The organism is Bosea sp. F3-2, assembly GCF_008253865.1.
Lineage (GTDB): Bacteria > Pseudomonadota > Alphaproteobacteria > Rhizobiales > Beijerinckiaceae > Allobosea.
On the sequence record NZ_CP042331.1, the window covers coordinates 5212371 to 5269424 of the forward strand.

Here is a 57054-nt window from a genome sequence, read left to right on the forward strand (position 1 = left end):
CCCCTGCGATGAAGGTGCCGAGCAATCCGGCGGCGACGAGAAATGGCTTCAGCATGACGTTCTCCCCTTTTGACGGCTCGATTCACAGGACGCGTTGCAGAAAGGCCCGGCAGCGCTCGGAGCACGGATCGCCGAGAACCTGCTCAGGTGGGCCGCGCTCCTCGACGACGCCCCGGTACAGGAACAGGACCTCGCTGGAAATCTCGCGGGCGAAACCCATCTCATGGGTCACGATGATCATGGTGCGTCCCTCCGCGGCGAGCGTGCGCATGACGGCCAGCACTTCGCCCACCAGTTCGGGATCGAGCGCCGATGTCGGCTCGTCGAAGAGCAGCAGCGCCGGCTCCATCGCGAGGGCCCGGGCAATGCCCACGCGCTGCTGCTGCCCTCCGGAGATATGAGCCGGGTAGGCGTGGCGCTTCTCGATCAGTCCGACCTTTTCGAGATAGGCTTCCGCACGCTCCGTCGCTTCCTTGCGACTGAGGCCGAGCACCTTGATCGGCGCCACCGCGATGTTCTCCAGCACGGTCAGATGGGTCCAGAGATTGAAGCTCTGGAACACCATGCCGATGCGGCTGCGCATTCGGTTGATCTGCTTCCGGTCGAGCTGGGCCTGGCCGGCGCGCTGCTGCGCCAGCCGGACCGTCTCGCCCTCGAAGCGGATGGTGCCGGCATCGGGAAGCTCGAGGAAGTTGATGCAGCGCAGGAAGGTGCTCTTGCCCGAGCCGCTGGCGCCGATCATCGTGACGACGTCATGGCTGCGCGCCGTGAGATCCAGCCCCTTGAGGACGACCAGGTCCCCGAACTGCTTCCGAATTCCCTCGACCTCTAGGACGATGCTGCGTTCGACGTTCATGGGGGCTCCGCTGCTGCCGAGAACATGAGGGGCGCGGAGGGACCGCCCAAGGTCCAATTTCGCGCTTTCGCTAGAGTCCAGTTTCGGCCTCGGCCAAATCGCGGCGATGGGCTGGACCGGGAGGCGACACCTCCCACCGCGGCTGTGCAGCCTACCTGGCGGGTTCGCAGGCCGTCTCGACAGCGCGCGCCACCGCTTCGGCACAGGCCGGCAGCTTCTCGGTGCTGGTGTTACCGAAGCCGAGAACAAGCCCGCGCTGAGCCGGGCCGCGGCAATACTGCGACAGGGGCGGGCAGTCGAAACCCCAACCCAGAAGGGATGCCGCCGCGGCGGCATCATCGAACGGGACGCGCGGTCTGATCGTCATGTGCAGGCCCGCTGTGACGTGGGGGACGACGAAGCGCTCTCCGAGGCGCTGCCGCAGATGCTGCGCCAGCAGGAGCGAACGCTCCCGATAAATCGCCCGCATGCGCCGCAGATGCGCCGCCAGATGTCCTTCCGCCATGAAGGCGGCGATCAGCGCCTGGTCCGGCTGCGGCGCATAAAGCGAGAAGACGCGCTGCGCCGTTGTGAAGGCCTCGACCAGGCCGGGCGGCACAACGAGATAGGCCAGCCTGAGACCGGGAGCCAAAGCGCGGTTGAACGAGCTGGTATAGATGACGCACCCTTGCGTATCGGCAGCGAAGAGCGGCGGCTGTGCTTGTCCCGACCAGCGGATCTCGCTGTTGAAGTCGTCCTCCAGCACCCAGCTGCCATGCGCCTGCGCCCAGGCGAGCAGCGCCTGGCGTCGCGCCGGAGGCATCGAGCATCCGAACGGGAACTGCTCGACCGGGGAGACGACGATCAGCTTCGGCAGCGGCCCCTCGTCCGCCCGTATCGGGAGTGCGACGGCGTCGAGCCCCATCTCGTCCACCGGCACCGGCCGGATGCGCAAGCCGCTGAGTTCGAAGGTGGCGAGCTCGGCCAGATGGCCGGGATCCTCGACCGCGACCTCGTCCCCGGCATCGAGCAGGACATGGGCGACGAGCGCAGCCGCCTGGAGCGTGCTGCCGATGACGATGACCTGTTCTGGAGCACAGGCCAGCCCCCTCGCTTCGGCCAGATAGGTGGCGATCTGTTGCGTCAGCCCGGCCCCCGGGTGGCCCATGCCGTAGCCCGTCTGCGAGATGGCGCGCGAACGCCAGTGCCGAGCAGCGATCCGGCTGAAGATCTCATAGGGAAACTCGTCGAGAGCGGGCACGCCGGGACTGAGGCCCAGCGTCTCGGAACGCTCGGACGGCAGGCGAAATCCAATAAGCCGGGTCGCGCGCTCCGAAAGCACGGTCTTGCCCGGCGGTCGCGTAGGCCGGGCAGGTTTGGCACGCGTCTGGTGATCCTCGGGCAGCACCTTGTCGACAAAGGTGCCGGAGCCGTGGATGCGCCGAACATAGCCTTCCGCTTCCAGCCGGTCATAGGATTGCACCACCGTATTGCGGGCCAGCGATAGCTCTTTGGCCAGTATGCGGCTGGGCGGCAGGCGCGTCCCGCGCGGAAGCATCCCCTCAATGATGCTCGTCCGAAACTGGGCGAAGATCTGCGCGTAAAGCGGCGTCTCGCTGTCGCGATCGAGTCTGATCAGGTTCCAGACAGGATAATTGAACTGGTTGGCCATTCGCCCTCGTCAAGCTGACGCGATTATCCGAATGGACTCAGGCGGTGGATTCTCCAAGTCTGTTTCTAAGAGACCTCACGGGTGACCGGGGTCGAGCGACACGGCATGGTTCAAGAGGGCTCGCGAATGGACCTCTAACGGACGGGCCTGAAGGACTGCTTCCTGAGCGATGACTCATTGCCGGCTTGTGGCGCCTGCCGGTCTTTTCGCGGGCGCCGATCGTTGTTGAGGGAAAGGCGATGCGGCGGAACGACGATCTGCTCGTTCGCCGGCCACGGCTTGCAAAGATGTTCATGACGGAAGAGGTTGCTTTACCTCCATTCCTGCGGCCTCGGTGATGAACTCCAAGGAAAAGTCGTTTCTGAGCCGCGTGCGCAGCATCCTGCCCGAGCTCTCCCCGGCCGAGCGGCGCCTCGGCGAATTCGTCTGCGACTTCCCCGGAGAGGTCGCGACCTATTCGGCCCAGGAACTGGCGGCCCTGGCCCATGTTTCGAAGGCGACGGTCTCCCGCTTCGTCCAGCGGCTGGACTAGGAGAGCTATGAGGAGGCCCGCCGACAAACACGGCATGGTTGGCGTCTTCGCGCTCGCCGCGGCGATGTATGCGGTCTTCGTGGTCTGCATCCAGATGGGTCCGGAGACTATGGCCGCTCGATGGAGGACATCACCCAGCCGGCCGAGGTCGACATCGCGCCCCCGGCCGAACCCCTTCCCGAACCAGCGAAGGCAGCGAGGGCGTGACCCGGCATATCCTGTTGATCAATCCGAACAGTTCGCAGTCGACCAGTGGGATGATGCGAGCCATCGCGCAGAGGGCAGCGAAGAGCGCGTTGGCTGTGGCAGTCGCCACGGCCGAGCACAGCCCGCCCATGATTGTGACGGAGGACGACCTGCTCGCCGCGGCCGGGGAGGTCGTCGAGATCGGCAGGCGGCACGCAGCCGATTGCGTCGGCATTGTCGTCAGTGCCTTTGGCGATCCCGGCCTCGACGACCTGCGGCGCCAGGTCGACATCCCGGTCGTCGGCATCTGTGAGGCCTCGATGCGGGTGGCGGCGCAGGGCGGGCGGCCGTTCGGCGTGGCGACCACGACGCCGCTCCTGGTCGACGCCATCGCGGCGCGGGCGGGGGCGCTGGGCCTCGCTGGCCTGCTGACCGGAATCCGTTGCACGGCGGGCGACCCGACCGCTCTGGCCGGCGACAAGGCGGCGCTGACACAGGCTCTCGGCGAGATGGTCGAGGCCTGCATTTCGGCCGACGAGGCTCAGGCCGTCATCATCGGAGGTGGGCCGCTCGCCGAGGCGGCCGGGGCTCTGGAGGCACGGTTCTCTACCCCCGTGATCGCGCCAATCCCTTGTGCGATCACATCCTTGCTGGAGCAGATCCCGAGTGCGCAGCATGAAATGCGGAGGACGGTAGCGACAGCCGCGAAGTAAGCCGGCCATCACCCTTGAGCTGATGTGCTCCGTCAAACAACAATTAGACCTTTCGAGCCTGATGAGTCTGGGGAAGGCGATCCGCAGGGGGCCTGAATCGGCCGCTTTTGGGCCGGCACCCAATGTCCGGCGCGATCTACCTAACCTCGTTGACGTAGGTGTGTGCGGCCGTCGTCGCGCGGTGCCATCCGAGGATCGTGGGAACGCCGGCCTGATCATAGGCGACCTCGTCGATGGTCAGGACGGCTTCGCGGCCGTTGAGCCCAAGCAGCGCGATGTCCTCGTCGCTGGCGAGATCGGCGGTGATCTGCTCGCGGACGGCCGAAATGCGGATGCCGAACTGCTCCAGCAGGTACAGGTAGAGAAGGGCGGGGAGCATCTCCGTGTCTCGGGGAAGTCCGGGCACACGCTCTTCTGCCAGCAGCAGCTTGTCGTGCATCACCGGCCGCCCATCGGCGTGCCGGATGCGGTGAATGGCGACGATGCCGCCCGTCGCGATCTGCAGGCGCTCTGCCTCTTCGGCCGTGGCGGGCCGCGCGGCGATGTTCAAGAATTGGCTGGTGGACCTCACCAGGCTGCCATCGGCGCGGTGCAGGCGAAAATACTGAAAGAAGAAGCGTAGCGAGTGATGCGGTGTGCGACCGGTCACCACCGTACCGGTCTTGCGGCGGCGCGAGAGCAACCCTTCCGCCACCAGATCGCTCATCGCTCGGCGGACGGTACCGACGGCGATGCCGAAACCTTGGGCCAGCACGGTTTCGTTGGGCAGCACCATGCCGGGCGGCCATTCGCCGACGAGTATGGCTTCCGACATGTGGCGCTTAACGCGTTCGTAGAGGGGGGCCGCTTCGCCGGCGCCGAAATTCGGCAGGACCGGCGCTGCCATGCCATTGCCTGTTCCGGCGGCAGCGCTCGTCACTTTTTTGGCATTGACAGGGGGCATACGGTTCGGTCCTATTTCTATATAGTTTATATAAAAGAGGGAGGTCCGCAAATGGTTCTGCCAACTGCGGCCGTTGAATGGCTCCATCGCAGATCGTGCCGGCGCCGGACAAGCGCGGCCTCGCGCGGCTGACGATGTCCAGGATTCCCACTTTGCAACGGAATGCCGCCGCGATGGCGCGCGCGACTGGCTGGATTGGTGCACATGCCGACGAGGCGGCAGCCGAACTCGGCCGGATGATCGCGGTCGATACCTCCTTCCCGCCCGGCCTCGGCTATGACGATTTCGCGACGCTGATGGAGGAGCTTGTCGCTCCGCTCGGCTTCGCAACCGAACGTGTGGCAGTCCCCGAAACGCTCTGGCGCGTTCCGCACGGCCCCGCATCCGGCCCGCGCGCGAACCTGATCGCCAGCCGTTCGAGCGGTCGGCCGGCCTGCGGCCTCTATTTTCACGTCGACACTGTCCCCGCCGCGCCCGGCTGGGAAACGGATCCGCTGCGGATGGAACGCGACGGCGACCGGCTGATCGGCCTGGGCGCTGCCGACATGAAGGGCTGCATCGCCGCGATCCTGCTGGCCCTGCGGGCGGCGGATGCCTGTGGGGTCGAGCTGGCTTACGATCCGGTGCTGCTGTTCTGCACGGATGAAGAAGGCGGCCTATATCCCGGTATCCGCTATCTCGCCGAGCAGGATCTGGTGCCGGCCCACGTCCTCAATTTCAATGGCAGCGCCGAGGCGCGCATTTGGGCCGGCTGCTTCGGGCTGTTCAACGTGCTCGTCCGCATCCATGGCCAGACCGTCCATGCCGGCGAGGGCAATCGAAAGGGCGGCGGCCTCAATGCGATCGAGGGCGCGCTGCCGCTGCTCAATGCGCTGACGGTCCTGAAGGCGCGGATCGCAACCCGGGTTTCGACCCTGCCGCCGCCGCCGGACAAGCCGCCACTTACTGCCCAGCTCAATCTGGCCGCGATCCGGGGCGGGACCGCCGGCGGTCAGGTTCCAGCCCTGCTGGAGCTGACGCTCAACCGGCGCTACGCCCCCGAGGAGCGCTTCGAGGATGCGCTGGCAGAGATCGAAGACGTGATCCGCCGCAGCATCGCGACTGTGCCGGGCCTGTCCGTCGAGACGGTGCTGGTCGGCCATCTCATGCCGACCGCGGACCCTGGCGGACCGCATTGGCCGCGCTGGCAGGCCGCCATGTGTGCAGGTTTCGGCTATGCACCGGAGGCGTTCCGAAAATGGGGCGCGGCGAGCTGCTCCGATTTCGGCTGGGTCCAGCGCGCGACCGGCCGGCAGGAGGTTCTCCTCGGAGGCCTCGGCCGCCCCGACCGGAACGTCCACGCCCCCGGCGAATACACGACCATCCCGGACATCATCTCGCTCGCGCAGGCGGTGCTCGCCTATCTCGCGGCCGATTTCAGGCCCGATCTGAACCCTGATCTACCCTCGAAACAGAGCTGAAGGAGCGTCCCATGCCGAGCATCCATCGTCGCGATTTCCTCGCCGCCTCCGCCGCTCTCGGCTGTCTCGCCGTGTCGGGCCTGCCGGCGTTCGCGCAGACGCCGCGACGCGGCGGCACGCTGCGCGTCAGCGTCGACCAGGCCGTCGCCAAGCTCAATCCGCTCGTCACTCGGGTGAACCCGGAATATCTCGTCGCCGAATTGCTCTATTCCGGCCTGACGCGGCTCAAGGTCGACATGAGCGCCGAGCCCGATCTCGCCGAGTCCTGGACGAACTCCGCCGACCTGACCGAGTGGACCTTCGCCCTGCGCAAGGGCCTGACCTTCCATGACGGCTCGCCCTGCACCGCCCCCGACGTGGTCGCGACCTTCGAAGCCATCCTCGACGCCAAGACCGCCTCGCCGGCGCGTCAGAACGTCGGCCCGATCGCCAAGGTCGCGGCGAAGGACGATACGACCGTCGTCTTCACGCTCTCGGCGCCGTTTGCCGACCTGCCGGTGACGCTGGCTTATACCAACGCCAAGATCGTGCCGGCGGCCGTGATCAAGGGCGGGCTGGAGAAGCTCGACCGCCAGGCGATCGGGACCGGCCCGTTCAAGCTCGTCTCCTTCGAGCCGGAGCGGCAGATCGTCGTCGCCCGCAACGATGCCTATTACGACAAGGCACGGCCCTATCTCGACAAGATCGAGGTCGTCGTCTTTCCGGATGTGAGTGCCGAGGTGTCCGCGCTGATCGCGGGCGACACCGATCTCATCAGCACGACTCCGCCGACCGAGTTCGGCCGGCTGCAGAAGGCAAGCGGGGTCAAGGCGCTGCGCGTGCCCTCGGGCCAGTTCTGCAACGTCAATTTCGGCTGCGACCAGAAGCCGTTCAATGACGTGCGCGTGCGCCAGGCGCTGGCGCTCACCGTGGATCGTGCGGCCATGGTCGATTTCGTCACCGAGGGCTTCGGCTCACCCGGCAACGATACGGCGCTCAACCCGGCCTATCGCTTCTACGCAGACCTGCCGGCCAAGAAGGCCGACATCGCCAAGGCCAAGGCGCTGCTCGCCGAAGCCGGCTATCCCAAGGGGCTCGAGGCGACGCTGATCGCTTCCGACCGGCCGGGCCAGCGCACGCAGCTCGCCGTGGCTCTGCGCGAGATGGCCAAGCCCGCCGGCTTCGACATCAAGGTCGAGACCATGCCGCATGCGACCTATCTCGACCAGGTCTGGAAGAAGGGCTCGTTCTATGTCGGCTTCTACAACATGCAGGCGACGGCCGACGCCATCTTCTCGCTGCTCTACACGTCGAACGCCGCCTGGAACGAGACGCGCTGGAACAACGCCGCCTTCGACAAGCTCGTCTTCGAGGCCCGTGCCACGGTCGACGAGGCCAAGCGCCGGGCGCTCTACGCCGAGGCGCAGAAGCTGATGTACACCGAGGTTCCCTCGATCATCCCGGCCTTCTTCGATCTGCTCGGCGCGCAGCGCGAATGGGTCCAGGGCTATGAGCTGCATCCGCGCGGCGCGGTCTTCCGGCTCGATTTCGTCTCGCTCGGCGCCAACGCGCCGAAGCGCGGCTGAGCGCAAGCGGGGCAGTGGGCGTGTCGCCGGCCTATATCATCAAGCGGATCCTGCTGATCGGCTACACGCTCTTCGTCGTGTCGCTGATCGTCTTCGCGATCACCCAGATCCTGCCGGCGGACGCCGCCGTCATGATGCTGGGCGAGAACGCGACGCCGGATGCGTTGGCGGCGCTGCGCGTGAAGATGGGGCTGAACGACCCCATCTGGATGCAGTATCTGCATTGGCTCGGCGGTGTGGTCCGCGGCGATTTCGGCGTCTCGATGCGGACCGGCCAGCCGGTCGCGCCGGCGATGATCGAGGCGCTCGGCCGCTCGCTCCTGCTCGCCCTGTTCGCGATCCTGCTGATGCTGGCGGTCGCGATCCCGCTCGGCATCGTCGCGGCAGTGCGCCGCGGCAGGGCGGCCGATCTCGGCGTCAGCTTCCTCTCCTATATCGGCGTCTCGCTGCCGGAATTCGTCACGGCGACGCTCGTCGTGCTGGTGCTGGCAGACTGGCTGCAATGGCTGCCGGCGACGGGCTATGTGCCGCTGGCCGAAGATCCGTTGCGGAGCTTGCGGCACCTTACTCTGCCGGTGCTGACGGTTTCGCTGATCCTGATCGCCCATGTCTCGCGCATGGTGCGGTCGGAGCTCGTCGACGTGCTGCACTCCGACTATATCCGCGCGGCGCGGCTCAAGGGCCTGTCGAAGCGACGGGTGCTGTTCAAGCACGCCCTGCGCAATGCTTTGCTGCCGACCATCACCATCGTCGCGCTCGATGTCGGCTATCTGCTCGGCGGCGTCATCGTGGTCGAGGAGATCTTCGCCCTGCCAGGGATCGGGCGCCAACTGATCGTCGCGATCCAGGCGCGCGATCTGCCCTCGATCCAGGCCGGCGCGCTGATCATGGCGACGACCTATGCCGTCGCCAATTTCCTCGCCGACATCGCCTATGCCTGGCTCGACCGGAGGATCCAGTATGATTGAGATCCTCAAGCGGATGCTGCGCTCGCCGCAGGGCGCGCTCGGCCTCGTGATCGTCGGGCTGATCCTGCTCGTCGTGATCGTCGGCCCGTGGTTTGCCCCCTACGACCCCGAGAAGATGGCGCCGCTGATGCGCTACAAACCTCCGAGTGTCCAGTTCTGGCTCGGCACCGACCAATACGGCCGCGACATCCTGAGCCGGCTGCTGCACGGCGCGCGCGCTACCGTCGTCATGGCCGTGTTGGCGACGGCGCTGGGCACGCTCGTCGGCGCCGTCATCGGCACCGTCTCGGCCTTCCTCGGCGGGCGTAGCGACGAGGCGATCATGCGCACAGTCGACGCGATCATGTCGATCCCGAGCTTGCTGCTGGCGCTGCTGATCGTGAACCTGCTCGGCAAGAGCAGCGTCAACGCGTTGCTCGCTATCGCGCTCGCCTTCGCGCCGGGCATGGCGCGGGTCACGCGCTCGGTCGCACTCGCCGTGCGCAAGCAGGACTATGTCAACGCCGCGATCGCGCGCGGCGAAAGCGCCGGCTTTATCGTCGGACGCGAGATGCTGCCGAATGTGGTGGCGCCGATCATCGTCGAGATGACGATCCGCGTCGCCTTCGCGGTGATGTTGTTCGCGACGCTCTCCTTCCTCGGACTGGGAGCCCAGCCTCCGGCTTCCGAATGGGGGCTGATGGTCTCGGAGGCGCGCCGCTTCATGCATCTGAGCGCCTGGATGATCCTGTGGCCGAGCCTGGCCGTCGCGCTGGTCGCGATCGGCTTCAACCTGCTCGGCGACGGCCTGCGCGACGCGCTGAACCCGAGGACCTGAGGCGATGAGCACGATCCTCGATATTGCCGGCTATGGACTCGACTACGCGACGCCGACCGGCTTCATCCGCGCCCTCGACGATGTGAGCCTCCAGATCGCCAAAGGCGAGGTGCTGGGCCTCGTCGGCGAGTCCGGCTCGGGCAAGACCTCTCTCGCCTGGGCGATCATGCGCTACCTGCCCGCAACAGTCCGCGAGACGGGCAGCATCCGGCTGACCGGGCAGGACCTGCTCAAGGCATCTGAAGCCGAGATCGAGGCGATCCGCGGCAAGCGCATCGGCATGGTCTTCCAGGACCCGAGCACCTCGCTCAATCCGACGCTACCTCTCGGCGAGCAGCTCGCCGAGGTGCTGGTGCGCCATCGCGGCCTGACGCACCGGCAGGCCTGGACCGAAGGCGAGGAGCGGCTTGCCCATGTTGGGCTGAAGGTGCCGCAGCAGATGATGCGGCGCTATCCACATGAGGCCTCCGGCGGCGAGAAGCAGCGCGTCGTCATCGCCACCGCCTTCGCCTGCCAGCCGGAATGCATCATCTTCGACGAGCCGACGACGGCGCTCGACGTCATCACCGCCCGCCAGATCCTCGACCTGTTCAAGGCCTTGCAGGAGGAGACCGGCGTCGCCTCGCTCTATATCTCGCACGACCTCGCGCTGGTCTCGCAGATCGCCACCAGGGTCGCGGTGATCCATCGCGGCAAGATCGTCGAGCAGGGAGACGTCGGCGAGGTCTTTGCTCGGCCGCAGGACGACTATACGCGCAAGCTCCTGGCGGCCGTGCCGCGGCCGGACCACCGGCTGGTCGAGACGAGCGCGCCTGAAGCCGAGAAGCCACTGGTCGAGGTCGAGAAGGTCAGCGTGCTCTATGGCCGTAAGCCCTTCCTCGGTAGCCTGCTCGGCCGGGTCAACACGCAATTCACCGGCAATCGCGAAGTCAGCCTGTCAGTAATGCCCGGCGAGATCCTCGGCATCGTCGGCGAATCCGGCTCGGGCAAGTCGACGCTCGCCAAGGCGATGACCGGTCTGAACCGCTTCGAGGGCGAAATCCGCTTCGCCGGGCGCCGCATCACCGGTCTCTCCGATATGGACCGGGCCTATCGCCGCGACGTCCAGATCATCTTCCAGCATCCGGATTCCTCGCTCAATCCGCGCCAGCGCATCCGCGAGATCCTGTCGCGCCCGCTCGCACTCTATGGCGAGCCGGGCGCCCGGCGGGACGGTGCGAGGATCGGCGAATTGCTGGAGCAGGTCAGGCTACCGGCGGCCTATGCCGAGCGCTACCCGCACCAGCTTTCCGGCGGCGAGAAGCAGCGCGTCGCCATTGCGCGTGCCTTCGCCTCGAAGCCGAAGCTCGTGATCTGCGACGAGATCACCTCGGCGCTCGACGTATCCGTCCAAGCTTCCGTGGTTGAATTGCTGGTCGATCTCCAGAAGCGCTTCGGCACGGCCTATCTCTTCATCACTCATGATCTCAATCTGGTGCGCCAGATCGCCCACCGGATCGCGGTGATGTATCGCGGCGACCTCGTCGATCTCGTCGATGTCGCCGCGCTCTCGACCGGTCCGCTCCATCCCTACACCCAATCGCTGCTCGAAGCCGTGCCCGCTCCGGCCACGGCCGCCGCCTGACATCAGAGGCCATGACGATGAACCCCCGCGACCTGATCCATTCGCTCGACGAAAAGGCCTGCCTCGCGCTGCTCTCCGACTGGGTGAAGCACAAGAGCTATTCGGAGACCGAAGGTGAGAAGGCGCTCGTCCACCACGTCGTCGACCAGATGAAGGCGATGGGGATCGAGGCGGAGGCGCAAGCCTTTGATGAGGGCCGCCGCGCCAATGCCATTGGTCGCTGGAAAGGCACGGGCGGGGGTAGGAGCCTGCTGTTCAACGGCCATCTCGACACCAATCCGGCGACCGAGGGCTGGAGTGTCGATCCCTGGGGCGGCGTGGTCGACGACGAGTTCATCTATGGCATTGGCGTCTCGAACATGAAGGCGGGCGACGCCGCCTCCTATTGCGCGGTGAAGACGCTGCTCGATGCCGGGGTGAAGCTGAAGGGCGACGTGATCCTGACCTATGTCGTGGGCGAATTGCAGGGCGGCGTCGGCACGGTCGCGGCGATCCGCAATGGCATTCGCGCCGACTACTTCGTCAACAGCGAGCCGACTGACGTGCAGGCCGTGACCATGCATGCCTGCGCCTTCTCCTTCGTCATCGAGCTCGTCGGCAATACGCGCCACCTCTCCAAGCGTGAGCAGGCGGTCGACGCGATCATGGCGGCCTGTGATCTGATCCCGCGGCTCAACGCCATGACCTTCTCGGGCGCGCCGTCGCCGGAGCATGAATCGATCAACCGCGTCCATGTCGGCGTCGTCCATGGCGCGCTCGGCAAGGAGCTGCACGAATGGCGCGCTCCGCAGGTCGCCGATTACTGCAAGCTCAAGGGCTCCGGCCGCTATGCGCCCGGGCAGACGCAGGAAGGCGCGCTCGCCGACATGCAGCGCGAGCTCTCTGCGCTGGAACAGCGTTTCCCGGGGCTGAAGACCTCGATCCGCATCGAGAAGAAGGAAGGGCATCAGTCGATGCCGGCCTTCGAGGTCGCCAAGGACGCGCGCATTGTGAAGACCGTCAACGCCGCCTACAAGGCGGTGCGCGGCGAAAAGCAGCCGACGGGCGCGATCAAGCCGCCTGGCTTCTTCGGCACAGATGCCGGGCATCTCTATGCCGAGGCCGGCATGGAAGGCGTCGTTTGCGGACCGGGCGGGCGCTACAACACCATGCCCGACGAACGCGTCGAGATCCGCGACTTCCTCGACATGGTCCGCATCTACATGCTGACGATCCTCGATATCTGCGAAGTCGCGTGAGCCCGCTCTTTCCGCGCGCGGAGTTCGGGCGCCGGGTCGCCAAGGCCCGCGCGGCGATGGCGGAAGCCGGCGCGGAGCTGCTGCTGGTCGACCATGCCGAGTTCCTCGCCTGGCTGACCGGCTACACCGTCTCGGAGACGATGTACCGCGCCGCCTTCCTGCCGCGCGAGGGCGAGCCCTGGTTCGTGCTGCGCGAGCTCGACGCCGGTCCTTGCCGCGACGCCTGCTGGTTTTCCGACATCGTCGGTTATCCCGATACGGCCGAGCCACATGCCGTAATGGCCGAAGAGCTCCGCCGCCGCGGCCTGGCGGCGGCCTGGATCGGGGCCGACCACAGCTCCTACGGTTTCACCGCCGCTGCGCGCGACCGGCTGAGCGCGCTGCTGCCGGATGCGCGCTTCGTCGATCTGCCTCTGGTGAGCGACCTGCTCAGGGCTGTGAAATCGCCCGCGGAGATCTGTCTGATCGCAGAGGCGGCCGGCATCGCCGACAAGGCCATGGCGGCCATCGCCGCTCAGGCTCGCCCTGGGCTCTCGCCGCGCTCGGCCGCCGCGATCGCGGCGGCCTGCTTCCTCGAGAATGGCGCCGACACCGGCGAAACCGGCCCGATCGTGCCCGGCATCGGCGACCACGAGTTCCTGCATGGCGTCATGACGGCACAGCCGCTGCGGGATGGCGACGTCCTGCATGTCGAACTGATCCCAAAGGTTCGCAACTACAGCGCGCGGCTGATGCGGCCGGTTCTGATCGGGGAGGATCGCCGCCAGTTGGCGCCGCTCGCCGAACGCCTCGTCGCCCTGCAGGATCGGCAGCTCGCTGCCATGCGGCCGGGCGCCGCGGCGCGTGACGTCGATGCAATCCTGCGCGAGGCTATTCTCGCGGAGGGCCTGCGACCGGCCTACGACAACGTGACCGGCTATACGCTGGGTCTCTACGGCCGGACACCGCGGCCCAGCGATTTTTCCCGCGTTTTCCTGCCCAGTTCCGACTGGCGGCTGGAGGAAAGCATGGTCTTCCACATGTATGTGTCTGCGGGTGGTTTGGGCTTCAGCGAGACTGTCGTCGTCGAAGCCGGCGGCGGAAGAAGCCTGACGTCAGCTCCGCGCACAATGCTGGCGGCCAACCTCAAGGTGAAGCCCGACGATTCCGTACCTCCCGATTTCAGGAGTTGATAGGTTTTTGCATGCAATCGGCTGCGAAAGGCGGATGTCCGTTTTCAGGTGAAGAGACAGAGCCCGCTTGTGGCGCAACTAGCTCGCCGTCAGTGGTCGGTGATCCCCCCGCTGAATAGGTCCAAGCTGAAGTATGTCTTTTGGCAGCCAGGAGGACCGCCATGCCGAAGAAGCGCGATAAGCCCGAAGCGATCGTCGCGAAGTTGCGACAGGTGGATGTGGTTTCGCAAGGGCAATCTGTTGCCGACGCGATCCGCTCGATCGGGGTGACGGAGGTGAGCTATTCCCGCTGGCGCCGTGAGTTCGGCGGCCTGAAGACGGATCAGGTGAGGCGGATGAAGGCGCTTGAGGCCGAGAATGCCCGACTCCGCCGCGCCGTCGCGGACCCGACGCGTTCACCCACGAGTGCCTGGCAATCCGTGCAAACCGGCGCCTCAAGGCCATCGCTGTCATCGACGTGCTCTCGGACCTGTTCATCCTGCGCGGTGTGCCAGAGCATATTCGCTCAGATAACGGGCCGGAGGTCGTCGCGAAGGCCGTGCAGGGCTGGATCGGCGCGGTTGGCGCGAAGACCGCCTACATTGCGCCCGGCAGCCCCCGGGAAAATGGCTTCATCGGGTCATTCAACGCCAGACTCCGCAACGAACTTCTCGACGGCGAGATCTTCTATACCCTCGCCGAAGCCAGGATCGTCATCGAAAGCTGGCGGCGTCACTTCAACACGCTGCGCCCTCATGGCTCACTCGGCTATAAGCCTCCCGCGCCGGAGGTCTTCATCCCCACCATGACCGCGCAGGCGGCGGCGCAACCCGAACCGGCTACGCCGCCCGCGATAGCGTCGAGGCCAACCGTCCACTAACAATCGCCCTGCACCAACGGCCGACGGCATCGTGCATATCGAAAAGACGACGAGTTCGACGGCGAACGCCTTCCAGCCGGGCGACGCCGTGTCGTTGCGATGGAAGGCAAGCGACACGCTGACCTTCTCCGCGGAGGCGCCCCGATGAGTGCCGCTGCGGTTGCCGATGCGAAGGACATGTCGAGCAGCGGGAAGCTGCTCGCCACCCTTCTCCTTCCGATCGTCCTAGTGAACATCATTGCCTTCGTGGCGCCGGTTGCCAATCTCGCCGGCATGTCGTTCCGGGGGGCGGCCGCGACAGGCGCCATGAGCGAGGGCTTCAGCCAGGCCACATGGGCCTCGCTGCTGGGCGATACCTATTATTGGTCGATGCTCTGGCGAACGGTGTGGATCGGTGCGCTGATCACGCTTGTCCTGTCCTATCCGCTCGCGCTGTTTGTCAGCCGCGCGCCGCGGGGCAAGGCGATCCTCATCGTGCTGTGCATTTCGCCGCTCCTGATTTCGGCCGTCGTGCGGACCTATGGCTGGATGGTCATCCTGGGGGAGCAGGGCTTCCTGCCGGCGCTGATGCGGGCATTGAACGTGGCGCCGCCGAGGCTGATGAACAATGAGCTCGGCGTGGTGATCGGCATGACCGAGATCCTGATGCCCTACATGATCCTCTCGTTGCTGTCCGGCTTCGGCAAGCTCGACACGACGCTGGAGCATGCCGCGCAAACGCTCGGCGCTGGGCCCTTTACCGTCTTCCGGCGCGTTGTCCTGCCCCTCAGCTTGCCAGGCATCCTGCTCGGCTGCCTGCTGTGCTTCGTCCTGGCGGTCAGCAGCTTCATCACGCCGAAGATGCTGGGGGGAGGGCGGGTCTCGCTGCTGGCCACGGAAATCTACGATCAGGCGATCGTCACGCTGAACTGGCCGCTCGCCGCCTGCCTGTCCATCCTCATCCTGATCGTTTTCGGAGCGGCCCTGCTGTTTTACGGCCAGCTTTCCAAGATCGTCGAATAGAGGGGAGGACGATGTTGGCTTATCTGTCCCGCGGCCTGCATTTGCTGGTCATCACGGCGATAATGCTGTTCCTGCTGGCGCCGGTGATCCTCGTCTTCCCGATCTCGTTCTCGGCGGATGCCTATGTCGCCTGGCCTCCTTCCGCCTGGAGCACAAGGTGGTACGTCGCGCTGCTGAACAACGCTGAGATGGTCGAGGCATTCTGGAACAGCCTGCTGCTCGCGGCTTGCGTGACTGCGATCACGCTGCTGATCGGAACGTCCGCCGCCGCGGCACTGACGCGCTGGAGCTTCGCGGGGCGTGATGCGCTGGTATCGCTGTTCACCGCTCCTCTGCTGCTGCCGAGCATTGTGCTCGGCTTGGCCATCCTCGTCATTTTCGTTGGCTACGGCCTGGTCGGCAGCTGGCCCGGCATGATCGTCGGGCATCTGGTCATCACCTTGCCCTATGCCTTGCGCGTATTGATGACCGGTCTGAGCACATTGCCGCCTTCCGTGGAGGATGCGGCGGGAACGCTCGGCGCGAGCCCATGGCAGGTGTTCCGGCGGATCACGCTTCCGCTCATGACGCCGGCGCTGGTGGCCTCCGCGGCCCTCTCCTTCATCGTCTCGTTCGATGAGGTCGTCATCTCGCTTTTCATTGCGGGTACGCAGCTGAAACTGCTGCCGGTCACACTCTATCACTACGTCTAAAGCTGGACCGACCCGTTGGTCGCAGCGGTCTCGGCGCTCATGGTCCTGGGTACGCTCGGCATCGTGCTCGTCGTGGAGCGGGCCATCGGACTGGGGAAGGCGGTCGCTAAATAGCGTTCGACAGCCGCGCTTTGGAATGAACCGACGTGCCCGGCGATGGCACTGATTACAGACGGACAGCTATGCATGGTCACGATCGACACGATTTCGCAGGCTCATGCGCCTGCTCGGAAAACATGTCCTGACGCCGCTGCTCGAATACGAGCAGGTGACGTCACAGCGAGGCTCGGCCTGCGGTCACCGGAGTTCGGCTGAGGCTGCACCAAGGGCTTTGGCGGATTGATCCGCTGTCCAGGCCGCGCGCCTCTTCCGCCATCGCTGGGAGATTTCCTTGTGTCCAAGCATTCGCGCGAAAGTGTAAAGATCTATGAATCGATCAAGGAAGCCGTTCTCTGTCTCGAACTGCGCCCTGGCTCGGTGATTGACGAGGCGGACATCGCCGCGCGCATCAATGTTTCCCGTACACCGGTGCGCGAAGCCATTATCCAGCTGATCGCCGACGATCTGGTCATCCGCGATGGCCGCTCGGCTCGCGTAGCGCCCCTGGATTTCGACGAGGTTCCAAAGCTCTACGACGCCTTGCTGATCTCCAGCAGGATGGTCCACAGGCTTGCGGCGGAGAACAGGACGCAGGCCGAGCTGAAGCGGATCGAGGCCGCGATGGAGCAGTTCGATGCAGGCGTCGCGTCGTCGGATGGATTGAGACGCTCCGAGCTCAACGTCGCGTTCCATCTGTGCATCGCGGATGCGGCGCACAACGCCTATTTCCAGGGCTTCTATACCAAAGTCCTGTTGGCGACGAACCGGTTGGCGCGCGCCTGCTTCTCCGGGGATGGGCGTTCCGAATTCGAGGCGGCCCATCCCGAGGAGGATATCGTCGCCCATATGGCCGAAACCGCTCGCCAGCACAGGCTGATGTACGAAGCTATCGCCGATCGTGACATCGAGACTTCCGATCGGATGGCCGTCATGCATGAGGCGCTCGCGAAAGGGCGCCTGCGGTCCGCCCTGTTCCGCACCTCGAGGGCCCTCGATCGCGCGCCGCTGGCGGATACGCGCGAACAGATGGTGGTGATGAAGGGTGTCAAGACGGCCCGCCGCACCGCGAGGAAACCGTTCGGCGCCGGGCGGGACAGGGCGCCGCGAGGTCCGAACTGACCAGAAGCGCAAACGACTTGACCTCGACTTGCCCGACCGCGCCGGCACACCGCCAGCCAAGGGCACCCTCCTTGATCCGCATGATCATCCACCCGCGGGGGCGGCTGACCAGCACATTCTCAACGGGAAGGACCCATGCTCACTACTCGCACCATGGCGCATCGGATCGACGGCAAGGCGTTCGCGGCCGGGATCGGCGGCGAAGTCGCAAAGGCCGTGCATCGGTTGAGGCAGGAGTACGGAGTAACGCCCGGCCTCGCAGTCGTCCTCGTCGGCAACGATCCGGCCAGCGAGGTCTATGTCCGCAACAAGGCGCGGCAGACGGTTTCGGCCGGCATGCAGTCGTTCGAGCATCGCCTGGAGGCGAGCGCGGGCGAGGGCGAGATCCGCGCGTTGATTGCGGGTTTGAATGCCGATGAGCGCGTCCACGGCATTCTGGTTCAGCTCCCCCTACCTGCTCATGTCGATGCAGAGGCGATCCTGGGCGCGATCGACCCCGCCAAGGACGTCGACGGCTTCCATCCGCTGAATGTCGGGCTGACGGCATCGGGGCAGAAAGCCCTGGTTCCGTGCACGCCGCTCGGCTGCCTGATGCTGCTGCGGGACCTCCACGGCGATCTGTCCGGCAGGCATGCGGTGGTGATCGGCCGCTCCAACATCGTCGGCAAGCCGATGGCGCAACTTCTGCTGCGCAGCAACTGCACCGTGACGATCGCCCATTCGCGCAGCGAGAACCTGCCGGACCTCTGCCGACGGGCCGACATCCTGATCGCGGCAGTCGGCAGACCGGAAATGGTCAAGGCCGATTGGGTCAAGCCGGGCGCGACGGTGATTGATGTCGGCATCAATCGCATCGCCGCCGGCGAAGGCAAGACGCGCCTCGTCGGAGACGTGGATTTTGCGGCGGTTTCGGAAGTTGCCGGAGCCGCGACGCCCGTTCCCGGCGGAGTGGGCCCGATGACCATCGCTTGCCTGCTCGCCAACACCCTGAACGCCTGCTGTCGATCTCTCGGTATTCCCGTGAACGCGGATTTGACGCCCTGAAACACCCGTAAACAGATTGGTCTTTCCGATGAAATACGTTCTCACCGTTGCTTGTGCATCGACGCGAGGGATCGTCGCCGCGATTGCGGGATATCTGGCCCGGATGGGCTGCAACATCTCCGACAGCGCTCAGTTCGATGACATGACACCGGTCGCTTCTTCATGCGGGTCAGCTTCGTCAGCGAGGAAGCCAAGCAGCTTCCGGCTATCGCGGAAGGCTTCGCCGAGGTCGCCCGGCCCTTCGACATGAAGTACGAATTTCATGACGAAGCAGAGAAGACGAAAGTCATCTTGATGGTGTCGCGTTTCGGGCATTGTCTGAACGATCTGCTGTACAGGTGGCGAATTGGCGCCCTCCCCATCGACATCGTCGCGGTGATTTCCAATCACATGGACTATCAGAAGGTCGTCGTGAACCACGACATCCCGTTCCATTGCATCAAGGTCACGAAGGAGAACAAGGCGGCTGCGGAAGCGCGGCAGATGGAGATCATCAACGAATCCGGCGCGGAGCTGGTCGTTCTGGCGCGATATATGCAGGTCCTGTCGGATGAAATGTGCAGGAAGATGTCAGGGCGGATCATCAATATCCACCACTCCTTCCTCCCCAGCTTCAAGGGGGGCAACCCTTACAAGCAGGCGTTCGAGCGCGGTGTGAAGCTGATCGGAGCCACGTCTCACTACGTTACCGTCGACCTCGACGAAGGCCCGATCATCGAACAGGACATCGTCCGCGTGACGCATGCGCAGAGTCCGGAGGACTATGTGAGCCTCGGGAGGGATGTCGAGAGCCAGGTGCTGGCCCGGGCCATCCACGCCCATATCCACCGCCGGGCCTTCCTCAACGATGGCAAGACGGTGGTATTCCCGGCTTCGCCGGGCTCCTACGCTTCAGAACGGATGGGCTGACGGCCAATCCTTTGAAGCGGGCCGCCCTGCTCGCGCTCCGGGAGAGCGTCTCGCGGGATTTGAGGTGGACCGCTCCAGAGCCCGGGGGACAGTCCATCTCGCTTGCGGTTGAAGGTGCCCCCACCGGCTTTATCTGCGCAAGAATGAAGCTTGTCCACTTTTCCCTCCCGATGCGCGACGCGAGCAGAGATCGCTGCGTTGCTTCAGAACAGTGGCTCATCTCTGCAGTATACTACAAGTCAATTGGGGGTATCTCGCGCTAACTGCAGCGTCATCTCGCTGAGAAAGGTACCAGTTACAGTGAATTGGTTGCAGAGGTGCGTCTCGATACAGCTTGCCATCTGCTCGCCGAAACCAGCGAGTGCATTTCGCACATTGCTTTGCGCCTTGGCTACGCCGGCCCCAGCAGCTTAAGCCGCACCTTCATGCGTATGATGAAAGTTCAGCCTGTCACTTATCGTCGGCAACACAGGGATAGCGGCATGTCCCGCGGCGAAGGTCCGAGTTCGAGCGGCCCACGCTGAGCCGCCACGTTTGGCGCGAGATGGCAAGACGAGTCCCTGTGACCTGGCGAGAAATGGCCGGGCGAAAACCGCCGTCGCCGATGCAGCCGGTCCCGACTCCATCGAGATGCACGATCCAACGGGGAATTGGGAGAGGCTCGGGGTGTGGGGCATCGGGGACATTCGAAACGTTGGCAAAGCCGCAGCCGGCCATGTCGAGATCGCGAGTGCGCTGACTGGAGTGGGGATGTGCCAGGCACACCAGTTCGTTGTCGCCGCGACTGCGCCTTGCCGCGGCACGACATCTCCCGGCGCAGATATGTCCGCGCCCATGCTGACGCACGGACCGATCCCTGGCGTGACGGCGCGCGCCGCCCGGCGCTTTCATTCTGACGCTGCGGCTGTACTGCCCGCACGAGACGGACCCAAAGCTCACCTGAGAGCTCGAACTCATGGCCGCCAATGGCAGGAGAACCGTTCATGAAAATTCTGATCCTGGCGACGGGCATGCTCGGGCTGGCGACAATTGCCATTCCGGCGGAGGCGAACGCTGTCGTCTGTGCGCGGGGCGTCGTGAGAGCCGGTTGCGCCGGCCCGAACGGCGCCGTCGTCGCGCGACGCCCCGTTCCAAGGGCCGCCGTGGTGGTGAGGCCGGTGCCTGTCCGCTGTGCGGTCGTCAACGGGCGACGGGTCTGCCGCTAAACCTGCCGCCGGGCCATGACGATCGAAGCTTATCTGCCAGGTGGCGACGACGGTGCCTCAAAGGATCGACCCGCGCTCGACACCGGTCTCGGTTGGAAGGGAGCGGAGAGCCGCCTTCATCGATAGCTGCCCGGTCCGAACATAACGGCCCGGTACGCATAACCCTATTTAGTCGGCTCCAGGGGAAATCTGAGATGAAAGCGGTTCAATTTGTCGGCTTGTTGCTTGTCGCTGGACCTGTTCTTGCCGGCTGCCAGACGTCGCCAATCAAGGCAGGCGCAGCTCGCCGCAACCTGTGCAGATCCCGCCAACCGGCAGCCCAAGACCTTCTACTGGTCGGAATGCCAGACGCTTTATCCGTCGTCGGACTAGGCGCTGCAGAAGGACTATCTGCTCGGCTCTGCCGTCGGCAATTGAAGCCCTCCCCGAATTTCCCCCCTCGCCAATGTGACTTGGGGCGTTCGCGTCGAGCGCTGCCCCTTGCCCGGCGCCACGGGTCCTAAGTCGAACCCTTCTCTGGAGAATGTCATGACATCGCGCGTTGTTGCTGCCCTTGCCGTTTCCTTCGGGCTGGCCCTGGCCGGTTGCCAGTCCACGCCCCAGGCCGTGCAGCAAAAGGAGGACCTGCTCTCGGCGGCCGGCTTCGTTCCACAGCCCGCGAACACGCCGCAGCGCATCGCAGCCATGAAGAAGCTGCCCCCCAACAAGTTCGTTCAACAGGCGAAAGACTCGCAGATCGTCTACGTCTATGCCGATCCGGTCGTCTGCCAATGCGTCTATTTCGGCAACCAGGCGGCTTACGCCCAATTTCGCCAGATGGTCTTCGCGCAGAAGCTAGCCGACGAGCGCCAGATGACAGCGGTGATGAACCAGGACGCCTTCGATTTCGGACCCTGGGGTGGGCCAGGACCATTCATGTACTGAAGTCGATATCGAGTTTTGAAACAAATAAAAGAACACTTTAATTCCATGAAAATCGTTCGACCGCATTAATTTGCGGGCCAGCGCGTGTAATAAATCTGACATTCACCAGGGGCGTATTGAATATGTCTACCTTACATACAGGATTTGCTGCCGGGCTTGCTTTCGCAATGTTCTCGATCGCCGCGCAGGCTGCCGATCTGCCGTCGCGGCGGATCGCACCTGCCATTCCCATGCCGCCTGCCTTCACATGGACCGGTTTCTATGTCGGTGCCCAAGCCGGCTGGGCGCAGACCAGAACCGAACTGACGCCGGGCGCCGCGATCGCTGGTCAGGCTGCCGTTGCTTCATTGCCGAGCCTGAACAGGGACGGCGCTACGGTCGGTCTGCTGGCGGGCTACAACTACCAGATCGGCCAGCTTGTCCTCGGTGGCGAGATCGACGGCGCCGCCCTCATCACCGGAAAGCAGCGCTTCACCGCGCTGACCGGCGATTTCATCACCGCCCATACCAACTGGGTCGGCTCGGCCAGGCTGCGTGTCGGTTATGCCTTTGACCGGTTCATGATCTATGCGACCGGCGGCCTCGCATTGGCTGCGGCCAAGTCGACGGTGACGGGCACGGGTTATTCCTATGGCGCAGGCGACAGCACCCGCCTTGGCTGGACGCTCGGCGCCGGCGCCGAATATGCGATCACGAACAACTGGATCGCTGGTCTGGAGTATCGGTACTCCCAATTCGAGGAGGATACCTACACCTATCCGGTTGGCGTCGGCGGGCTTGGGATTGTCGGCTTCAAGCAACAATTGAGCACCAATCAGGTGGTCGGGCGATTGCTCTATAAATTCTGACCCGCCTCGGAATCGAAAATGATCGAGCCTGTAGATTGCCCTCAGAAACTCGATTTAGTCGACGCCCTCGAATCGTCCCTAGCATCCCGCGTTACCAAGAACGCGTTCGACTGTCTTCATTCATTGGAATCAAGGGGAATACTGTCATGACCAAAATTCTTGCTGCAATGGCTGCCTCGTTCGTCTTTACCGCATCGGGCATGGCGACGGCCCAGGTGCCTCTCACGAGCTATGTCGATGCCAACGGCTTCATCGATGTTCAGGCTCTGACCTGCGCGCAGCTCGCCGGGACCTTCCAGGAGGACGCCGACGCGCTCTCTGCATGGTACAGCGGCTGGTATAACGGCCTCGCCAAGAAGCATTTTCTTGACCTGAAGAAGGGCAAGGTCGTCGAGCACGAGGTCATCGTTTACTGCAAGGCCAATCCCGGGAAGAAGATCATCGAAGCGATTGCTGTCGTGTTCAAGGATGAGCGCGCCAAGTTGGGAATCGAGATGAAGTGATATTCGGGTGGCGTCGCCAATGCAGGGCGATCCAGTGGCATATTAGCGCCTTCAGAGCGAAGCGAGGCAGGCACGGGTGAACCCGATGAGGGGCCTCGTTTCACGTCTGATCGCGCCGCGCGCCCGCGAGGGGGCACACTTCGAAACAAGCCCCGCGATTTCATCGCGGGGCTGTCAGCTTGACCACATTCGTGCGCGTCCAACGAGGATGCCGTGAGGTACGCCGACGTCGCAGACTGCATACTGGCTTCGCTTTCCGGGGGGCAGGTCGACATTGGAGCCGTGCCGCCTCCCGCGTCTTCTATGAGACCTTTTTTAAACCCGATGGCTGCTATGTCCCTTCGCCCGCCGGCAGGATCGACAGCGGCGTAGGCTTCGGCCAATAGAGGCGCATCACGAGATAGATTTTGTCTTTCGGCGCCGGAGGCCGATTTGCTTCCTTGTCGGCGCCGGGGGCTGTCTAGGGATCAGTCCCAACGGCGTGCAAAGTAGAAGGCTCGACGCGGCTTGTTCTCCTGACTTACTTGGGGAACAGGAACTGGACCTGGGCCCTGAGCTGCCAGTCGGCGGCGCCGGAGGGCTTTGCGACGTTGTAATAGGCCGCGAGCTGCGCGTTGATGGGCTGGCTGCCGATCTTGAACACCCGCCCAAAACCGCCTCCGATCGGCACCGTCCAGCGGTCCCCGTGGCCGCTCTCCCAGTTGGCGGTGATGATCGGAGACGACGTCAAATACCAGCCTCCGTGGAAATTGTAGTTCACGAAGGGCTGCAGCGTCATCGCATTGACCGCGCTGCGGTTGCTCTTGCCGGCGAAGGACCAGACGTTGTTGACGAGGATGCCGACCACCCAGGGGCCTTCGATAGCCAGGGCGACGAAGGCCGGCCCGGCCGAGTACTTGCCGGCCGTGAGGGTCTTGTCGGTGCCGGTCGGGAACACGAAGGTCGGACCGATGCCCCAGATGATGCCGTGCGTCGGCTGTTTGGGCGAGAAGAAGAAGCTCGGGTTGATGTCGCCGAGGCCGAACTCGCGCTCGCCAGTCACCGTCAGGGCCGGTTGCGCGATCACCGGCGTGATCCAGCGCGTGATCAGGTTCCAGTCCTTGTTGAGCGTGATCGGGATCACGGGCTGGATATTGAGGACGTTCTGCAGTTGCTTGTGTGGGCCGACGTTGAAGTTGAAGTTGTTCTGGAAAGGCACGCTGATCATGTCGGCAACGGGGTTCTGCGCCGCCTTGGCGAGATCATCGGTGCTTTTCCCGTGCTCCTCTTGGGCGGAGGCGAACGAGCTGCCAAGGCCCGCCAGGATGGCGAATGCGAGCCAGAATCCTAACCGCCGGCGGCCCGTGCGTCGTTCAGTCATGACGTGCTCCGTCTGAAGTCCTGACCGCCTGCAGCCAGTGGAACAGCGTGGCCCAGCGATAAGCAGCAGGCGCACTGATTGAACCAGCGCATCCTCAGCATTGGTCCGCCACTCCCTTCAGGCTCATCGCGAATAATCGGCGCGTCAGCGACGGTGATGCCTGGATAGCCCGCTGTGGTGTCGAGAGAGTTCGGAATGCTCGTTGATGCCCCGCACGTCGCGCTCCTCACCCTTATCCCCCGTTAGGCCGCGCGACCTCGACCGGCACCAACAGCGGCACCCGGCGACGGCCGCTTCCGTCTCGCCATCTCGTATCGGCTCACGGAGGCGAGTCTTGCCATTTCGCGCCAAACGCTACGGCTCGGTGTGAGCCGCCCACACTCGCACTTTTGCTGCGCCATCTGTCTTGAACTGCGACGGCCAGTGCCGTTGATCAGCGTCGTCCTTGGACTGCACGCTCCATCGTTCCTGTCCGGACTTCGCCGAATTCGTCCGGAAGGCTCTCCGGTGCGGAAAGCCCCAGGAAGACACTCGGTTCCTGACGAAACGTCCGCATGGGGCTGGGATCAAACGCTATCTCGGTCGATCGGCAACGTCCGGTTTCTGGCAACGCCTCATTGTCTGCAGATGGGCGCAACCCAGCCCCGTTCTTCGGCTTGGAAGAACGTCAGCAATCCACCCAACCCGGTCGTTATTCCTCAAGAGTCGGCGACGTCGTTCGTGCGCCATGAGCGGAAGTTGGGCCAACGCCGAAAAGCTGACATTCACCGCTGAGCCGCCTTGTGACCGCTCACGACCCCTTGTGGACGGCCCTCGCCCTGCTCTCGCGACCCAAACCGGCGCGCGGCTGCTTTCGTCATGTTCCGCCCGGTCCCTGCCGAGAGAAAGACTTCGGAAGTCGCTGTCGCCGGCATATCAGCTTTCAACATTCCGGTCGGGACGCCAGAAGTTCCCGCATTCTGCCGATGAGCTGTTCGAGAACCGGCATCCGCACGGTGCCGGACGGCCGGATGGCGAAATAAGACACCTCGATGCCGGGGCGGAACGGGATGGCGACGAGGTCGACGCCGGATGCGATGATGCTGGTCCGGTCGACGATGCCGACCCCCATACCCGAAGCCGCGAAACAGCAGCAATTCAGCATCGAGGTCTCCATCGAGCTCGCCGGAGCATAGTCCTCATTCGAAAAGGCACGATCGAGCGCGAGCCGCAGCGGCGAATTCCGCCCCGGCATCAGCACGCGCTCCTCCGTCAGCTCTGCAGGCGTGATCACGTCGCGTGATGCCAGCCTGTGCCCCGGCGCGACGGCGGCGACGGCCTGCGAGCTGTGCAGAGGCGACGCGGTTTTGTCCGACACCCGCGGCGAACCGAACACGAAGCCGAGGTCGTAGTGGTGGTTCTCCACCATATCCCAGATATGGCGGCTGTTTTCGACGTCGATCAAAAACAAACGGTCTCTGAGCCTTATGGCTCCAGCTCCGAATCCCAGTAGAGATAGTCGAGCCAGCTCTCGTGGAGATAGTTCGGCGGGAAGAGCTTGCCGTTGCGGTGGAGATCGTTGACCGTCGGCGCATAGGGCTTCTGGGCCGGAAACATCTCGACGGAGGCCGGCATCTTGTCACCCTTGCGCAGGTTGCAGGGGGAGCAGGCGGCGACGACGTTCTCCCAGGTGGTCAGGCCGCCCTTGGAGCGGGGAATGACGTGGTCGAAGGTCAATTCTTCGCGATGGCCGCAATATTGGCAGGCGAAGCGGTCGCGCAGGAAGACGTTGAAGCGGGTAAAGGCCGGCGTCCTGGAAGGCTTGATGTAGCTCTTCAGCGAGACCACCGAGGGCAGCCGCATGTCGAAACTGGGGCTGCGGACGACCGTGTCGTATTCGGAGACGATGTTGACGCGATCCATGAAGACCGCCTTGATCGCGTCCTGCCAGCTCCAAAGAGACAAGGGATAGTAGCTGAGCGGCCGGAAATCGGCGTTCAGGACCAGGGCCGGACAGCCGTCCGGCGATGCCATCGGATGCATCACATGCGCCGTCAAACCCGTCGCACCTCCGCTTCGTCAAGCGGGACGAATCCCGCCCTCAGATCAATGTAAGCGCGAGACGACAGGAATGTGAAGGAACTTGTTGCAACTGCGACAAACGTCCCCGCACGCGCGAGGTGCTTCCTCGCCCGTGGCGGCCGATCGGCAGATCATGGTGCTTTTCGGCCTCATTCGCGGGTGTCGGACCCGCTGGCCGTGATTTATCAGCGGGTTGGGACGGGCTTTTCGCCGCGATAATCGTAGAAGCCGCGCTTGGTCTTGCGGCCGAGCCAACCGGCCTCGACGTATTTCACCAGCAGCGGGCAGGGGCGGTATTTCGAATCGGCCAGGCCGTCATGAAGCACCTGCATCACCGAGAGGCAGGTATCGAGACCGATGAAGTCGGCGAGCTGGAGCGGGCCCATCGGGTGGTTGGCGCCGAGCCGCATGGCGGTGTCGATCGCGTCGACCGAGCCGACGCCCTCATAGAGCGTGTAGACGGCCTCGTTGATCATCGGCAGCAGGATGCGGTTGACGATGAAGGCCGGGAAGTCCTCGGAGACCGAGACGGTCTTGTGCAGGTGGCCGACGAGCGACTTGGCACGCTCGAAGGTGCCGTCGTCGGTGGCGATGCCGCGAATCAGCTCGACGAGCTGCATCAGCGGCACCGGGTTCATGAAGTGGATGCCGATGAAGTGCTCGGGGCGGTCGGTCGCGGCCGCAAGGCGGGTGATCGAGATCGAGGAGGTGTTGGAGGCGAGGATCGCCTGGGGCTTGAGATGCGGACAGACGGCGGTGAAGATCTTGCGCTTGACCTCCTCGTTCTCGGTCGCGGCCTCGATCACGAGATCGCAATCGCCGAGATCGGCGAGGCTGATGGCCGGCTCGATCCGCTGCACGGCGGCGTGGCGCTCCTCGTCGGCGAGCGCGCCCTTCGCGACCTGACGGGCCATGTTGCCGTCGATGGTGGCGAGGGCCGCCTTGATCCGGTCCTCGGAGATGTCGTGCAGCTTGATGTCGAAGCCGGCGACCGCCGCGACATGGGCGATGCCGTTGCCCATCTGGCCTGCCCCGATGATGCCGATCGTCTTGATCGCGTGGTCCGACATGGTCTGATCCCGGATAGTCTTCTTAGCTCCCGCGGGAGCGGAACGGGCCGCCCTGAGGCGACCCGGGAACGGCGGTTCAAGCCCTACTTGCCGGCTTTGGCAAGTTCGGCGTCGAGTTCCGGCAGGACGGTGAAGAGGTCACCGACGAGGCCGTAATCGGCGATCTGGAAGATCGGCGCTTCTTCGTCCTTGTTGATGGCGACGATGACCTTCGAATCCTTCATGCCGGCGAGATGCTGGATCGCGCCGGAGATGCCGACGGCGATGTAGAGCTCCGGCGCCACGACCTTGCCGGTCTGGCCGACCTGCCAGTCGTTCGGGGCGTAGCCGGCATCGACCGCGGCGCGCGAGGCGCCCATCGCGGCGCCGAGCTTGTCCGCCACCGGCTCGATCACCTTGCCGAAGTTCTCGGCCGAGCCCAGCGCACGGCCACCCGAGATGATGATCTTGGCGGAGGCGAGCTCCGGACGATCGGACTTGGCGACCTCCTCGCCCTTGAAGGACGAGTTGCCGGGGTTCGCCGCCGCCGCGACCGTCTCGATCGGGGCCGCAGCCGCCCCGTCGCCGGTCGCGGCGAAGGAGGCGCCGCGCACGGTGAGCACCTTCTTGGCGTCGGCGGACTGCACCGTCTGGATGGCGTTGCCGGCATAGATCGGCCGCTCGAAGGTGTCGGCGGACACGACCTTCGTCACCTCCGAGACCTGCATCACGTCGAGCAGGGCAGCGACCCGCGGCATCACGTTCTTGCCGGTGGTGGTGCCGGGCGCGACCAGCGCATCATAGGGGCCGGCGAGCGAGACGATCAGCGCCGCCAGCGGCTCGGCCAGGCGATGCTCATACGCCGCATCCTCGGCGAGCAGCACCTTCTCGACGCCGTCGAGCTTCGCCGCCGCCTCGGCGACGGCCTTGGCATTGTGGCCGGCGACCAGCACGTGCACGGGCGCCCCGAGCGCCTTGGCGGCGGTCAGCGCCTTGCGGGTGGCCTCGTTGAGGCTGGTGTTGTCGTGCTTGGCGATCAGCAGCGTGGTCATCAGATCACCCCGGCGGTCTTGAGCTTGGAGACGAGTTCGGCGGCGTTGGCCACCTTGATGCCGGCGGAGCGGCCGGCCGGCTCCGCCGTCTTCAGCACCTTGAGGCGCGGGGCGACATCGACGCCGAGCGCTTCGGCCGTGGTCTCGTCGAGCGGCTTCTTCTTCGCCTTCATGATGTTGGGCAGCGAGGCGTAGCGCGGCTCGTTCAGGCGCAGATCGGTGGTGACGATCGCCGGCAGCTTCAGCGAAACCGTCTGCAGGCCGCCATCGACCTCGCGCGTCACGTCGACGCTGTCGGCGCCGAGCTCGACCTTCGACGCGAACGTGCCCTGCGCCCAGCCGAGCAGCGCGGCCAGCATCTGGCCGGTCTGGTTGCAGTCGTCGTCGATCGCCTGCTTGCCGAGGATGACGAGGCCGGGGTTCTCCTGCTCGACGACCTTCTTCAAGAGCTTGGCCACCGCGAGCGGCTCGACCACGCCGTCGACCTTGACGAGGATGCCGCGGTCGGCGCCCATGGCGAGGCCGGTACGGATCGTCTCGGCCGCCTGCGCCGGGCCGATCGAGACCACGATCACCTCGCTCGCCTTGCCCGCTTCCTTCAGGCGCAGCGCCTCTTCCACCGCGATCTCGTCGAACGGGTTCATCGACATCTTGACGTTGGCCAGCTCGACGCCGGACCCGTCCGCCTTGACGCGGATCTTCACGTTGTAATCAACCACCCGCTTCACGGGCACCAGGAGCTTCATCGTCAGATCACCGTTCAGAAGAGATGCGCCTCGCGCCGCGCCGTCCAAGACGGCAGGATGGCGGCATCGCGGCCCTCGGCTGGAATGCGCAGGGACCGTAGCGACGCCGGTTTAGGCTTGTCAACGCCGTCCAAGGTCTGGTCAGAGGGGCAAAAGCGCACGGGCTCACCCGCTGACGGGCCGGCGGCCGAACAAGGGCACGCTGCGATGGATGAAGAGCGGCGTGAGCGCGGCCCCGGTCGCAAGCCCGCCGAGATGAGCCCACCAGCCGATATTGCCGTCGGTCTGGAACCAGGCGGAGCCTGCCTGCAGCAGGATCCAGCCGCCGAGCGCATACATCGCCGGGATATGGATCGGAATCCAGTTGAAGGCGACGCCCCAGATGCGGACCTGCGGATAGAGCATCAGATAGGAGGCGATGACACCGGAGATCGCGCCGGAGGCGCCGATCAAGGGCTGCTCCGAATCCGGATACATTCCGGCGTGGATGACCGAGCCCCCGAGACCGCACAGGAAAAAGAACACGAGGAAGCGGGCATGGCCCATCGCGTCCTCGACATTGTCGCCGAAGACCCAGAGGAACAGCATGTTGCCGATGAGATGCGCCAGATTGGCGTGGAGCAGCACATTGCTGAACAGCGTCAGCCAGGGCGGCAGATGAGCAAGCCCTTCCGGCAGTTGCGCCGTGCCGAACAGCACGGAAGGGATCATGCCAAAGCCGGCCATGATAGCGAGATCGCTTTGCTCCCCGGGCCAGAACCGCAGCGCGGCCTGCGCGACGACGCAGGCGCAGATCAGTCCGTAGGTCATGTAGGGCGTTCGCATGAAGCGCAGCGGCACGCCGTCATGCAGGGGGACGAACATCGGGCGCCTCAGCGGTTCTGGCCAGGCACCCAGAGGACGTCGCCGCCGGCCTTGGCATTGAGGAAGCGGGAGGCGACGAACAGGAAGTCCGACAGACGGTTGATGTATTTGAGCGCGGGTGGCGCGACCGTCTCGCCTTCGGTCGCCGCGAGTTCCGTCATCAGCCGTTCGGCGCGGCGGCTGACGGTGCGGGCGAGATGCAGGTGGGTCGCGGCGGGTGTCCCGCCGGGCAGGACGAAGGAGCGCAGGGGCGCGAGGCTCTCGTTCATCCAGTCGATCTCGGCCTCCAGGCGATCGACCTGCGCCTGGACGATCCGCAGCGGCTCGAAGGCAAGGGGCTTGTCCGTTTCCGGAGTGGAGAGATCGGCACCGAGGTCGAAGAGGTCATTGCTGATGCGACCGAGCATGGCATCGACCTCGGCATCCTCGGCCGCGGCGTGGAGGCGCGCCAGGCCGACGCAGGCATTGGTCTCGTCGACGGTGCCGTAAGCCGCTACGCGCAGGTCGAATTTCGAGCGGCGTGGCCCGGCCGTCAGCCCGGTGGTGCCGTTATCGCCGGTGCGGGTGTAGATGCGATTCAGCTTGACCATGTCACGCTTATAGCGCGGCGCGGTCGGGACGGAAGCGCGGTTTTCTGCTGAGGCTGGTCGCTAGAAAGTATAGCCGAGCCGGGCGCCGATATTGGCCGGCCCTCGCGGCGAAGACCCCGCACGGTCGCCGCAGCCGGCCGTGCTGAAATGCTCGAGCGTAGTGACGAGGCTCCAGCGGTCGGAGAGCCGCACACCCAGCGCCGCAGCCTCGCGGGTGCCGGCGTTGCAACCGACATTGAGGCGGTTCTCAGGAATGACGAAGCCGGTCTTGCCGTCGTTCACCGCGGCCCCGAGGCTCGCTTCGACGAAGACGTCGCGCGTGACGTCGAAAGTCCAGGTCGCCCCGGCATAGGCATAGCGGGTGCCGTTGACGTTCAGGCTGGTGCCCAGGTTGAAGCGCGGGATGAAGGCGGCGGCGATTCGGTCCTGCAGGGGGATCAGGCGGGGCGAGAGCACTTCGGCACCCAGGTTGAGGAGACCGCCTTCGCGTCCGCCGGGGTTGGCGAGACCGGCGCCGATGCGCGTTTCCCAGGCTGGGGCTGGCGGCTCGGTCGCGGGAGCGTAGCTGGAGACGCTGCCGGAGAGAGAGCGAGTCTGCGCCGTAGCCGAAGAGGCGGCCAGACAACCGGCGAGGAGCAGCAACGCGACGCGAACCATGGGCCTTCGGCGGTGTGTGAGAGAGCAGGCGTTAGTGAAGCACACACACTCGTGTTCGGAATGTGGCAAAGCCCGCGTCGCTAAGGCTCTGTTCACAGCCAGATTGTCCAAGAACATCAATGACGTCAATCAATTGCGCGGGATGTCGCAGCCGGTCAGCCGTTGCGCCACCAGAGTACGATGACGATCAGGATGATGGCGACGAACTGCAGCACGACGCGCAGACGCATGAGCTTCTGCGAGGTGTTGGCACTGCCGCCGCGCAGCATGTTCATCAGGCCAAGCAGCAGCACGATCGCGACGGAGCCGACCGCGACGGAGACGAGAGTGTTCGAAAACGTCATGGTGAAAGCCTGTAGAGTGGAACCCGACCCTTGACTAGATCGCCGTGCGTCCTTCCGGACGCGAAGTGGCGATCTATCTCTTTGTTTGAGCATCGGATTTCTCCGAAAAGTGGTTTCCACTTTTCGGTCCTATGCTCTAGCGGCGCGATGCCGCGCCGGAAGGTCGGGGTCAGCTTGTCGCGGCGTTCTGCGCGAGGGCCCGGCCACGCACGGTCTGCGACAGATCGTCCGCGAGAGCCCGGCTGATCGCCGGCAGCCCTTCGAGCAGATCGGGCATGAAGGCCTGCGACGGCGGCGGCCGCTTCGCCAGGGCGTGGAGAGCCCTGGCCATGACGAGCGGGTCGCGCTCGCCCTCGCCGGTCTGGGAGGGGTCGCAGAGCATTTCGACCAGGCTGAGTTCATCAGCGCGCTGCGCACGGATCGCCTGTTCCAGGCGGGGCTTCACGCGCGGCACGATCAGCGCCGGCTTGTCGAAGGAGAGGATCTCGCAAAAGGTGTTGTAACCGCCCATCGCCACGACGCAGTGCGCCCGATTCATCAGTAGCTCGAGGCGAGGCTCGAAGCCGAGGCCCTCCAGCTTCGGATTGCGAGCGATCCGTTCTGCGAAGTCCTTGCGCTTCTCGCGCGACATGAAGGGCCCGAACACAATCAGCGCCGGCAGCGCAATGGTCGGGTCGGCTTCATAGGCCGAGATCACCCAGTCGATCACGCCGGCGCCATCGCCGCCGCCGCCAGGGGTGACGAGGACGAAGGGCTGCTTGGTGATCCGCGGATAGCGGTTCGGCGGCATCGGGCTTGGGACGGCACGCTTGAGATAGCCGACATAGCGAATCTTGTCGGCGAAACGCTGCTGGTCCGGCAGGCCGATCAGAGGTTGATAGATATCCTCCAGCCCATAGACGAAGATGTCGTCGTAGATGGAGTCGAGCGCTTCGAGCGCGCCGCTATGGCGCCACTCCTCCAGCAGCGTAGCCGGATCGTCGAGCACGTCGCGCAAGCCTAGCACGATACGGGCGCCACGGCGGCGCAGGATGTCGAGCGACGGCTTCAGCTCGCCGCGCAGGCCGAGCGGCTCCTTGTCGACGATGACGACGTCGGGATCGAAGGAGAGAACGGTCTGTTTGATGAGATCGGTGCGCAGCCGCAGCGTATCCCCGAGATCGAGGTTGAGGTGGTGCGGCTCGTAGCGGCCGTCGCTCTGCTTCTCGATGCCGGGAATGCGGACATAGTCGATGCCGTCGCCGAACTGGAAGCTCGAGATCACCGAAGAGCCGGAGACGATGATGACCGAGATGTGCGGAAAGCTGGCGATCAGCGCATTGGCGATGGCGCGGCAGCGGCGGATATGGCCGAGGCCGAAAGTGTCATGGCTGTAGATCAGCACACGCGGGGCATGAGGGCTGCGCGGCGCCCTTTCGGCTCCGACCAAATCGATGACGTTGGAAAACATCAGGCGCCGCCCTCCGCAAAGGCCAGACGACCTCTTGGCGAGGACGAACGCAGCTTGGAACCAGTTGAGAGAGTTTATAGCGCGGCGAGGCCCGTCAACCAAGCCCGCGCCGGTGGTAACGTACAAGGATTCATCTTAGCCGGTGTGAAACCTATACTGTGGCAGGAAGAAGCTCGGCCGGACCGGCGAGATGCACGGCCGGATGGGCGGCGGCGAGGCTCAATATGTCGTGGAGAACGGACCACGCGCCTTCGTCATGGTCGCGATGATGCAGGAGCAGACCGAGCGTCGCCGCCTGATCGGCGGCATCGCTGCGCATCGCGGCAATCTGGGCGACGATCTCGGGCAGAAGGTCGTCCGGGCGGCGGCCGATGCGGCCGCCATGCCAGTCCATGACATCGATTTGGGTGTTGAGCAGGGGCGGGCCGCCTGCAGGACCGTGACGGTAGTTGCGGAAGCATGACAGGCCAGAGAAGCCTAGATGACCAAGCCGGGCGGCGTGGCCGGCATCGATGCGATTCCAGGGCGGCACGAAGACCGGCAGGATGTCGCTTCCGATAAGGTCGCGAAGGCGGTCACGGCCCTCGGCGATCTCGCCATCGACGGTTGTCTTGTCACGCTCGGGGCCGAATTCCGACTTCTTTCCGCCTGCCGCAGCATGGTTGCGATGCCAGACGCCGTGCTGGCACGGGCGCAACCACGGCATGCTCGCCAGGGCCGATGCCAGGGTGGGCTCGGCCAACATCGGTATCACCGCCAGCAGGACAGCAGCGCCATGGTGTTCCGCCAGTGCCGAAAGTCGCGCCAGTGCGGGGCTCGGCGAGACCGCGTCGTCGTCGCGAAGCCAGAGCCGCAATTGCCGGCCTGCGCTCTGCCAGTTGTCGAGCTCCCGCGACAGAGCCTGCCAATGCGTTTCGCTCATGACGCGGCGCTGCCTGCGGCTCTCAGCTTGTCGCGGCGGTGGCGGCAGGCGAAGTCGAGTCCTTCGGCCAGCCTTGTGGCTGCGCCGGCGCTTGTGCGCTCCTTCAGCACGAAGCGGCGGGCCTCTGCCCCCATTCGCTCGCGTCTTGCCTGATCCTGCAACAAGGTGACGAGATTGCCGGCGAAAGCCGCTTCATCGCCTTCCGGAGCCAGGAGCGCTGTCTCTCCCGCCATCACCGTCGCAGATACGCCGCCACTGTCGAAGGCGACCACGGGCAGCCCCACAGCCTGGGCTTCGAGATAGACCAGGCCATAGGCCTCACGCACTCCCGGCCAGACAAAGATGTCGTGCCGCGCCAGCTCGTCGAGCGCCCGCTCGCGCGGGATCAGGCCGAGCCAATCGATCTGTTCCTGCGGCAGGCAGGCGAAGGCCCGCTCGATCTCGCCGCGCCGACGGCCATCGCCGACGATGCTGAGGCGCCAGCCTGCATCGGGAATGCGGGCGAGGATGCGAGCGAGCGCCAGATAGCTGTTCTGCTTGGTGCCCTCGCGCATCATCGCGATGGTGATCAGGCGGGGAGGGCCGGCATGATCCTCGCGCTGCGGCGGTTCTTTCTCGAAGGTGATGAAGGGGGGGAGTTCCAGAAGGGCGGTGCCGGGCTGGCGCCAGGGTTCGAGCCCCTGACGGTCGCGATCGGTAAAGTGGAAATGGACATCGGCTGCCGTGAGGCTGTGCCGGACGATCGCGGTCTGGGCGCTCCATTCATCGAAGGCACGGCGTTCGGAGTCGCTGGCCTCGGCCGTGACATAGGGGATGCCGAGAGCGGCAGCGATCGCGGGGCCGAGCAGGTCCGGGGCGCGGTAGTAGTTGTGATAGGTGAACCAGAGATCGGGGCGCGGGGCACCCGAGCGATAGCTTGCCAGCAGCTGGTCGCTGAGCCGTGCAGCGTCGGCGCGATGCTGGTCGAGGCAAGCCGGATCGGCGCTGGGCAGATAGCCGCGTGCGGCCCGGACAGGCTCCACGACATGGCCCAACGTCTCCAGCGCCGCAACAAGCTGGCGCGCCATGCGGCGGTCGCCGGAGACGCCGCCATCGTCGAACAGGTTCAGCGGAGTGTGGAATGCGATGCGCAAGGCGGTTCTGGAAGGAGGTGGAACGTAGCTGGTCAGCGATAGGGATCGGCCGCATCGCGCAGGCCGTCGCCGAGGAAGTTGAAGGCGAGGATGATCACGATCACGGGCACGACCGGATAGAGCAGCCACGGGTAGAGCGCCACCACATTGATGTTCTGCGCCTCGTTGAGCATGACGCCCCAGCTGGTGATCGGTGGCCTCAGGCCCAGGCCGAGGAAGGAGAGCGCCGTCTCGCCGAGGATGGTCTTTGGGATGGTGATGGTGGCCGAGGCGATGAGATGGCTCATGAAGCCCGGCACCAGATGCAGGCCGATGATGCGGGCGGGCTTTGCGCCCATCAGCTGGGCGGCAACGACATAGTCTTCCTCGCGCAACGACAGCAGCTTCGAGCGGACCGAGCGGGCGAGCCCCGTCCAGTCCATCAGACCGAGGATGATGGTGATGCCGAAATAGACGACCACGGGGCTCCATGACGGCGGCATGATCGAGGCCAGCGCCAGCCAGAGCGGGATATGCGGCAGCGACTGCACGATCTCGATGATGCGCTGGATGAAGAGATCGACACGGCCGCCGTAATAGCCGGCGATGCCGCCGATGATGACGCCGAGCACGAAGGAGACGGAGACGCCGAGCAGGCCGATCGAGAGCGAGATGCGTCCGCCATAGAGGATGCGCGAGAGCATGTCGCGGCCGAGCCTGTCCGCACCCAGCCAGAAGAAGGTGCCGTCCTTCGGCGGGCAGACCAGACGCCAGTCGCCCGGAATCAAGCCCCAGAATTCGTAGCTGTCGCCGCGGCAGAAGAAGCGCAGCTTCTGCGGCTGCGAGCGGTCGACCTCGTATTCGCGCTTCAGGTTCTCCATGTTGAGCCGCATTGTGTACGGATAGACGAAGGGCCCGATGAAGCTGCCCTCGTGGAAAAGGTGGACGCTCTGGCCCGGCGCGCGGATGAAGTCGGTGTTGCGCGTGGTGTAATGATAGGGCGCGAGGAATTCGGCGAAGGCGGCCATCGCGTAGATCGCGACGATGACGAAGGCGGAGATGACCGCGAGCTTGTGGCGGCGGAACTTCCACCACATCAGCTGCCATTGCGAGGCGAGATAGATCCGCTCCTGCTCCGGCGTCATCGCCTCGGTGGCATAGGGTTCGAAAGGCGCGGTCGTGGCTGCATGCGGCAGCGGCGCGCCGTCGGGCGGGAGCGTGCTGAGCGAGTTGAGCGAGTTCGCCTTCACTTGGTCGCGGTCCCCTGCAGACGGATGCGCGGATCCAGGATGGCGAGCGCGATATCCGAGATCAGCACGCCGATCACGGTCAGGAAGGAGAGGAACATCAGGAAGGAGCCAGCGAGATACATGTCCTGGGCCTGCAGCGCCCGAATCAGCAGCGGGCCGGTGGTCTGCAGGGAGAGCACGATGGCGACGACCTCGGCGCCCGAAACGATCGAAGGCAGGATGTCGCCGATATCCGAGATGAAGAAGTTGAGCGACATGCGCAGCGGGTATTTCCGCAGCGCCTTGCCGGGCGGCAGGCCCTTGGCGCGGGCGGTGACGTAGTACTGCTTCTGGAGTTCGTCGAGCAGATTGGCTCGCAGCGCCCGGATCATGCCGGCGGTGCCGCCGGCGCCGATGATGATGACGGGAATCCAGAGATGCTCCAGCACGGACCGGAGCTTGGCCCAGCTCATCGGCTGGTTGAGATATTGCGGGTCGACGAGGCCGCCAATCGAGGTGCCGAACCAGACATTGGCGAAATACATGAAGACCAGCGCCAGCAGGAAATGCGGCACTGCGAGGCCGATCAGGCCGATGAAGGTCAGCCCGTAATCGCCCCAGCTATATTGGTGCGTGGCCGAATAGATGCCGATCGGGAAGGCGACGATCCAGGTGAAGACGATCGTGGCGAAGGAGACCAGCATGGTCAGCAGCAGACGGTCGCCGACGATCTCCCTGACTGGCCGCTGATATTCGAAGGAATAGCCCATATCGCCCTGGAGCAGGCCCGTGACCCAGCGGAAATAGCGTTCGACCGGCGGCCGGTCGAAGCCGTATTCCTGCTTGAGGAACTCGATGCGGCTCATATCGGCCTTCTCGCCCTGGGCCTGCATTTCGGCCGCGAGAGTCTCGAAATAGTCCCCCTCCGGAAGGTTGATCACGGTGAAGATCAGCGCGCTGGTGACCAGCAGCGTCGGGATCATGATCAGGATGCGCTTGAGGATGTAGCGGAACAGCACGGATCAGCCTTTGGTCTCTTGCCGATCGAACCAGAAGGTGTCGGGCATGTAGCGGCCGATGAAGGCGCCGGGCTCGAAGCTGTAGAGGCCGTTTTCGGGTACGTTGCGCAGGTCGCGGGAGACGACGATCGGCTGCAAGGTGCTGTTGATCACGCCGATGCTGAAAACCTGCTCGGCATTGATGGCCAGCATCTTGCTCCAGATCGCGCGGCGCTGGTTGCGCGTCGAGCTCATGCGCCATTCCTCGTAGAGCCGCACCAGCTCGTTGACCTCCGGCGAGGCCGGTCTTTCGCCCTCGCGTCCGTTGGTCTCGATGAACTGGCCCCAGCGCGGCCACTGGAACTGTGCCGAGGAGGTCGGCGCCAGCGCATCCGGCTCCATGTCGGAGGTGACGAGCGCATTGTCCATGCCGGCCCAGGCCGACATCACGGTCTGCCCCGCGACGATGCGGCGGCGGAAGACATCGCGCTGCGTGGAGCGTGGATAGATCTTGATGCCGACCTTCAAGAAGTCCTGCTTGATCAGGTCGAGGATATCCGTCTCCTCGGTGTTCTCGCCGGCGGTCTCGATGGTGAATTCGAGCCTGCGGCCGTCCGAGAGCAGGCGCACGCCGTCATCGTCGCGCTTGGTCAGGCCGATCTCGTCGAGAAGCCGGTTCGCCAGTGCCGGGTCGTGCTGGACCCAGGGCGAAGCGAAGGCGGGGTCGAAGAGCGGGCTCTCCGGCAGTGCGGTGTTGCCGCTCTCGCGCGCCAACCCGAAGAAGATCACCTTGTTGACGTCGGTGCGGTTGATCGCGACCGAGATCGCCCGGCGGTAGCGTACATCGCGATTGAGGTCGCGCCAGACCGGATCGATGGCGTTCAGGTTCGGCAGCAGGGCGAAATAGGCGCCCTCCGCCCGCTTCCAGAGCCTGACCTCGAAGTTCATCCGCTTCGAGGCCTCCTTCAGGAAGGTGTAGTTGTCGAAGCGGATGTAGCGGGCCTGAAGATCGGCCTCCCCGGCGGCCGCCTTGGCCGGGATCAGCGAGCTCGTGCCGATGGTCAGCGTGACCTGATCGGCATAGGGCAGCTGCCGACCCGTCTCGTCGACGCGGTGGAAGAAGGGATTGCGCTCGAACACGAATTGCTCGGCTGGCAGCGGCGTGGTGTTGCGCCAGGGCTCGAGCGTCGGAAGGCTCGGGTTTTCGGGCCGGTACATGCGCGAGAGGCGTTCGTGCAGCGCGCCCCAGTCGCGGACGCGATTTTCTTTCACCCGCTGGACCAGCTCGTGCTTGGGCGCGTGCTTCTCGTGGAACTGCTTGAGATAGCGCGAGGGCATGAAGATGTAGGTCGGCTGCGCGCCTGCCAATGCCGGCAGGAAGACCGGGTTCGGCATTTCCCAGCTGTAGCGAATCTCGGTCTCGCTCAGCACCTCAAAGAAGGGGAGATTGCCACCGGCGAGCATCGCCTGAGGTGGACCGCCGGGCGAGAGGCGCTTGTTGTTGGCGACATCCTCCCACCAGTAGCGGAAATCCTCGGTGGTGAAGGGAGAGCCGTCGGACCAGCGATGGCCGGCGCGCAGGCGCAGCGTGAAGATGCGGCCATCCTCGACGTCGCAGCTTTCGAGCACGTCCGGCACGAGCTCGAGATTCTCGTCATAGACCATCAGGCGTGTGTAGCCGTAGAGCGTCATCATCCGGATATCGCGCTGATCGCCCATCAGCATCCGGATATTGCCGCCATGACGACCCGGCATGCGGCCGAGCTTGCCGAGATCGATGATGCGAGGCGGGGCTGGCAGGCGGTGCGCCACCGGCGGCAGCGTTCCCGCGGAGACCTTCTCGGCGAAGAAGGGGCTGTCGATCGGCGGAGGCGGCGTCTGCTGTGCACGGGCGCGGCGCGGCAGAGCAGCCCCGGCGAGCGCGGCTGTTCCCAGCAGCAGGGCGCCGCGGCGCGTCGTATGCGGGGAGCGGGAGGTCATGGGACCATCTCCCGGACATCGGCATTGGGCCGCGCAAGGACGTAGTGACCCTCTCCGAGCGGCAAGTGCGTCAAGGCGGAGGCGTCGGAACCGACCTTGAAGGCCTCGCCCCAATGGCTGTCGTCGGAAGCACCGCCCGGCGCCGCGAGCTTGAAGTCGAGCTTGCGATCGAGATCGGGGAAGGGCACCGAGCGCAGCAGCGCCTTGGTGTAGGGGTGGACCGGCTTGGTGAAGAGGGTATGGCGCGGCGCCAGTTCGACGATGCGGCCATTGGCCATCACCGCGATGCGATCCGCCATGTAGTTCACCACGGCGAGGTTGTGCGAGATGAACAGGAAGGTGAGGCCCCGTTCGGCCTGGAGATCCTTCAGCAGGTTGAGGATCTGCGCCTGGACGGAGACATCGAGCGCCGAGACCGGCTCGTCGCAGATGATCAGCTCGGGGTCGAGCGCGAGCGCCCGGGCGATGCCGATGCGCTGGCGCTGGCCGCCCGAGAAGGAGTGCGGATAGCGGTTGAGGAAGCGAACATCGAGCCCGACATCCTGCATCAGCGACCGCACCCGCTCGTCCTGAGCCGCAGAGTCGCCCCGGTCATGGATGGCAAGCGGCTCGCGCAGAATGTTCATCACGGTCATGCGCGGCGAAAGGGACGAGACCGGATCCTGGAAGATCATCTGGATACGCGGGCGGAAGGCGCGCAACGCTTCGCCCTGCAGCCCGAGCACGTCGACCCTTTCATGACCGTCGTCGAAGATCACCTCGCCGGAATCGGCGGTAATGGCCCGCATCACGATCTTGCTGACCGTCGTCTTGCCGCAGCCGCTCTCGCCGACGAGACCGAGGCATTCGCCGCGGCGGATGTCGAAGCCGACATTGTCCACGGCCTTCACGGTGCTCAGCGTGCCCTTGCCGAAGAAGCCGCGGGAACCAGTGACATAGGTCTTGTGCAGGTTGCGGACGCGCAGCAGCGGCGTGTCGACGGCGTCAGGCGGCGGAGCGGGGCGCGGAACTGAGGGGGGCCGGGGCCTTGCCTCCCGGAGCGCAACGAGGCGCTCGCCCTCCTGCATGTCGAAATGCGGCGAAGCGTTGAGCAGCGCCTTGAGATAGGGGTGGAGCGGGCGCCGGAAGATGTCCTCGACCGGACCGTGCTCCATGATCTCGCCGTGGAAGATCACCACTACCTCGTCGGCCATGTTGGCGACGACGCCGAGATCGTGGGTGATGAGCAGGATTGCCATGCCCATCTCGGCCTGCAGATCGCTCATCAGGTCGAGCACCTGCGCCTGGATGGTGACATCGAGCGCCGTGGTCGGCTCGTCGGCGATCAGGAGGGCCGGCTTGCAGATCAAGGCCATGGCGAGCATGGCGCGTTGGCGCAGGCCGCCTGACAGCTCGAAGGGATACAGCCCGTAGGCGCGATGCGGGTTCTTGAAGCCGACGCGTTTGAGCATGGCCTCGATCAGGCCGCGCGCCTCGGCCTTCGGCATCGGCCGATGCAGGAGCAGGGCTTCCTCGATCTGGTTGCCGATGGTGTGGACCGGCGAGAGCGACGACATCGGCTCCTGGAAGATCATGCCGATGCGGCCGCCGCGCAGCGCACGGATCTCCGGACCTTCGGCGGGCAGGGCCGCGATGTCGACCACGGTCTGCGGCGCGAGGGGGTCGCGGAACAGGATCTCGCCGCCGGTCACGGCGCCGGCGCGAGGCAACAGGCCCATGATGGCCTGCGAGATCACCGACTTGCCGGAACCGGACTCGCCCACGAGCGCGACCGTCTTGCCAGCCGGCACACGCAGGCTCGCCCCCTTCACCACCTCGCGGGAAAGGCCGTGAACGGTGAAGCCGATGCGCAGGTCGCTGATGCGCAGGATATCCATGACCCGATCTGACGCCACCCCGGAACCGTCCGCTTTTCACCTGGCGTCACTAGACGTCGAAAGTTCCGTCTTGCCAATGACTTTCGACAAATCGGCTCGTTCGGCCGGACATTGGCCGAGCCGGATGACATCGCTGCAACGCGGCCCTCGGCGGAAATCGCCGTAGCTGACGCTCCAGGGCAGGTGGCCGGGGCACGGTAGGGGCCGAATTTGAAATACTGGCTGGCGTCGAGGGGCCGCTATGGCCGATATGCCCACGGATGGTGGCGATCAGGACGCCGTCGGCCATGATCTCGCTGTGTCCGCCGCCATGGGGGCCTGGCTGCGATTGGATGACGAAATCGATCCAGCCCTTTTGCGCCGGCGGCAGGTCCGCGTGTCGCGTGACCTCGATGTTCGGCGCACAGGCGTTGAAATAGCCCGGATAATTCTGGCGCGTTGAGCCGGCTTCAACGGCGACCAGAGCCCGCGTCTGGTGAACCTTTGGACGGTCGAATACCAGCGCCTCGCCGGGGCGGCAGCCATCCGGGCGTTCCAGGCTCCCGATCGGATAGGAGACGACGCGATCCGTCTCAACCGTGACGCCGAGATGCCCCCCGATAGAGCCGCAGCGTCAGGAAAGGGCGTGTAGTCGCCCTCGGCGGCCGGGCGGATCTCGCGCTTCCATTGGGCGATCACATATCTGCGATCATCCTGCGGCAGCGGATCGTCGAGACGCAGCGCCAGCCCGTACCAGACCGTGCTGCGGTAGGGGGGCAAGCACCTCCGGGCGCTCCCAGACCTGGGCGCGCTCGCCGCCGTCGACCCGGTTGGCGGGCAGGACGCCATGGCCGTCAGGGTCAGCGCGCCGGTGCCGCGAAAGGACGAGGCCGCGCCGAAAACCACCCGGCCGGCGCGTCGCTCGAAGTTCTCCTTGTAGAATAGCCCGCCCCCGGCGGCGAAACCGCCCTGGTCGAAGCCATCATGCAGGAGGAGAGAAGCGTTGTCCGGCGCGACTTCGGCGCAGGCGGTTGCAAGGGGAGCGGTAACGACAATCACGAGAGCTGCACAACCAAGGGCTGCGCGGGCTTCACCTCTCCCCCCGACGCGGCGCGATCCGGCTGCGCCGCCGCTTCAAACTGGTCCGCATTGCACTGCGCCGCAACCTCACCACATATGGTCGTTTTCAGGGGCCTTGCCCCGGCATGACAGCGCCGCTGGCGTTTCGCGACAGGATTGCCCTTTGGAGCCCAACCTCTTCCGTTACATCTGGCAGAAGAGTCGTGGCGAGCAGATCATCGTCCTGCTGATCATCCTTGTCTCGATACCCTTCAACTGGGCCTCGTTCGATGTTCCCAAGCGGATCGTCAACGATGCCATCCAGGGTGGGGCATTCAGGGACGGCAAGACGACCGCTACCTTCATGGAGACCACCCTACATCTCCCGTCCTGGCTGGGGGGTGCGAGCTTCAGGCTGTTCGAAGGGCTTCAGGTCAATCAGGTCGGGCTTCTTCTCGGTCTCTCCAGCTATTTTCTGCTTCTGGTGCTGATCAACGGCGCCTTCAAATACGTCATCAACGTGCGCAAGGGCATCCTCGGCGAGCGCATGCTGCGGCGCATGCGCTACGATCTCTTCAGCCAGCTGATGCGGTTTCGCCCGGAGGAGATCCGGGCGGTCAAGCCGGCCGAAATCGCCAGCATGATCAAGGACGAGGTCGAGCCGGTCGGCGGCTTCGTCGGAGACGCCTTCATCCAGCCGGTCTTCCTGCTGAGCCAGGCCTTGACGGCACTCGTCTTCATCATGGCGCAGAGCTTCTGGCTCGGCTCGATCGCCCTGCTGATCGTGCTGGCGCAGGCGATCATCATCCCGATCCTGCGCCGGGAGCAGCTGAGGCTCGGCCGCGAGCGCCAGATCGCCTCCCGCCAGCTTGCGGGACGGATCGGCGAAATCGTCGATGCCGGGCCGATGATCCAGGGGCATGGCGCCACGAGTTACGTCCAGGCTGATATCGCCGGGCGGCTCGGGCGCCTCTTCGACATCCGCTACGCGCTCTTCAAGCGGAAGTTCGCGGTCAAATTCCTCAACAACCTGCTGGCACAGGTCACGCCGTTCTTCTTCTATGCGATCGGCGGCTATTTCGCGCTGCAGGGACGCCTCGACATCGGCCAGCTCGTGGCGGTGATCGCGGCCTATCGCGACCTGCCTTCGCCGATCAAGGAACTGATCGACTGGGACCAGCAGCGCAACGACGTCACGATCAAATACGAGCAGGTCATTTCCCAGTTCAACAGCGACGACACGCTCGTCCTCGACGAGGCGAATGGCTGCTCGCCCCTGCCGGCCAAGGGAGACATCCGACTCGAGGCCGTGCAGATGCTGGACAATCGCGGGCAGCCGCTGCTGACGCCGCTTTCGTTCAGCCTGCAACGCCCGGGCTGCGTCGCGGTGATCGGACCCCATGGCGGTGGTGGGGAGGTGCTCGGCCGCGTCCTCGGGCGGCAGGCGACCAACTATACGGGCCGGGTCCTCATCGACGGCGAACTGCTCGCGGACATGTCGGTCGAGCGGGCGAGCCATCTGATCGGCTATTCCGGCGACGAGGCGGAGGTCATCGGCGGCACGATGCGGGATAATATCCTGTTGCCGCTGCGGCGGCGGCGACCGGAGATCAAATCCGACGGCCCGGTTTCCCCACAGGAACATCGCCGTTTCGTCGAGGCTGTCCGATCGGGCAATTCGCCGTTTCCGTTCGAGGCGGACTGGACGGATTACGAAGGTGTCGGGGTCGCCGATGCGGCCGAGCTCGCGGCGCGGGTGCGCGAGCTGCTCGACGTGTTCGGCTGCACCCAGGAGGTGTTCGAGCTCGGCCTGGGCGGCAAGGTGATGCCGCCGGTGAGCGAGCAAGCAACCGAACGCATCATCACCGCCCGTCACGTCGTGGCGGCGGAGCTCCAGCGCATCAAGCTTGGTGGGCTGATCGAGCCCTTCGTTCTCGACCGCTACAACCGGAATGCCTCGATCGCTGAAAACCTGATCTTCGGAACACGGACCAGCGCCCGCTTCGACAACACGACTCTGCTCTTCGAACCCTATGCCCATTCGATCCTCAAGGCGGAGGCCCTGGTCGAGCCTCTGACCGAGATGGGGGGGCGGATCGTCGCCACGGTCGTCGAGATCTTTGCCGGCCTGCCGCAGGGGCATGCCCTGTTCGAGCGCTATTCCTTTGGGGACAGTTTCGACTTCGAGCGCCTCAACGAGCTGGCGGACATCCTGGCCAAGCACGATATGCGAAGCCCGCTTGATCAGGAGACGGAGCGTGACCTGGTGGCGCTGGCACTCGGCTATATCGAACCCAAGCACCGCCTGAACCTGATCGACGACCGGCTCGAACGCCGGATCCTCAGGGCGCGCGCAAGCTTCCGCAAGCACCTGCCGGCCGATGCCGCCGGCGATGTGGATTTCTATGCTCCCAACAAGGTCATGCTCGGCGCCAGCGTGCGGGACAACCTGATGTTCGGCCGCATCGGCTACGGCATCCCCGATGCGGGTCGAAAGGTGGCGGAGATCGTGCTCCAGGCGCTCGAGCGTTCGGGGCTGGGAGAGGCGCTTTATCGTCTTGGGCTCGATACCGAGAGCGGCATCCGCGGGCGCTATCTGCCGGCGCGGCTGCTGCACGCCATTCCCCTGGTTCAGGCGCTGGTCAAGGCACCGCAGATCGCTGTTCTCGACGTCTCGGCCCTGCTCGCGATCTCCGACGAGCCGGAGAAGATCGTGGCTCGGCTGCGGAGCTATTGTGCTGGAATGACGCTGTTTCTTCTGCTGGGAGATGCTAGACTCGTCGAGGACATCCCGATGCAGGTCGTTTTCCATGGGGCGACCGGCTCGGTCGAAGCGGATGGGGCGCCCGAGGCAGCGAACGATGCCGGCGATCAGGCGTTACGCTTTGCGGATGCCCAGCGAATGGAGGCACGGTCATGAGTCTGGAAGCCGATATCGGCTGCTTGCGCAGCCTGCCGCTGTTTCGCGACATGCCTGCCTCGCGGCTCAAGCTCGTCGCCCTGATGGGCGAGAGATTGCGCTTCGAGCCGGGCGCTGTCCTGATCGACCAGAAGGACCGGCTGGATGGCGTCTATGTCATCCTCGAAGGTGATGTCGAATTCTCGCAGCCGCGCGAGGATGGCGAGGTGCGACGGTTCCAGAAGGATGCCGGCAGCATTACCGGCGACGTGTCGTTGCTCAGCGGCCGGCCGTTCATCGGCACGGTCAGCGCGAAGACGCCGGTGCTGGCGCTGAGAATTCCGAAGGATCTGTTCTTCGAACTGCTTCAGACCGTGCCGGAGTTCAGCCTCGCGGTCTGTCGCGATCTGGCTGAGCGTGTTCACCGTCTTGCAAGTGTTCTGCTCCGCGAGCACGAAACCGTTTGATGAGGTCGAGCATCGTATGAATCGGCCACAAGCCGCCGGCACGCAGCGCACGGGGATGGCGCGTAGCGGTATGGGCGCGAGCATGGATCAGGTGTCGTCCTGGAGCCGCGACATTCGTCTCGTCTCGGGCCTGATCCTGCTGACCTTCGCGACGACGCATTTCCTCAACCATGCCGTCGGCATCTTCGGGGTCGATGCCATGGAGCGCGTCCAGGACTGGCGCTACAATGTCTGGCATTCCCAGATCGGGACGATCGTGCTCTACGGCGCGCTCGTCATCCATCCGGTGTTCGCGTTGCTGCGCGTGGTCCAGCGGCGCACCTTCAAGATGCCGCTGCGCGAGATGCTGCAGATCGCATTGGGCCTCGCGATTCCGCTTCTGCTCGTCGATCACATCGTCAGCACGCGCGTGGTGGGGCATTATTTCGGCGTCGACGAGACCTATCATGCCGTGCTGCGGAGGCTGTGGCCGGACCGTGCCCTGCTGCAGTCGCTGCTGCTGCTGCTGGTTTGGACGCATGGCATCATCGGTATCCATTTCGTGCTGCGCTCGCGCGATGCCTACCGCTATTGGCGCGATCCGTTCCTGCTCGTCTCGATCCTGATCCCGCTGCTTGCGCTCATCGGCTTCACGGTCGCTGCGCGCGAGGCCGGGCACATGGCGCTGCCGCCGGAGCTCGTCAGCGATGCGCAGCGGGCGATGTTCGATCGGGACGTGATGTGGGCGAAGGGCGCGTTCTACGGGCTGGTCGGCGCCTTCGTTCTGTTCGTCGGCATCCGGGAGGTCCGGGTCCGGACCCGGCGTCAGATCACGGTACGCTTCGTCGGCCACGGCACGCGCCGCGTGGCGCCGGGGCCGACGGTGCTCGAGATGTTCCGACGCTTCGGCATTCCGCACGCAGCGCTCTGCGGCGGGCGGGCGCGCTGCGCCACTTGCCGCGTGCTGGTGATGGACGGCATCGACAAGCTGCCATCACCGGGGCCGAACGAGGCCAAATTGCTGCGGCGCATTTCTGCGCCTGAAGGTGTCCGGCTCGCCTGCCAGATCAGGCCGCATGACGACCTGCAAGTACAGATCCTGCTCGCCTCGCGCCTGAACGTCGCCGGGGCGCGCACGCTGCAGCCCGATGATGCCATCAACAAGCGCGGCCTGACGGTGATGGTCGCCGATCTGCGCGCCTTCTCGGCGCTCTCGGAGCGGCAGCTGCCGCGCGAGTTGATCGGCCTGCTCAACCGCTTCTTCGACGAGATGGGCCAGGCGATCACGGCCCATGACGGGCGCATCGACGCCTTCTACGGCGATGGATTCATGGCCGTGTTCGGCCTCGAAGGCTCGCAGGCGCGCGGGGCGCAGGCGGCAATCAGCGCCGCGGCCGACATCGTCCGGGCGGTCGAGGCGCTCAACCGCGAGTTCGGAGCGGCGCTGCCTCTGCCGCTCAGGATCGGGATCGGTATCCATACCGGCGATGCCATCACCGGCGCCGTCGAGAACGACAATCTCGGCCGGCGCGAGATTACGGTCGGCGAAACAGTGATGATCGCGAGCCAGCTCGAAGCGGCGACGCGCCGGGTGCTGGCCGATGTCGTGGTCTCGGAAGACACGATTCGCACGACTGGCCGCAGCTATGCCGGAACGGTGCCGCTCAAGATTGCGATCAAGGGGCGCGAGAAGCCGCTCACGGCCTATGGCTTCGCAAGTGCGCCGGAAATTGCCCGCCGCAAGCGCGATGATGCCGCAATGGCGGCGAGGCCGATGCCGGCTGCTGCGCCGGAGGAAGCATCGGGCGAGGCGGCCGAGCCCGCGGTGGAATCGGCATCCGGGACGGAAGAGGCGAACCGGCGCGATTGAGCCGGCACGCGAGGCTGGCCTTTGCTGCAACGGCTGCCGAGAGGCTGTTATGAACCATGGGGGCGATTTGACGCAGGCGCTTTTGCGCGAATGCAAGGAGTTCGAGGACGCAAACCTTCCGGTTTGCTACGAAGAACGACACGGCATTCGCGCAAAAGCGCCGCGCCCTGCGGGTGAGGTGAAAACGGTGGAGCTGCAGCGTCGCACCGCTTGCCGATACCGACGTATCGGCGGCGCGATGCTCCTCCCATCTCTGTGGTTTTGACCTCATCAAATCGTTCCCATGGTTCATAACAGCCTCTATGGTCCCGCCAGTTTTTGCCGATACCGACGGAACCATGACGCCTGAACCGCCTTGCGAGGCCTTCCACGACCTGCTCCGCGGCATGGCGGCACTGTCCGGCAACCGCATCGTCGCCGATGTCGCGCGCCTCTACGGCAAGGGCGCGCCGCCCGATCTGTCGATCGCCTGCAACCACAAGCAGATCGCTTCCAAGCAGTGGCTTGTCGAGGCGCTCGCCGGGGCCTGCCCGAAACCGTCTGGCCCCGTTTGGGTTCTCGGCGCGTGGTATGGTGTGCTCGGTGCGATGCTGCTCGACGATGCGCGGCTTGCCATCGAGGAGGTTGTGAGCCTCGATGTCGATCCAACCTGCGCGCCGACCGCCGAGATCCTGAACCATCGCCATGTCGCTGCCGGGCGCTTCCGGGCGCTGACGGCGGACATGATGACGCTCGATTTCGCGGCTCAGTCGCCCAAGCCCGGGCTCGTCATCAATACGAGCTGCGAGCATCTCGACGACGTGCCGGGCTGGATTGCGCGTTTGCCGGCCGGCTTGCCGCTCGTGCTGCAATCCAACGACTATTACCGCGAGCCCGATCATCGCAGCTGCGTGCCCTCGCTCGATGCCTTCCGCGAGCAGGCGGGGTTCGCCGAGGTCTGGTTCGCCGGGGCGCGGCCGACAAAGAACTATACGCGCTTCATGCTGATCGGCCGGCGATGACGACAGGCACGGTGCCGCGTATCGCGGTGGCGATGAAGGGCTATCCGCGGCTGTCGGAGACCTTCATCGCACAAGAACTGCTGGGGTTGCAGCAGCGCGGCCTCGCCCTCGAGATCTGGTCGCTCCGGCATCCGACCGACGGCGCCAAGCATCTGATGCACCATCAGATCACGGCGCCGGTGCGCTACCTGCCGGAATATCTGCACGACGAGCCCGGGCGCGTCGCGCGCGGCGTGCTCGGCGCCCTCGCGCAGCCCGGTTTTCGCAAGCTCATTTCGATCTTCCTGCGCGATCTCGCCCGGGACAGGACGCGCAACCGCCTGCGCCGCTTCGGCCAGGCCTGCGTGATGGCGTGCGAGCTGCCGGCCGATATCCGGCATCTGCATGTGCACTACCTGCACACGCCGGCTTCCGTGATCCGCTACGCGGCCCTGCTGCGCGGCCTGAGCTGGTCCTTCTCCGCCCATGCCAAGGATATCTGGACGACGCCCGACTGGGAGAAGCGCGAGAAGATCGCCGATGCCGTCTGGGGCGTGACCTGCACCCAGGACGGCTTCCGCGAGCTTGAGCGGCTGTCCGACCAGCCGGACAAGGTTGAGCTGGTCTATCACGGGCTCGATCTCGCGCGCTTTCCGCCGCCGGCGCCACGCTCCGGCCGCGACGGTTCCGATTCCGCCGATCCCGTGCGCTTCGTCACGATCGGGCGAGCGGTGGCGAAGAAGGGTTTTGACGATCTCCTCGACGCGTTGGCGAAACTGCCCGCCGAGCTGCATTGGCGGCTGACCCATATCGGCGGCGGCGAGATGCTGAAGGCGCTGCAGGAGAAGGCGCGTGCGCTCGGCCTCGGCGACAAGGTCGTCTGGGCCGGGCCGAAGGCGCAGGACGAGGTCATCGCCGCCTTGCGCGCCGCCGACCTTTTCGTCCTGCCCTCGAAGCAGGCAGGCAATGGCGATCGCGATGGCCTGCCCAATGTCGTGATGGAGGCGGCGAGCCAGGCCCTGCCGATCGTCGCGACCGATTTCGCCGGGATCCCGGAATTCGTTCGACATGGCGTCGAGGGGCTTCTGGTGCAGTCCGGCGATGTCGAGGGGCTCGCCGGTGCGTTGGCGGAGCTCGCCCGCGCGCCGCAGCAGCGGGGACAGCTGGGTTATCGCGCGCTGGCGCGGCTGACCGGCTCCTTCTCGGCCGCGGCCGGGCTCGATGGCATCGCTGCGAAGCTGCTTGCTTGCAGTGAAGAGCTGGGATGAGCGCCACCGTCCTTATCGCAGTGACGCATCTGCTCGGCTCGGGCCATCTCGTGCGCGCCGCGAATCTGGCGCGGGCGCTTTCGCGGGATGGTTTCGCCGTCACGCTGGCGAGCGGCGGCATGCGGCTGCGGTCGATGGAGCAGGAGCCCTTCACCTTCGTGCAGCTGCCGCCGGTCAGGACCGAAGGCGTCGATTTCCGCACGTTGCTCGACGAGGCCGGTCAGCCCATCGACCCGGAACACAAGGCCCAGCGCGTTGCGCTTCTGGAAGGGCTGGCGGCGAGCTTGCGGCCCGGTGCGGTGATCGTCGAGCATTTCCCGTTCGGACGCCGGCAACTCGCGGGGGAGTTCCTCGCCCTGATCGTGGCGGCGCGGGCCGCCAATCCGAAGTCATTGATACTCTCCTCGATCCGGGACGTGCTGGTGAGGCCGCGCCCCGAGTGCATCGCGGAGGCCGAGGATCGGCTTGCGACGCTGTTTGATGCCGTGCTGGTCCATGGCGATGCGGATTTCCTGCCGCTCGACCGCTCATGGCCGGTCGATGCGCGGCTCGCGGCCAAGCTGCGCTACACCGGCTACATGGCGGAGGCACCGGCCTCGGGTGAACCGATCGAGAGCGGCGAGGTGCTTGTCTCCGGGGGCGGCTCGGGCGCGGCCATACCGCTGTTTGAACTCGCCATCGCGGCGGCAAAGCTCGGTCCGCAGGACCTGCGCTGGCGCATCCTGGTCGGGCGTGCGGTCGGCGAGGGCGTCTTCGGCCGGCTGCAGGCAGAGGCGCCGGCCCATGCCACGGTCGAGCGAGTGCGGCCCGATTTCCCGGCGCTGCTCGCCGGCTGTGCGATCTCGATCAGCCAGGCCGGCTACAACACGGTGCTCGATCTCGTCGCCGCCCGCCGCCCCGCGATCGTCGTGCCGTTCGATGCCGGCGGCGAGACCGAGCAGGCCATCAGGGCCGAGGCGATGGAGCGCGCCGGGCTGGCGCGTTGCCTGAGGATTTCAGGGGAAGGGGCTTTGACACCGGGCGGGCTGGCAGCCGCCGTCGCGGCCGGAATTGGCCGAAGGCCGCCGGGCATCGCTCTCGCGCTCGACGGCGCGCGCAATGCGGCCGCAATCGTGAAACAGCTTCTGGCCGAGCGTGTTTGAGGCGGCGGAAGCTGTGAGCCGGCATGCCCTTTGCGAGGGCCAGGGTGCAGCTTTGCGAATTGCCGCTTCCGGTCTTTCGCTCTAATGAGGGATGATCCGCCTCCCTCCTCGGTCGGCTCTGGGCAAACCGGCACGCAGCCGGCCACGGCCCTGCGCCTGGAGACAAGATGATGATGACGACGACCGCGCCCGGATTGCCCGACATGAAGTTGTCGGTTCGGCAGACTTTCGGGATCGATACGGACCTCGAAGTGCCGGCCTATTCGGCGGCCGATCCGCATGTGCCCGATTTCGACCCGGATTACCGTTTCGACCGCGACACCACCATCGCGATCCTCGCCGGCTTCGCGCATAACCGACGCGTCATGATCTCGGGCTATCACGGCACCGGCAAGTCGACCCATATCGAGCAGGTCGCGGCCCGCCTCAACTGGCCTTGCGTGCGCGTCAACCTCGACAGCCACGTCTCCCGCCTCGATCTCGTCGGCAAGGACGCGATCGTGCTCAAGGAAGGCAAGCAGGTCACCGAGTTCCAGGACGGCATCCTGCCCTGGGCCCTGCAGAACAACATCGCGCTCGTCTTCGACGAATACGACGCCGGCCGCCCGGACGTGATGTTCGTGATCCAGCGCGTGCTGGAGCAGTCGGGCAAGCTGACGCTGCTGGACCAGAAGCGCGTCATCCGCCCGCACGCCGCCTTCCGGCTGTTCGCCACCGCCAACACGGTCGGCCTCGGCGATACCTCGGGCCTCTATCACGGCACGCAGCAGATCAACCAGGGCCAGATGGACCGCTGGTCGATCGTTACCACGCTGAACTACCTGCCTCACGACAACGAGGTCGCGATCGTGCTGGCGAAGTCGAAGCACTACCAGAAGAGCCCGGAAGGCAAGGACATCGTCAACAAGATGGTCCGCGTCGCCGATCTCACCCGCAACGCCTTCATGAACGGCGATCTCTCGACCGTGATGAGCCCGCGTACGGTCATCACCTGGGCCGAGAACGCGGCGATCTTCGGCGATATCGGCTTCGCCTTCCGCGTCACCTTCCTGAACAAGTGCGACGAGATGGAGCGCACGCTGGTGGCCGAGTTCTTCCAGCGCTCCTTCGGCAAGGAACTGCCGGAGAGCGCTGCGAATGTGGTGCTGAGCTAACGGAGGAAGCGAGCCATGGCGCAGTATCAGGGCAGCTGCCATTGCGGACGGGTTGCCTATGAGGTCGAGGCTGACCTCGGGCGGACGATCACCTGCAACTGCTCCTATTGCCAGCGCCGCGGCTCGATTCTCGCCTTCTCGCCGGCCAGCGTCTTCACCCTCACCAAGGGCGAGGATGCGCTGACCGAGTACCGCTTCAACACGCAGAAGATCCAGCATCTGTTCTGCGAGACCTGCGGCATCGAGTCTTTCGCCAAGGCGAACGGACCCGATGGCACGCCGATGGTCGCGGTCAATGTGCGCTGCCTTGCCGGCGTCGAGCCGGGCGATCTATCGCCGACGCAATATGACGGGCGGTCGCGCTAGGAGGGGTTGTGGTCGCGATCACGGTCGAGCCCGAGCAGGACGAGACGCGCGCCGCTGTGCTGCGGGGCCTGAGCGCCCATAACCAAGTGAGGGTCGGTCCCCGCAACGGCAAGCCGCTGACGGTCAGCCTGCGCGACGGGAACGGCACGATCCTCGGCGGCCTGGTCGGCGAGTTGAAGTGGGAATGGCTCCATGTCGATCTGTTCTGGATCGACGAGAGCCAGCGCGGCACTGGCCGGGGCGCGGCCATGCTGGCGCAGGCGGAGCAGGAGGCGAGGGATTATGGCGCGCGCGGCGTCTATCTTTCGACGATGAGCATCCAGGCGCCGGGCTTCTATCCCAAGCTCGGCTATCGCGAGTGCGGCCGGATGGAGGACTATCCGGTGGCAGGTCAAACGCTGCATCACTTCACGAAGGCGCTATGAGCATCTCGAACCGCAAGCCCGGAACGCCGAAGGAAGCCCCGGCCGAGCCGCTGAAGCGTGCCATCTCCGGCGCGATGAAGGCGATCGCGCGCAGGCCGGAGATGGAAATCGTCTTTGCGGCGGACAAGCCGTCGCTGGTCGGCGAACGGGCGCGCCTGCCCGAGCCGCCGCGCAAGCTCAGCGCCGGCGATGTCGCGATCCTGCGCGGTCATGCCGATTCGATGGCGCTGCGCCTTGCCTGCCATGACGCCGCGATCCATCGCCGCGCCGCGCCGGAAGGCGATGCGGCCCGCGCCGTCTTCGACGCCATCGAGCAGGCGCGCGTCGAATCGATCGGTGCGCGGCGGATGTCCGGCATGGCCGGCAATATCACCGCGATGCTGGAGGACCGCTACCATCGCGGCGGGCGCTACGAGGAGATCACCGACCGGGCCGACGCGCCGCTCGAGGACGCTCTGGCGCTGCTGGTGCGCGAGCGGCTGACCGGCCTGAAGCCGCCGAAGGCGGCCGAGAAGATCGTCGAGCTCTGGCGCGATCAGATCGAGGACAAGGCGGGCACCGATCTCGACCGGCTGGCGAAGTCGATCGAGGACCAGCGCGCCTTCGCCCGCACGGTGCGCGACATGCTGGCCGCGCTCGACATGGCCGACCAGACGGCGCAGGGCGACGAGTCTGAGGAGGACGAGGACAACCAGGACCAGTCCTCTGAGGATCAGCAGCAGCAGGAAGGCGAGTCCGAGCAGGAGAGCGGCGCCGATCGCTCCGAGGTCGAGGTCAGCGAGGACGCGACCGAGGAACTGCAGGAGGGCGCCTCCGAGGCGACCGACGCGCCGGCCGGCGACTGGGACGAGGAGGATGACAGCTCCGAATCCGAGGAAGCCGGCGAGGCGCCGCGTCCGCGCGAGAGCCGCGGCAGCGAGCGCCCGCAGACCGACTACAAGGCCTACACGACCAAATTCGACGAGATCGTCACTGCCGAGGAGCTTTGCGACGCCGAGGAGCTGACGCGCCTGCGCGCCTATCTCGACAAGCAGCTCGCGCATCTGCAGGGCGTCGTCGCGCGTCTCGCCAACCGCCTGCAGCGGCGGCTGATGGCGCAGCAGAACCGCTCCTGGCAGTTCGATCTGGAGGAAGGCGCGCTCGACCCGGCCCGCCTGCCGCGCATCATCATCGACCCGTTCCAGCCGCTCTCCTTCCGGCAGGAATCGGATGTCAATTTCCGCGATACGGTGGTGACGCTGCTGATCGATAATTCCGGCTCGATGCGCGGCCGGCCGATCACGGTTGCGGCCACCTGCGCCGACATTCTCGCCCGCACGCTGGAGCGCTGCGGCGTCAAGGTCGAGCTGCTCGGCTTCACGACGCGGGCCTGGAAGGGCGGGCTGTCGCGCGAGGCGTGGCTGCAATCGGGTAAGCCAGCCAATCCCGGCCGCCTCAACGACCTCAGACACATCATCTACAAGGCGGCCGATGCGCCCTGGCGGCGCGCACGCAAGAATCTCGGCCTGATGATGCGCGAGGGGCTGCTGAAGGAGAACATCGACGGCGAGGCGCTGGACTGGGCGCATAAGCGCCTGCTTGGCCGGCCCGAGCAGCGCAAGATCCTGATGGTGATCTCGGACGGCGCGCCGGTCGACGATTCGACGCTCTCGGTCAATGCCGGCAACTATCTCGAACGGCATCTGCGCCACATCATCGCCGAGATCGAGAGCCGCTCGCCGGTCGAGCTCATTGCGATCGGCATCGGCCACGACGTCACGCGCTACTATCGCCGCGCCGTCACCATCGTCGATGCCGAGGAGCTGGGCGGGGTGATGACCGAAAAGCTCGCCGAGTTGTTCGAAGAGGACGGCCCGGCCGCCGCTCCCGCGTCGCGCCGCCTGCACTAACCAAGCTCAGTCCTTGCAGATGCAGGCGCGGGGAACCCCTCTCCCGTGCGGGAGAGGGGCAGGGCTGAGGGGCGGACAGCAAACCCAGTTCGCGGAGGTCCCTCGCCTGCATCGCGAGCCCTGTTCTTCGAGCGGCCTTCACCTCACCCCTGCCCCTCTCCTTATAGGAGAGGGGTTCCCCCGCGCTCTTCGACGACAGGTTTCGGCTCATGCGTCTCACCCGCCGCACAGCGCTCGCAGGCCTGGGCGCCCTCGCGCTGCCGGGGGCGGCGCAGGCCGTCGAGCAGACCCGCTTTCCAGTTTCTGTCTCGGCACGGCCCTTCACGGCCTTCGAGCCGCGCAACCCGGATCGGCGTCGGTTCGGCGCCTTGCAGTTCCGTGGCGGGCTCGTCCTGAATTCCGGTCATCCGCGCTTCGGCGGGTTCTCGGGCCTGGCGCGGCCGAACGAGGGGCGCGATCTCGTCGCGGTGACCGATCGTGGCTACTGGCTGACGGCAAGAGTGAGGTCGCAGGGCGGTAGACCCGTCGGGCTCGATGGTGTCGAGATGGCCGCCATCCTCGGCGCTTCCGGACGGCCGCTCGCGCGTTCGGGGCTCTTTGATACCGAGAGCCTCTGCATCGCCGATGGGATGGCTTATGTCGGCATCGAGCGCCGCCACGAGATCGTGCGTTTCGACTGGGCGAGCGCGGGCGTCGAGGCGCGGGCGCGATCGGTGCCGGTGCCGCCCGAAATCAAGCGACTGCCGCGCAATCGCGGGCTGGAGGCACTGGGCATCGTGCCGGCAGGGCCGCTCAAGGGCGCGCTCGTCGCAATTGCCGAGCGGTCGGGCAAAGAGGATGAGCCGACGCTTGGCGCGATTCTCGGCGGTCCCCAGCCGGGGCTGTTCAAGGTCGCACGGCACGATGGCTACGACATCACCGATCTCGCCTTCCTGCCCTCCGGCGACATGCTGCTGCTGGAACGTTGGTACCAGCAGCTACGTGGCGTCGGCATGAGCATGAGGCGAATCGCCGGGCGTGACATCCGGCCGGGCGCGCTCGTGGACGGGCCACGCCTGATCGAGGCCGATCTCGGCTATGAGATCGATAATATGGAGGGGTTGTCGATCCATCTGGAGAACGGGCGCACCGTGCTGACCCTGATCTCGGACGACAATTTCTCCTTCCTGCAGCGGACCGTGCTGCTGGAATTCGAGCTGGTCTGACGGGACTGGCTCGTCATACTCGGGCTCGACCCGAGCATCTCCTGAGAGAGATTCTCGGGTCTGCGCTTCGCTCCGCCCGAGAATGACGCCAGGCAAGTCCAAACGAAAAAAGCGGCCTTGCGGCCGCTTCGTTCAGACTCGAGAGGTCGAACCGCTCAGTTGGCGGCGAGCTTCTTCTCGAGGTCGCGCTTCAGAGCGAGGGCGCCGACCGAGAGGTCGCCGGCCGAGGCCTTGATCAGGAAGGCGTCGAGGCCGCCGCGATGCTCGACCGAACGCAGGGCGTTGGCCGAAACGCGCAGGCGCACCGAACGGCCGAGCGCGTCCGACTGCAGCGTGACGTTCACGAGGTTCGGGCGGAAGACGGTCTTCGTCTTGCGGTTCGAGTGGCTGACGAGGTGGCCGGTCTGGGTGGCTTTCCCGGTCAGTTCGCAACGGCGGGCCATGGCAATCGTTCCTTGCATCCCCGGCTCGCTCAAACAAAAAAACCGACACGTGACGTGCCGGCGAGCACCGGAAGTCAAATTGAAGTCGCGGTTCCATAGCCAAGGTGGCCGGCCACGTCAAGGAAAACTCCCACAACCTGTTCACATCGCCTTCAGCGTTAACGAGGTGTAAAGATCGGCATCGGATGCTTCGTTCGGCCGTCGCTTCACCGCGATGGAACCCGGTCACGATTCGGACCGATTCAGAGTGCATGTCGCGCAGGATCGCGCCGTTCCGGAGGCAATGGATGAAATCCGCCGTCGCATCGTCCCTCGCAGCGCTGGTTCTCGCAGCCTGTCTGGCCGAGGTTGCCGAGGCGGCTTCGCTCGACGCGCGCTACGACGTCTCCCTTCTCGGCATCACGCTGGGCACCGCGAGCCTCTCCGGCGGCATCGACGGATCGAGCTACAAGCTCGATATGGCCGCCAAGCTGACGGGAATCGTCGGCGGCGTGACCGGGGGGCGCGGCTCGGGCGCGGCGACCGGGGCGCTGGTGGGCGGCAAGCTCGCGCCCAAGACCTTCGCCGTCAGCTCCGCCAATTCCAGCGAGAACCGGACCGTGCGCATGGCGCTGACAGACAACAGCGTCGCCGGCATCGATATCGAGCCGCCGATCGACGACAAGCCCGATCGTGTGCCGGTCACCGAGAGCCACAAGCGCAATATCGT

Annotated in this window: 53 protein-coding genes and 5 pseudogenes (2 of these 58 running past the window's edge); 35 read left to right on the plus strand and 23 right to left on the minus strand. The window is 65.4% G+C overall.

Annotation, left to right across the window (positions count from 1 at the left end):
- The 3 genes from FQV39_RS24075 to pdxR all read right to left on the minus strand — a co-directional run.
- Positions 1-55: the beginning of a transporter substrate-binding domain-containing protein gene (locus tag FQV39_RS24075; RefSeq protein WP_149132600.1), read on the minus strand. 728 nt of this gene lie to the left of the window's left edge; the window shows 55 of its 783 coding nt (coding positions 1-55); the start codon lies at positions 53-55; its stop codon lies beyond the left edge, outside the window.
- 27 nt (positions 56-82) lie between these two features.
- Positions 83-856 (minus strand): ABC transporter ATP-binding protein, encoded by a 774-nt coding sequence (locus FQV39_RS24080; protein WP_149132601.1) that lies wholly within the window; start codon positions 854-856, stop codon positions 83-85.
- Between the two features lie 151 nt (positions 857-1007).
- Positions 1008-2507, minus strand: a complete 1500-nt coding sequence (pdxR, locus tag FQV39_RS24085; RefSeq protein WP_149132602.1) for a MocR-like pyridoxine biosynthesis transcription factor PdxR — start codon at positions 2505-2507, stop codon at positions 1008-1010.
- A 337-nt stretch (positions 2508-2844) separates the two neighbouring features.
- Between pdxR and FQV39_RS24090 the strand changes: the two are divergent.
- Positions 2845-3036: pseudogene (locus FQV39_RS24090) on the plus strand (MurR/RpiR family transcriptional regulator); the annotation flags it as partial.
- A gap of 206 nt (positions 3037-3242) precedes the next feature.
- On the plus strand, positions 3243-3938 hold the full coding sequence (locus tag FQV39_RS24100; RefSeq protein WP_149132603.1) for an aspartate/glutamate racemase family protein: 696 nt from the start codon (positions 3243-3245) through the stop codon (positions 3936-3938).
- Positions 3939-4074: 136 nt separating this feature from the next.
- On the opposite strand, the gene FQV39_RS24105 is transcribed toward FQV39_RS24100, so the two are convergent.
- Positions 4075-4881: a GntR family transcriptional regulator gene (locus FQV39_RS24105; protein ID WP_248313124.1), complete on the minus strand. Its 807-nt coding sequence runs from the start codon at positions 4879-4881 to the stop codon at positions 4075-4077.
- A 173-nt stretch (positions 4882-5054) separates the two neighbouring features.
- On the opposite strand from FQV39_RS24105, the gene FQV39_RS24110 reads away from it, so the two are divergent.
- The 20 genes and pseudogenes from FQV39_RS24110 to FQV39_RS24195 all read left to right on the plus strand — a co-directional run bounded on the left by FQV39_RS24110 (position 5055) and on the right by FQV39_RS24195 (position 22929).
- Positions 5055-6341, plus strand: a complete 1287-nt coding sequence (locus FQV39_RS24110; protein WP_248313456.1) for a M20 family metallopeptidase — start codon at positions 5055-5057, stop codon at positions 6339-6341.
- A gap of 11 nt (positions 6342-6352) precedes the next feature.
- Positions 6353-7906 carry an ABC transporter substrate-binding protein gene (locus FQV39_RS24115; RefSeq protein WP_149132604.1) on the plus strand — a complete coding sequence of 518 codons (1554 nt, stop codon included), beginning with the start codon at positions 6353-6355 and terminating at the stop codon, positions 7904-7906.
- Positions 7907-7926: 20 nt separating this feature from the next.
- Positions 7927-8874, plus strand: a complete 948-nt coding sequence (locus tag FQV39_RS24120) for an ABC transporter permease (protein WP_149132605.1) — start codon at positions 7927-7929, stop codon at positions 8872-8874.
- Positions 8867-9691, plus strand: coding sequence for an ABC transporter permease (locus FQV39_RS24125; protein WP_149132606.1), 825 nt, complete (start codon positions 8867-8869; stop codon positions 9689-9691). Before FQV39_RS24120 ends, FQV39_RS24125 begins: the two co-directional genes overlap by 8 nt.
- Before the next feature lie 4 nt (positions 9692-9695).
- Complete coding sequence (locus FQV39_RS24130; protein ID WP_149132607.1) at positions 9696-11315, plus strand: dipeptide ABC transporter ATP-binding protein; 1620 nt, start codon at positions 9696-9698, stop codon at positions 11313-11315.
- Positions 11316-11332: 17 nt separating this feature from the next.
- On the plus strand, positions 11333-12553 hold the full coding sequence (locus FQV39_RS24135) for a M20 family metallopeptidase (RefSeq protein WP_149134013.1): 1221 nt from the start codon (positions 11333-11335) through the stop codon (positions 12551-12553).
- Entirely contained in the window at positions 12550-13725 is a 1176-nt protein-coding gene (locus tag FQV39_RS24140; protein WP_149132608.1) for a M24 family metallopeptidase, read from the plus strand. Before FQV39_RS24135 ends, FQV39_RS24140 begins: the two co-directional genes overlap by 4 nt.
- A 161-nt stretch (positions 13726-13886) precedes the next feature.
- Positions 13887-14048 (plus strand): annotated as a pseudogene (locus tag FQV39_RS34435) (IS3 family transposase); the annotation flags it as partial.
- Positions 14049-14113: 65 nt separating this feature from the next.
- Positions 14114-14584 (plus strand): annotated as a pseudogene (locus FQV39_RS24145) (integrase core domain-containing protein); the annotation flags it as partial.
- Positions 14585-14728: 144 nt separating this feature from the next.
- Complete coding sequence (locus FQV39_RS24150; RefSeq protein ID WP_149132609.1) at positions 14729-15586, plus strand: ABC transporter permease; 858 nt, start codon at positions 14729-14731, stop codon at positions 15584-15586.
- A gap of 11 nt (positions 15587-15597) precedes the next feature.
- The gene (locus FQV39_RS24155; protein WP_248313125.1) at positions 15598-16278 is read left to right on the plus strand and encodes an ABC transporter permease; all 681 of its coding nucleotides are present in this window, start codon (positions 15598-15600) and stop codon (positions 16276-16278) included.
- 393 nt (positions 16279-16671) lie between these two features.
- Positions 16672-17496 carry a GntR family transcriptional regulator gene (locus tag FQV39_RS24160; RefSeq protein ID WP_187640042.1) on the plus strand — a complete coding sequence of 275 codons (825 nt, stop codon included), beginning with the start codon at positions 16672-16674 and terminating at the stop codon, positions 17494-17496.
- A 135-nt stretch (positions 17497-17631) separates the two neighbouring features.
- Entirely contained in the window at positions 17632-18540 is a 909-nt protein-coding gene (folD, locus tag FQV39_RS24165; RefSeq protein ID WP_210251140.1) for a bifunctional methylenetetrahydrofolate dehydrogenase/methenyltetrahydrofolate cyclohydrolase FolD, read from the plus strand.
- Positions 18541-18568: 28 nt separating this feature from the next.
- Positions 18569-18727: pseudogene (locus FQV39_RS34440) on the plus strand (ACT domain-containing protein); the annotation flags it as partial.
- A complete protein-coding gene (gene purU / locus FQV39_RS24170) occupies positions 18703-19449 on the plus strand; it encodes a formyltetrahydrofolate deformylase (protein ID WP_472840661.1) in 747 nt (248 codons plus the stop codon). The pseudogene FQV39_RS34440 and the gene purU, both read left to right, overlap by 25 nt.
- 263 nt (positions 19450-19712) lie before the next feature.
- On the plus strand, positions 19713-19973 hold the full coding sequence (locus FQV39_RS34445) for a helix-turn-helix domain-containing protein (RefSeq protein WP_149134015.1): 261 nt from the start codon (positions 19713-19715) through the stop codon (positions 19971-19973).
- Positions 19974-20432: 459 nt separating this feature from the next.
- A complete protein-coding gene (locus FQV39_RS24180; protein WP_149132611.1) occupies positions 20433-20654 on the plus strand; it encodes a hypothetical protein in 222 nt (73 codons plus the stop codon).
- A gap of 528 nt (positions 20655-21182) precedes the next feature.
- A complete protein-coding gene (locus tag FQV39_RS24185) occupies positions 21183-21578 on the plus strand; it encodes a hypothetical protein (protein ID WP_149132612.1) in 396 nt (131 codons plus the stop codon).
- A 122-nt stretch (positions 21579-21700) separates the two neighbouring features.
- Positions 21701-22426 carry an outer membrane protein gene (locus tag FQV39_RS24190; RefSeq protein ID WP_149132613.1) on the plus strand — a complete coding sequence of 242 codons (726 nt, stop codon included), beginning with the start codon at positions 21701-21703 and terminating at the stop codon, positions 22424-22426.
- Positions 22427-22572: 146 nt separating this feature from the next.
- Positions 22573-22929 (plus strand): HdeA/HdeB family chaperone, encoded by a 357-nt coding sequence (locus FQV39_RS24195; protein ID WP_149132614.1) that lies wholly within the window; start codon positions 22573-22575, stop codon positions 22927-22929.
- 331 nt (positions 22930-23260) lie between these two features.
- Here FQV39_RS24195 and FQV39_RS33855 read toward each other — a convergent pair.
- The 18 genes and pseudogenes from FQV39_RS33855 to FQV39_RS24285 all read right to left on the minus strand — a co-directional run.
- Positions 23261-23383 (minus strand): annotated as a pseudogene (locus FQV39_RS33855) (DUF1254 domain-containing protein); the annotation flags it as partial.
- Positions 23384-23449: 66 nt separating this feature from the next.
- Entirely contained in the window at positions 23450-24289 is an 840-nt protein-coding gene (locus tag FQV39_RS24205) for a neuromedin U (protein WP_149132615.1), read from the minus strand.
- Between the two features lie 922 nt (positions 24290-25211).
- Positions 25212-25733 carry a LysR substrate-binding domain-containing protein gene (locus tag FQV39_RS24210; protein ID WP_248313126.1) on the minus strand — a complete coding sequence of 174 codons (522 nt, stop codon included), beginning with the start codon at positions 25731-25733 and terminating at the stop codon, positions 25212-25214.
- 20 nt (positions 25734-25753) lie between these two features.
- Positions 25754-26311 (minus strand): HNH endonuclease, encoded by a 558-nt coding sequence (locus FQV39_RS24215; protein ID WP_149132616.1) that lies wholly within the window; start codon positions 26309-26311, stop codon positions 25754-25756.
- A 224-nt stretch (positions 26312-26535) separates the two neighbouring features.
- On the minus strand, positions 26536-27420 hold the full coding sequence (locus tag FQV39_RS24220; protein ID WP_149132617.1) for a 3-hydroxybutyryl-CoA dehydrogenase: 885 nt from the start codon (positions 27418-27420) through the stop codon (positions 26536-26538).
- An 83-nt stretch (positions 27421-27503) separates the two neighbouring features.
- Positions 27504-28451, minus strand: coding sequence for an electron transfer flavoprotein subunit alpha/FixB family protein (locus FQV39_RS24225; protein WP_149132618.1), 948 nt, complete (start codon positions 28449-28451; stop codon positions 27504-27506).
- Entirely contained in the window at positions 28451-29197 is a 747-nt protein-coding gene (locus FQV39_RS24230) for an electron transfer flavoprotein subunit beta/FixA family protein (protein WP_149132619.1), read from the minus strand. Before FQV39_RS24230 ends, FQV39_RS24225 begins: the two co-directional genes overlap by 1 nt.
- 165 nt (positions 29198-29362) lie before the next feature.
- On the minus strand, positions 29363-30061 hold the full coding sequence (locus FQV39_RS24235; protein ID WP_149132620.1) for a rhomboid family intramembrane serine protease: 699 nt from the start codon (positions 30059-30061) through the stop codon (positions 29363-29365).
- Positions 30062-30069: 8 nt separating this feature from the next.
- Positions 30070-30651: a cob(I)yrinic acid a,c-diamide adenosyltransferase gene (locus FQV39_RS24240; RefSeq protein WP_149132621.1), complete on the minus strand. Its 582-nt coding sequence runs from the start codon at positions 30649-30651 to the stop codon at positions 30070-30072.
- A gap of 60 nt (positions 30652-30711) precedes the next feature.
- Positions 30712-31308, minus strand: a complete 597-nt coding sequence (locus FQV39_RS24245; protein ID WP_187640044.1) for an acyloxyacyl hydrolase — start codon at positions 31306-31308, stop codon at positions 30712-30714.
- A 155-nt stretch (positions 31309-31463) separates the two neighbouring features.
- Positions 31464-31652, minus strand: coding sequence for a twin transmembrane helix small protein (locus FQV39_RS24250; RefSeq protein WP_149132623.1), 189 nt, complete (start codon positions 31650-31652; stop codon positions 31464-31466).
- Positions 31653-31821: 169 nt separating this feature from the next.
- Entirely contained in the window at positions 31822-33102 is a 1281-nt protein-coding gene (locus FQV39_RS24255) for a glycosyltransferase family protein (RefSeq protein WP_149132624.1), read from the minus strand.
- A gap of 151 nt (positions 33103-33253) precedes the next feature.
- Positions 33254-34024 (minus strand): polysaccharide deacetylase family protein, encoded by a 771-nt coding sequence (locus tag FQV39_RS24260; RefSeq protein ID WP_149132625.1) that lies wholly within the window; start codon positions 34022-34024, stop codon positions 33254-33256.
- A complete protein-coding gene (locus FQV39_RS24265) occupies positions 34021-35157 on the minus strand; it encodes a glycosyltransferase family 4 protein (protein WP_149132626.1) in 1137 nt (378 codons plus the stop codon). The genes FQV39_RS24260 and FQV39_RS24265 overlap by 4 nt, the downstream gene beginning before the upstream one ends.
- A gap of 32 nt (positions 35158-35189) precedes the next feature.
- Positions 35190-36386 carry an ABC transporter permease gene (locus FQV39_RS24270; RefSeq protein WP_248313127.1) on the minus strand — a complete coding sequence of 399 codons (1197 nt, stop codon included), beginning with the start codon at positions 36384-36386 and terminating at the stop codon, positions 35190-35192.
- Positions 36383-37381 (minus strand): ABC transporter permease, encoded by a 999-nt coding sequence (locus FQV39_RS24275; RefSeq protein ID WP_149134018.1) that lies wholly within the window; start codon positions 37379-37381, stop codon positions 36383-36385. The genes FQV39_RS24270 and FQV39_RS24275 overlap by 4 nt, the downstream gene beginning before the upstream one ends.
- A gap of 6 nt (positions 37382-37387) precedes the next feature.
- Positions 37388-39343 carry an ABC transporter substrate-binding protein gene (locus FQV39_RS24280; RefSeq protein ID WP_149132627.1) on the minus strand — a complete coding sequence of 652 codons (1956 nt, stop codon included), beginning with the start codon at positions 39341-39343 and terminating at the stop codon, positions 37388-37390.
- Positions 39340-41220 (minus strand): ABC transporter ATP-binding protein, encoded by a 1881-nt coding sequence (locus FQV39_RS24285; RefSeq protein ID WP_149132628.1) that lies wholly within the window; start codon positions 41218-41220, stop codon positions 39340-39342. The genes FQV39_RS24280 and FQV39_RS24285 overlap by 4 nt, the downstream gene beginning before the upstream one ends.
- Positions 41221-41461: 241 nt before the next feature.
- Between FQV39_RS24285 and FQV39_RS33860 the strand changes: the two genes are divergently transcribed.
- From FQV39_RS33860 to FQV39_RS24345, 12 genes are all read left to right on the plus strand, one after another.
- Entirely contained in the window at positions 41462-41662 is a 201-nt protein-coding gene (locus FQV39_RS33860) for a hypothetical protein (RefSeq protein WP_248313128.1), read from the plus strand.
- A gap of 780 nt (positions 41663-42442) precedes the next feature.
- A complete protein-coding gene (locus FQV39_RS24295) occupies positions 42443-45178 on the plus strand; it encodes an ABC transporter transmembrane domain-containing protein (protein ID WP_149132630.1) in 2736 nt (911 codons plus the stop codon).
- Entirely contained in the window at positions 45175-45624 is a 450-nt protein-coding gene (locus FQV39_RS24300; protein ID WP_149132631.1) for a Crp/Fnr family transcriptional regulator, read from the plus strand. Before FQV39_RS24295 ends, FQV39_RS24300 begins: the two co-directional genes overlap by 4 nt.
- Before the next feature lie 16 nt (positions 45625-45640).
- Positions 45641-47473: an adenylate/guanylate cyclase domain-containing protein gene (locus tag FQV39_RS24305; protein ID WP_149132632.1), complete on the plus strand. Its 1833-nt coding sequence runs from the start codon at positions 45641-45643 to the stop codon at positions 47471-47473.
- A 338-nt stretch (positions 47474-47811) separates the two neighbouring features.
- On the plus strand, positions 47812-48474 hold the full coding sequence (locus tag FQV39_RS24310; RefSeq protein ID WP_149132633.1) for a class I SAM-dependent methyltransferase: 663 nt from the start codon (positions 47812-47814) through the stop codon (positions 48472-48474).
- A complete protein-coding gene (locus tag FQV39_RS24315) occupies positions 48471-49721 on the plus strand; it encodes a glycosyltransferase family 4 protein (protein ID WP_149132634.1) in 1251 nt (416 codons plus the stop codon). The genes FQV39_RS24310 and FQV39_RS24315 overlap by 4 nt, the downstream gene beginning before the upstream one ends.
- Positions 49718-50863, plus strand: a complete 1146-nt coding sequence (locus FQV39_RS24320; protein WP_149132635.1) for a glycosyltransferase family protein — start codon at positions 49718-49720, stop codon at positions 50861-50863. The genes FQV39_RS24315 and FQV39_RS24320 overlap by 4 nt, the downstream gene beginning before the upstream one ends.
- Before the next feature lie 167 nt (positions 50864-51030).
- A complete protein-coding gene (gene cobS / locus FQV39_RS24325; protein ID WP_149132636.1) occupies positions 51031-52017 on the plus strand; it encodes a cobaltochelatase subunit CobS in 987 nt (328 codons plus the stop codon).
- 15 nt (positions 52018-52032) lie between these two features.
- Entirely contained in the window at positions 52033-52383 is a 351-nt protein-coding gene (locus FQV39_RS24330; RefSeq protein ID WP_149132637.1) for a GFA family protein, read from the plus strand.
- 8 nt (positions 52384-52391) lie between these two features.
- Positions 52392-52808: a GNAT family N-acetyltransferase gene (locus FQV39_RS24335; RefSeq protein WP_149132638.1), complete on the plus strand. Its 417-nt coding sequence runs from the start codon at positions 52392-52394 to the stop codon at positions 52806-52808.
- Positions 52805-54697, plus strand: coding sequence for a cobaltochelatase subunit CobT (cobT, locus tag FQV39_RS24340; RefSeq protein ID WP_149132639.1), 1893 nt, complete (start codon positions 52805-52807; stop codon positions 54695-54697). The genes FQV39_RS24335 and cobT overlap by 4 nt, the downstream gene beginning before the upstream one ends.
- 209 nt (positions 54698-54906) lie before the next feature.
- The gene (locus tag FQV39_RS24345; protein WP_149132640.1) at positions 54907-55902 is read left to right on the plus strand and encodes an esterase-like activity of phytase family protein; all 996 of its coding nucleotides are present in this window, start codon (positions 54907-54909) and stop codon (positions 55900-55902) included.
- 155 nt (positions 55903-56057) lie between these two features.
- On the opposite strand, the gene rpmB is transcribed toward FQV39_RS24345, so the two are convergent.
- Positions 56058-56345 (minus strand): 50S ribosomal protein L28, encoded by a 288-nt coding sequence (gene rpmB, locus FQV39_RS24350; RefSeq protein WP_149132641.1) that lies wholly within the window; start codon positions 56343-56345, stop codon positions 56058-56060.
- A gap of 287 nt (positions 56346-56632) precedes the next feature.
- Between rpmB and FQV39_RS24355 the strand changes: the two genes are divergently transcribed.
- Positions 56633-57054, plus strand: the 5' portion of a protein-coding gene (locus FQV39_RS24355) for a DUF3108 domain-containing protein (RefSeq protein WP_187640045.1). The gene runs 391 nt beyond the window's last position; only the first 422 of its 813 coding nucleotides appear in the window; it begins with the start codon at positions 56633-56635; its stop codon lies off the right edge, out of view.

Bases quoted from the DNA above. Each gene is read 5' to 3' on its own strand.
- FQV39_RS24310 (WP_149132633.1), top strand. From the start codon at position 47,812: ATGACGCCTGAACCGCCTTGCGAGGCCTTCCACGACCTGCTCCGCGGC.
- cobS (WP_149132636.1), top strand. From the start codon at position 51,031: ATGATGATGACGACGACCGCGCCCGGATTGCCCGACATGAAGTTGTCG.
- FQV39_RS24345 (WP_149132640.1), top strand. From the start codon at position 54,907: ATGCGTCTCACCCGCCGCACAGCGCTCGCAGGCCTGGGCGCCCTCGCG.
- FQV39_RS24190 (WP_149132613.1), top strand. From the start codon at position 21,701: ATGTCTACCTTACATACAGGATTTGCTGCCGGGCTTGCTTTCGCAATG.
- FQV39_RS24315 (WP_149132634.1), top strand. From the start codon at position 48,471: ATGACGACAGGCACGGTGCCGCGTATCGCGGTGGCGATGAAGGGCTAT.
- FQV39_RS24230 (WP_149132619.1), bottom strand. From the start codon at position 29,197: ATGAAGCTCCTGGTGCCCGTGAAGCGGGTGGTTGATTACAACGTGAAG.
- FQV39_RS24180 (WP_149132611.1), top strand. From the start codon at position 20,433: ATGAAAATTCTGATCCTGGCGACGGGCATGCTCGGGCTGGCGACAATT.
- FQV39_RS24330 (WP_149132637.1), top strand. From the start codon at position 52,033: ATGGCGCAGTATCAGGGCAGCTGCCATTGCGGACGGGTTGCCTATGAG.
- FQV39_RS24220 (WP_149132617.1), bottom strand. From the start codon at position 27,420: ATGTCGGACCACGCGATCAAGACGATCGGCATCATCGGGGCAGGCCAG.
- FQV39_RS24285 (WP_149132628.1), bottom strand. From the start codon at position 41,220: ATGGATATCCTGCGCATCAGCGACCTGCGCATCGGCTTCACCGTTCAC.
- purU (WP_472840661.1), top strand. From the start codon at position 18,703: ATGCGGGTCAGCTTCGTCAGCGAGGAAGCCAAGCAGCTTCCGGCTATC.
- FQV39_RS24110 (WP_248313456.1), top strand. From the start codon at position 5,055: ATGGCGCGCGCGACTGGCTGGATTGGTGCACATGCCGACGAGGCGGCA.
- FQV39_RS24115 (WP_149132604.1), top strand. From the start codon at position 6,353: ATGCCGAGCATCCATCGTCGCGATTTCCTCGCCGCCTCCGCCGCTCTC.
- FQV39_RS24195 (WP_149132614.1), top strand. From the start codon at position 22,573: ATGACCAAAATTCTTGCTGCAATGGCTGCCTCGTTCGTCTTTACCGCA.
- FQV39_RS24305 (WP_149132632.1), top strand. From the start codon at position 45,641: ATGAATCGGCCACAAGCCGCCGGCACGCAGCGCACGGGGATGGCGCGT.
- FQV39_RS24300 (WP_149132631.1), top strand. From the start codon at position 45,175: ATGAGTCTGGAAGCCGATATCGGCTGCTTGCGCAGCCTGCCGCTGTTT.
- pdxR (WP_149132602.1), bottom strand. From the start codon at position 2,507: ATGGCCAACCAGTTCAATTATCCTGTCTGGAACCTGATCAGACTCGAT.
- FQV39_RS24125 (WP_149132606.1), top strand. From the start codon at position 8,867: ATGATTGAGATCCTCAAGCGGATGCTGCGCTCGCCGCAGGGCGCGCTC.
- folD (WP_210251140.1), top strand. From the start codon at position 17,632: ATGCTCACTACTCGCACCATGGCGCATCGGATCGACGGCAAGGCGTTC.
- FQV39_RS24150 (WP_149132609.1), top strand. From the start codon at position 14,729: ATGAGTGCCGCTGCGGTTGCCGATGCGAAGGACATGTCGAGCAGCGGG.
- FQV39_RS24245 (WP_187640044.1), bottom strand. From the start codon at position 31,308: ATGGTTCGCGTCGCGTTGCTGCTCCTCGCCGGTTGTCTGGCCGCCTCT.
- FQV39_RS24225 (WP_149132618.1), bottom strand. From the start codon at position 28,451: ATGACCACGCTGCTGATCGCCAAGCACGACAACACCAGCCTCAACGAG.
- FQV39_RS24205 (WP_149132615.1), bottom strand. From the start codon at position 24,289: ATGACTGAACGACGCACGGGCCGCCGGCGGTTAGGATTCTGGCTCGCA.
- FQV39_RS24080 (WP_149132601.1), bottom strand. From the start codon at position 856: ATGAACGTCGAACGCAGCATCGTCCTAGAGGTCGAGGGAATTCGGAAG.
- FQV39_RS24135 (WP_149134013.1), top strand. From the start codon at position 11,333: ATGAACCCCCGCGACCTGATCCATTCGCTCGACGAAAAGGCCTGCCTC.
- rpmB (WP_149132641.1), bottom strand. From the start codon at position 56,345: ATGGCCCGCCGTTGCGAACTGACCGGGAAAGCCACCCAGACCGGCCAC.
- FQV39_RS24215 (WP_149132616.1), bottom strand. From the start codon at position 26,311: ATGCATCCGATGGCATCGCCGGACGGCTGTCCGGCCCTGGTCCTGAAC.
- cobT (WP_149132639.1), top strand. From the start codon at position 52,805: ATGAGCATCTCGAACCGCAAGCCCGGAACGCCGAAGGAAGCCCCGGCC.
- FQV39_RS24250 (WP_149132623.1), bottom strand. From the start codon at position 31,652: ATGACGTTTTCGAACACTCTCGTCTCCGTCGCGGTCGGCTCCGTCGCG.
- FQV39_RS24105 (WP_248313124.1), bottom strand. From the start codon at position 4,881: ATGCCCCCTGTCAATGCCAAAAAAGTGACGAGCGCTGCCGCCGGAACA.
- FQV39_RS24255 (WP_149132624.1), bottom strand. From the start codon at position 33,102: ATGTTTTCCAACGTCATCGATTTGGTCGGAGCCGAAAGGGCGCCGCGC.
- FQV39_RS24185 (WP_149132612.1), top strand. From the start codon at position 21,183: ATGACATCGCGCGTTGTTGCTGCCCTTGCCGTTTCCTTCGGGCTGGCC.
- FQV39_RS33860 (WP_248313128.1), top strand. From the start codon at position 41,462: ATGGCCGATATGCCCACGGATGGTGGCGATCAGGACGCCGTCGGCCAT.
- FQV39_RS24130 (WP_149132607.1), top strand. From the start codon at position 9,696: ATGAGCACGATCCTCGATATTGCCGGCTATGGACTCGACTACGCGACG.
- FQV39_RS24155 (WP_248313125.1), top strand. From the start codon at position 15,598: ATGTTGGCTTATCTGTCCCGCGGCCTGCATTTGCTGGTCATCACGGCG.
- FQV39_RS24320 (WP_149132635.1), top strand. From the start codon at position 49,718: ATGAGCGCCACCGTCCTTATCGCAGTGACGCATCTGCTCGGCTCGGGC.
- FQV39_RS24235 (WP_149132620.1), bottom strand. From the start codon at position 30,061: ATGTTCGTCCCCCTGCATGACGGCGTGCCGCTGCGCTTCATGCGAACG.
- FQV39_RS24280 (WP_149132627.1), bottom strand. From the start codon at position 39,343: ATGACCTCCCGCTCCCCGCATACGACGCGCCGCGGCGCCCTGCTGCTG.
- FQV39_RS24240 (WP_149132621.1), bottom strand. From the start codon at position 30,651: ATGGTCAAGCTGAATCGCATCTACACCCGCACCGGCGATAACGGCACC.
- FQV39_RS24260 (WP_149132625.1), bottom strand. From the start codon at position 34,024: ATGAGCGAAACGCATTGGCAGGCTCTGTCGCGGGAGCTCGACAACTGG.